We start from the raw sequence: 57,129 nt of genomic DNA, 5'->3' as shown, positions 1-57,129 counted from the left end.
ATCGTCCGCACCGCGGGGGTCCGCCCCGACGATGTGGTCGTCGAGGTGGGACCGGGCCTCGGCTCGCTCACCCTCGCGCTGCTGGAGGCCGCCGACCACGTCACCGCCGTCGAGATCGACGACGTCCTGGCGAGCGCGCTGCCCGCGACGATCACCGCGCGCATGCCGGAGCGCGCGCCCCGGTTCGCGCTGGTGCACTCCGACGCGATGCATGTGAGCGAGCTGCCCGGCCCCGCCCCGACCGCCCTGGTCGCCAACCTGCCGTACAACGTGGCCGTGCCCGTGCTGCTGCACATGCTCGACACCTTCCCGAGCATCGAACGCACCCTCGTCATGGTCCAGTCGGAGGTCGCCGACCGCCTCGCCGCCGCCCCCGGCTCGAAGGTGTACGGCGTGCCGTCCGTGAAGGCCAACTGGTACGCCGAGGTCAAGCGGGCCGGCGCCATCGGCCGCAACGTGTTCTGGCCCGCGCCGAACGTCGACAGCGGGCTGGTCTCCCTGGTCCGCCGCGCCGAGCCGGTCAGGACGACGGCGTCGAAGCGGGAGGTGTTCGCCGTCGTCGACGCGGCTTTCGCGCAGCGCCGCAAGACGCTGCGGGCCGCGCTCGCCGGCTGGGCCGGTTCGGCCGCGGCGGCCGAGGCGGCGCTGGTCGCCGCCGGGGTGTCCCCGCAGGCGCGCGGCGAGTCGCTCACCGTCGAGGAGTTCGCGCGGATCGCCGAGAGCAAGGAGGCGGAGTGAGCGTCACCGTCCGTGTGCCCGCCAAGGTCAACGTCCAGCTCGCGGTCGGCGCCGCCCGCCCCGACGGCTTCCACGACCTGGCGAACGTCTTCCTCGCCGTCGGCCTGTACGACGAGGTCACCGTCACCCCGGCCGACGAGCTGCGCGTCACCTGCGCCGGCCCGTACGCCGATCAAGTCCCGCTGGACCGCACCAACTTGGCCGCGCGCGCGGCGATCGCCCTCGCCGAGCGGTACGGCCGCACGCCCGACGTGCACGTCCACATCGCCAAGGACATCCCCGTCGCCGGGGGCATGGCGGGCGGCAGCGCGGACGGCGCGGGCGCGCTGCTCGCCTGCGACGCGCTGTGGGGCACGGGCGCGAGCCGCAGTGAACTACTCGACATCTGCGCCGAGTTGGGCAGCGATGTGCCCTTCAGCCTGGTCGGCGGAGCCGCCCTCGGCGTCGGGCGGGGCGAGCAGCTGACCGCGCTGGAGGTCGGCGGCGCGTTCCACTGGGTGTTCGCGATGGCCGGGCGCGGGCTGTCGACCCCGGCGGTGTTCCGTGAGTTCGACCGGCTGGCCGAGGGGCGCGACATCCCCGAACCCGTCGCCTCCCACGAACTTTTGGCCGCCCTGGCCAAGGGTGACCCCGACGCGCTCGCCGCCACCGTCGTCAACGACCTCCAGTCCGCCGCCCTTTCGCTCTTCCCCGAACTGGCCGGCACCCTCGCGGCGGGCAGCGAGGCCGGCGCGCTCGCGGCGCTCGTCTCCGGGTCAGGGCCGACCACCGCGTTCCTCGCGCGCGACTCGGCGTCGGCGGTCCGGGTGGCGGAGGCGCTGCGGGAGTCGGGCGGCTGCCGCGATGTGCGCACGGCGGTGGGTCCGGTGCCCGGCGCGACGGTGATCGGCTGACCCGGCCGGCGCTTCTCCGGCCGCCCGGCCTCGCTTCCGCCCGCTCTTCGCCGTATCTCCACACGGAATTACCGCGTTCGCGGTACGTGAGGGAACTTCCGGGGCTCTAGAGTCACTTGACGTTTCAAGTGTCACGAGCGACACGAGAGTCACGAGCGTCACGAGCCCGGAAGGCCCCGTCCGTGTCCGAATCCCCCACGCCCACCCCGGCGCCCCTGCCCGCCTCCACGCCCGCCTCCGCACCTGCCCACCGCAGGAAGCCGTCCCTCTCGCGCCGCGGCGTGATCGGGGCCGCCGGAGCCGTGGCCGCGGGCGCCGCCCTCACCCCGGCGGTGTTCGCCGCGACCGACACCGGCACCGGCACCGGCTCCGGCGCCGACCCGGGCTCCGGTTCCGGTTCCGGTTCCGGGGCCTCCCCGTCGGGCACGAAGACCGAGTCCTTCCCGGCCACCCGCACCGACGCGGCCACCGGCGTCGGCCCCGCCACCGCCGCCTTCGCCGCCTCCTACGTCGGCGTCCGCTGGAGCGGCGTCCGCGCCGGCGCGGGCATCCGCTTCGCCGACGGCGACGCCTCCCCCGGCGCCTGGCAGCCCCTGAGCGGCGGCTGCGCGACCGTCGAGGACGGCGGCACGGCCCTGGTCGCGGCCGGCGCCGCCACGGAGTACGAGGTGAAGGCCCCGGCGGGCGCGAGCGACGTGCGCTCCCTGGCGATCGACACGGCGCACGGTCCGGCGCGCGGCTTCGACGTGCCGTCGGAGCCCACGCGCGTGCGGGGCGTGCCGTATCTGCCGCGCCCGGCCTGGGGCGCCGACGAGTCGAAGCGCTACAAGGACGGCAAGGTCAACTCGCCCGAGCAGTACTACCCGTTGCAGGCGATCACGGTCCACCACACGGACACCCCGAACGACGACCCGGACCCCGCCGCGACCGTCCGGGGCATCTACGAGTACCACGCGGTCACCCTCGACTGGGGCGACGTCGGCTATCACTTCCTCATCGACGAGGCGGGCACCGTCTACGAGGGCCGCTACTCCGGCGACGACGCCCTGCCCGCCTTCGACCCGGACGGCGACCTGGTCACCGCCTTCCACACGGCCGGCTACAACTCGGGCAACCTCGGCATCGCCCTCCTCGGCACCCTGACCGACCGGCCGCCGACGGACGCCGCCAAGAAGTCCCTGATCCGGCTCATCAAGGTGATCGCCCGCTTCAAGGGCCTCGACCCGCAGGCGAGGATCACCTTCGTCAACCCGGTCAACGGCGTCACGAAGGGCGTGTCCACGGTCTCCGGCCACCGTGACTGGCTCGACACCGAATGCCCCGGCCAGACGATGTACGACCTCCTCGACAAGGTCCGCGCGTCCGCTCGCTGACCTGCGGGGGATCGGCCACCGACCGGCGCACATTACGCTGGGAGGCTGACCGACCCCCCGGGCAGGAGAGAAATGGCCGTCAACCTGGTCAATGTGGAGAACGTCAGCAAGGTGTACGGCACCCGTGCCCTGCTCGACGGCGTCTCCCTCGGCGTCTCCGAAGGGGACCGCATCGGCGTGGTGGGCCGCAACGGCGACGGCAAGACCACCCTGATCCGGATGCTCGCCAAGCTGGAGGAGTCCGACACCGGACGCGTCACCCACTCCGGTGGCCTGCGCCTCGGCGTGCTGACGCAGCACGACTCCCTCGACCCCGCGGCCACCGTCCGCCACGAGGTCATCCGGGACCTGGCCGACCACGAGTGGGCCGGCAACGCGAAGATCAGGGACGTCCTCACCGGCCTCTTCGGCGGTCTCGACCTCCCGGGCTTCCCGCAGGGCCTCGACACCGTCATCGGCCCGCTGTCCGGCGGCGAGCGCCGCCGGATCGCGCTCGCCAAGCTGCTCATCGAGGAACAGGACCTGATCGTCCTCGACGAGCCCACCAACCACCTCGACGTCGAGGGCATCGCCTGGCTCGCCCAGCACCTGCGCGAGCGCCGCTCCGCGCTCGTCTGCGTCACGCACGACCGCTGGTTCCTCGACCAGGTCTGCACCCGCATGTGGGACGTCCAGCGCGGCGACGTCTTCGAGTACGAGGGCGGCTACTCCGACTACGTCTTCGCGCGCGCGGAGCGCGAGCGGATCGCGGCCACGGAGGAGACCAAGCGGCAGAACCTCGTCCGCAAGGAGCTGGCCTGGCTGCGCCGCGGCGCGCCCGCCCGTACCTCCAAGCCCCGCTTCCGGGTCGAGGCGGCCAACGAGCTGATCGCGGACGTGCCGCCGCCGCGCGACAGCAGCGAGCTGATGAAGTTCGCCTCCTCGCGGCTCGGCAAGACGGTGTTCGACCTGGAGGACGTGACCGTCCAGGCCGGTCCCAAGGTGCTGCTCAAGCACGTCACCTGGCAGCTCGGCCCCGGCGACCGCATCGGCCTCGTCGGCGTGAACGGCGCCGGGAAGACGTCCCTGCTGCGGGCCATGGCCGAGGCCGCCCGCACGGAAGGGGAGGTGCAGCCGGCCGGCGGGCGGGTCGCCGTCGGCAGGACCGTCAAGCTCGCCTACCTCTCCCAGGAGGTCGCCGAACTCGACCCGAACCTGCGGGTGCTGGAAGCCGTCCAGCGGGTCCGCGAGCGCGTCGACCTCGGCAAGGGGCGCGAGATGACCGCCGGGCAGCTGTGCGAGACGTTCGGCTTCAACAAGGAGAAGCAGTGGACGCCGGTGGGCGACCTCTCCGGCGGTGAGCGCCGTCGCCTCCAGCTGCTGCGGCTGCTGATGGACGAGCCCAACGTCCTCTTCCTCGACGAGCCCACCAACGACCTCGACATCGAGACGCTGACCCAGCTGGAGGACGTCCTCGACGGCTGGCCCGGCTCGATGATCGTCATCTCTCACGACCGCTTCTTCGTGGAGCGCACGACGGACCGGGTGTTCGCCCTCCTCGGCGACGCCGCCCTGCGGATGCTGCCGCGCGGCATCGACGAGTACCTGGAGCGCCGCCACCGCATGGAGGAGGCCGTCGCCGCCTCCGCTCCGGTCGCCGCCAAGGCCGCCCCGGAGAAGAGCGCCGCCGACCAGCGCGCGGCGAAGAAGGAACTCCAGAAGATCGAGCGGCAGTTGGACAAGGTCTCCGAGAAGGAGACCAAGCTGCACGCGCAGATCGCCGACAATGCCACCGACTTCGCGAAGGTCGCCGAACTCGACGCGCAACTGCGGGCATTGGCGGGGGAGCGGGAGGAACTGGAGATGCGGTGGCTGGAGTTGGCCGAGGACGCGTAGGGGGATCCTCGGGGGCTCTCCCGGCTCCGGCGGCTCGCGCCCCGGCGTGAAACATCCGCTCACCTGCCCCTCACGCCCCGCGCGCGAGGACAGCGCGTGCGCCGCGTGAAGGGGGCGTGAAGGCGCATAACGACGGCATCACGGCCCGGTCCTCCCTTGGGAACAGGGGCGGATACGGGCCCGTGCGCTGTCGGCGCCGGGTGATAGAAAGAGCCGTTCGAGAACTGTCTGAGTACGACTCTGGGTCCGTCACGAACCTCAGGGCGTGGCTAAAAATCAGTGACGAGGGGGAACACGCTGATGGCTCAGCCGCCCAACCAGCCGCCGCCGCAGGGCGGTTTCGGAGCACCGCAGGACCAGCCGCCGCAACAGCCGCCGCAGGGGGGCGGGTTCGGCGCTCCGCAGCCGCCGGCCCAGCCGCCACAGGCCCCGCCCGGCCCGCCGCAGCCGCAGCCCGGTTACGGCTACCCGCAGCAGCCTCCGCCGCAACAGCCGCCGCAGTCCGGCCCCTACGCCCAGCCGAGCGGCGGCCCGTACGGCGCGCCGGTTGCCCCGGGTGCCCCGGGTGCCCCGGGCGCGCCCGGCCCGTACGGCTACGGACAGCCGGCCCCCGGCCCCTACGGCCCGCAGCCCGGTTTCGGCCCGCAGCCCGGCTACGGCTACCCGCCCCCGCCCGGACCGCAGTTCCCCGGCGCGCCCGGCGCTCCGGGCACCCCGCCGTCCGGTCCGCGCGGCCCCTTCCGCAAGCCCGCCGTGGTCATCGGGGCGGCGGTGGCGGCGCTGGTGGTGATCGGCGGCACGGTGTTCGCGGTCACCGGCGGCGGTGACGACGAGAAGGACAAGAAGCCGGTCGCCGGGCAGAGCGACGACCCCAAGGCGACCACGAGCGGCAGCCCCGTCAACCCCGGCGACGGCAGCGGGGACGGCGGCGAGGACCCGGCGGACTTCAACGCGGACCGCAAGTCCGGCGAGGCGAAGGTGCTCTGGTACAAGGAGGCGCCCGACGCGCCCGCCTCCGGCGCCGAGGCCCCCGGCATGTGGATCACGTCCTCGACGGCGGTCAAGGCGGCCTTCAAGGAGATCGTCGCCTACGACATCGCCGACGGCAGGCCGACCTGGCCGACCATCGCGTTCCCGCAGAAGATCTGCGCGGTCACGCCGCAGAAGACCGCCGACGACAAGATCGTCGTGGCGTTCATGAGCGGCACCAGCGACCGCGCCAAGTGCAACCAGCTCCAGCAGATCGACCTGAAAACCGGCGCCAAGGGCTGGACCGGCGTGGTCGCGGACGGCGCGCTGTTCGACAGCGCGATCACCGTCGAGCTGTCCCTCACGGGCAACACGCTGATGGCGGGCCGCTCGCAGTCCGGGACGGCGTACGACGTGCGCACCGGCAAGAAGCTGTGGGACAAGACGAAGTACGGCGACGCCTGCTTCCCGACCGCCTTCGCGGGCGGCGGCAAGCTGATCTCCGTGGCGTCCTGCGACGCGACCGGCGCGAACGAGCACGACGAGGTGCAGGAACTGGACCCGGCGACCGGCAGGGTCAAGTGGACGCAGAAGTTCGACAAGGGCTGGACGGTCGGACGGACGTACTCCGTGGACCCGCTGGTCGTCTACAGCACGAACAAGGACAAGAACGCCTGGAACATCTCGGCGTTCAAGCCGGCCGGCGGGTTCCGTTCGCAGGTCGCCTTCGACGAGGACTTCGCGCCGGAGTGCGGCTGGGCGGTTCTCCAGCGCAACCTGACCGGCTGCGTGGGCACGGCCGCTGACGCCGACACGCTCTATCTGCCGACCGAGGCCACCACCGGGCCGAACGAGATCGTCGCGGTCGACCTCGCCACCGGCAAGGAGAAGTGGCGTGTGAAGTCGCCCGTGGACGAGTCGATGCTGCCGCTGAAGGTGGAGGGCGGCAACCTCGTCGCGTACGTCGAGCCGTCCTACGACTCGGCGGGCAGGGTCGTCTCGATCCCGACGGCCGGCACCGCCCACACCCCGACGACGCTGCTGCAACTCCCCGAGAGCACGGTCGACCTGGAGAACAGCTTCTTCTCCCGCGACCTCGCCTGGGCGGACGGCCGCTTCTACATCTCCTCCACCCGACTGACGGGCAACGACGACTCGAAGGAGAAACTGATGCTCGCGTACGGCAAGTGACCCCACCCAGTCCGCTTCACCGACGGCGCGTTCGCCCAGCCGGGCGGCGCGCTTCCCCTGCCGGGCGGTGCGCTTGCCCTGCCGGGCGGTGCGCTTCCCCGGGCGCGCGGGGGTGTTCGCCCTGGCGGGCGGTGCGCCTCCCCGGGCGCGCGGGGGTGTTCGCCCTGGCGGGCGGTGCGCCTCTCCGGGCGTGCGGGGATGTTCGTCCTGGCGGGCGGCACGTTCGCTCAGGCCCGTGGGGTCACCCTGGCGGGCGGTGCGCCGGCCCGAGCGGGCGGTGCGCTTGCTCTGCCGGGTGGTGCGTCTCCGCGGGCGTGCGGGGTGTTCGCCCTGGTGGGCGGCACGTTCGCCCAGGCCCGTCGCGTGTTCGCCCAGGGGGCGGTGCGCCGGCCCGAGCGGGCGGTGCGCTTGCTCTGCCGGGTGGTGCGCCTCCGCCGGCGGGCGGGGGTGTTCGCCCTGGTGGGCGGTACGTTCGCCCGTGCCCGTGGCGTGTTCGTCCAGGTGGGCGGTGCGCCGGCCCAGGAGGGGGCGTGTTCGCCCTGGTGGGTGGTGCGCCGCCCCGGGTGGGTGGCGTGTTCGCCCGAGGGGGGGTGCGTCGGTCGCGGGGGTGTCGCGAGTGCCGCTGTCGCGGGGCCCCTGCCGGGGGCGACGTCCCGGCCGGGGCAGTGCCCTTGCTGTGATCGGCACCCGCCGAAGGGGGTGCTCCGCCGGGTCCGGCTGACGCCCCGCGTGCGCGGCGCGCCTGTCGGTCCCCAACGTGTTCCCGGTCTCACCGTCCTTCTCCGTCTTGTCCCCGTCGTCTCACGAGTGTTTCCCGAGGTACCCACACCATGACCCAGCCGCCGCCTCCGCCCCCGAACCAGCCCCCGCAGGGGGGAACCTCCGGCACCCCCGAGGACCGGCCGCCGCAGCAGAGCGATTCCGGCGCGCCGCAGGACACGCCCCCGCAGGACGCGCCCGGCGCACCCGCGCAACCGCAGGACGCGCGGCCCGAGGCCGACGCCGACCAGCAGCCGCAGCAAGCTCCGCAGGATGCGCCGCCGCAGGGTGAATTTGGTGCGCCGCAGTCTCAACAGGTGCCCCAAGATGCAGCGCCGCAGGGCGCTTTTGGTGCGCCGCAGTCGTCGCAGGATGCGCCGGCGCAGGGTGGCTTTGGTGCGCCGCAGTCCCCGCAGGCTTCGCAGGATGCGCCGCCGCAGGGCGGCTTTGGTGCGCCGCAGTCCCCGCAGGCACCCCAAGATGCCGCGCCGCAGGGCGGTTTCGGTGCGCCGCAGCTGTCGCAGGCTTCGCAGGATGCGCCGCCGCAGGGCGGCTTTGGTGCGCCGCCGCCTCCGCAAGCCCCTCAAGATGCCGCGCCGCAGGGCGCTTTTGGTGCGCCGCAGTCGCAGCAGGCTTCGCAGGATGCGCCAGCGCAGGGTGGCTTTGGTGCGCCGCCGCCTCCGCAGGCTCCCCAAGATGCCCCGCCGCAGGGCGCTTTCGGCGCTCCGCAGCCGCCGCAGGCACCCCAGGCCACGCCCCCGCAGGGTGGCTTCGGTGCTCCTCAGTCGCCGCAGGCCGCACCCCCGGCCCCGCCCGCCGCCCCTTCCGAGGGGCCGCAGCTCAGCAAGGCCCCGCAGTCGGGGTACGGGCAGCCCGCGCCCGGTGCCGGTCAGCCGCTCCAGGCGCCTCCCGTGCCGCCCGCTCCTCAAGGAGCCCCGCCGGTCCCGCCGGCCTCGGCTGCCCCGGCGGGGCCTTCCGCCCCAGCAGCCCCTGCGGGCCCGCCGTCCCCGTCCGCCTCCGCGCCCGCCCCTCAGCCTCCGTCGGCCGCCCCGGCCGCCCCTGCGGCTCCGCCGTCTGCGGCTGCGTCCGTTCCCCAACCCCCGCAGCCCCAGCCCGGCTACGGCTACCCGCAGGGCGCGCCCGGTGGGCAGCCGCCTCAGCCGCCCGTGGGCTCCGGGTATGGGTATCCCGGGCAGCCTCAGCCTCCCACCGGCCCCGGGTACGGGTATCCCGGGCAGCCGGGGCAGGGGCCCCAGCCTCCTGCTGGTCCCGGTTACGGGTACCCGGGGCAGCCCACCCCCTACGGGCAGCAGCCGCCGTACCCCCAGCAGCCGGGGTACGGCTATCCGGGGCAGGCCGGGTATCACCCCCACCCGGGCCAGCCGGGGTATCCGGGGTACACGGGGCAGCCCACCATGCCCATGTACCCTCAACCGGCCGGCGGCGGGCGTAAGTTCGGGGCGCAGGCGGCCATCATCGTCGCCGCCGTCGTCGCGATCGCGCTGATCGTCGGCGGTGGCGTCTGGTACGCCAACTCCGGCGGTGACAGCGGCAAGAAGAACGACACCGCGAGCACCGGCGGAGCCAACGGCAAGAGCGGCGGCGAGACGAAGGGCGGCGGCACGTCCGCCGGCGGCACCGAGAAGGTGCCCGGCGACCCCGCGTCGAAGGTCCTCTTCCAGATCCCCTCGCCCCAGGTCGCCAAGGACGACAGCGTCATCGTGTCGGGCTCCTGGCTGACCGAGAAGGCGTACGTGAAGTCCGGCGTCGCCGAGATCGTCGGCTACGACCCCGCCAAGGGCACCAAGCTGTGGACGATCAAGCTCCCCGGCCCCGTCTGCACGGCGAGCAAGCACGCCACCGACGACGACAAGACCGCCGTGGTCTTCCAGCCGAAGATGCCCCCCAAGGACTCCTCCGCCGGTTGCAGCCAGGTCGCGGCGATCGACCTCGCCGCCGGCAAGCAGCTCTGGACGAAGACCGTCTCCTCCGGCGACTACCCGGTCACCTTCGACAACGTCACCGTCAGCGGACGCACCGTCGCCCTGGGCGCGACGGAGGGCGGCTCGGCCTTCGACATCGACACCGGAAAGGCCCTGTGGGCCCCGAAGACCTCCGACACCTGCTACGACGCCGGCTACGGCGGCGGCGCGAAGCTGGTCGCGGTGCGCAAGTGCGGTTCCTACGACGCCCGTGAGCTCCAGATCCAGACCATCGACCCGGCCTCCGGCAAGGTGATCTCGGAGTACAAGCTCGCCAAGGGCATCGAGTACGCGAGCATCGTGTCGACGGACCCGCTGGTCGTGGCCGCCGACGTCGGCGACAGCGCCCAGGACGGCAGCGGCATCTCGGACTTCTTCTCCGTCGACAACAAGACGGGCAAGCTGAAGACGAGGATCTCCGCGCCCGGCGAGCAGTTCGCCGCCCGCTGCGACGGCATCACCAAGATCGAGAACTGCTCGGGCCTGGCCGTCGCGGCCAACCGGCTGTACATCCCGACCGAGGAGCACGACGGCACCGGCGAGTACAGCCGGACCAACGAGATCGTCGCCTTCGACCTGAGCACCGGCAAGCAGACCGGCCAGCGCGCCGACGCCGGCGACGGCTACGAGCTCACGCCGCTGCGCATGGACGGCGCCAACGTGATCGCGTACAAGCGTCCGCCGTACGACGAGGGCGGGCAGATCGTCAGCGTCGACGGCGGCACCTTCAAGCAGACGACGCTGCTGCGGAACCCGGGGACGGAGAGCGTGCGGGACGCGGAGTCCGGCATGTCCCCGGAGTACGCCGAACTCATCTACTCCCAGGGCCGCCTGTACATGTCGTCGATCTACGCGGACGACGGCACGTCGGGCGACGAGGAGTATCTGGTGCTGGCGTTCGGCGCCACCGGCTGACCGCTGTCCCGCGCCCGGCGCCCGCGCTCGTCAACGGCCCTGCCCCCCTTCAGTCTTGAGGGGGGCGGGGCCGTTCCCGTACCGCTCATCACCCTCGTATGAGGGGAATTTCGGGGATCCGGGGCAGTTCTCACGGTAGGGGGAGCGCAACGTCGAACAAGCGTGTAGCTTCCGGGGGCATGAGGGGACAAGGTGCCGGGGGGCACCTTTTCTATGGGCATCCATGGGGGGACTGGGGGGTTGCTCAATGGGAGTGCGGCTGATGGTGGTCGACGACCACCGACTGCTCGCCGAGGCGTTGGCCTCGGCGCTGAAACTGCGCGGGCACCGGGTGCTCGCCGCGGCGGCGCCCGCCGCGGGCGCGGCGGAGCTGGTGATCACCCGGGCGCCGGAGGTGTGCCTGCTGGGCACGGCGACGCCGGCGGAGCCGGGCATCTTCGACCCGGTCGTGCGGATCAAGCGGGAGCGGCCGCAGGTCGCCGTCCTGGTCCTGGGCCCGGTCCCGAGCCCGCGCGGCATCGCGGCGGCCTTCGCGGCCGGGGCCTCGGGGTACGTACGGCACGACGAGCGCATAGAGGGCGTGGAGCGGGCCATCATGAAGGCCCGCGCAGGTGAGGCGGCGGTCGCGCCGCAGCTCCTCCAGGGCGCGTTCGGTGAGCTGCTCAATCCGGTGGCCCAGCCGGACGACGAGGGGCAGCGCCTTCTTCAGATGCTGACGCCGCGGGAGGTGGAGGTCCTGGTCAGGGTCGCCGACGGCGAGGACACGCGGGTCATCGCGGCCGGGATGGGCATCGCGCCCTCGACGGCCCGGACCCATGTGCAGCGCGTGCTGATGAAGCTGGGCGTCGGCTCCCGGCTGGAGGCGGCGGCGCTGGCGGCACGCACGGGGTTGCTGGACCGTGCGGGACCTCTCCCGCACGAACCGCGCCAAACGGATTCATGAACCACCGCTACGGCGCAGGCGAAAGGGGGCCCAGGTTCCGCAGCACTCAGGCTCTGGTCACGCCATCGGATGCTCAGGTGTTCTCATCCGAACGTCAGCCTTCGATGTCGCCCACTCACGGAAGCCGTGATCGCCCCCCTGCCTCGAGCCGATGACCAGCGCGCCGCCGGTACGGACACGAGGTCGCTGATCGTCCCGAGAACCCGTGGACTCTGACGGTCTGCTGCGGCCGACCGCCCAGCCGGGTATCACCGCGCGGGTCGGCGGCCTCGGCGGCGCGGCGCTCGCCGCCCGGGACGCGGACGGCGTCACCGTGTCCGCCGAGCGCCGGAAGGTCCAGGTCACGGAGACGCTGGCCTATGCCCTGTCCGGCACGGCGGTGGGCAAGTCGATGTCGACAAGGGATCGCGAGGCGTCCGGCGAGGGTGCGACGGTCACCGTCGTCCTCGCCGAGTACGCGACCGACCAGGCCCAGTCGGCGATGTACGCCGTCGGTACGGCCTCGACGCGTGCGCGGCCTGCTTCGCGGCGACGGTGGGGGCGGCCTGCTTCGCGGCGACGGCGGGCGCGGGCGCGACCGTGGAGCGCGTCGGCAAGAAGACGCCGACGAAGGCCGTGATCCTGCGGCCGGGCACCACGGTGGCGTACCTCACTGGCAGGCCGCCGATCCCGGCCGCCGCCGATGCTCAGCTTCTCAAGCTGCGCTGACTGCACCGCCTTCGTCCGATGTCCGCGAGGAGATGGGCGAGGCCGGCTGAGGTGGTGGTGGCGGGGGTGTCGCTCTCGCAGAGGTGGCCCCGCCGTGCTCAGAGTCCGCTACAGCGATGGCATTCTCCGCGTAGGGGCCTGGGACGGCGGCTCCGCCCCCCGATCCGCCCGCCAAGCTCGACGAGCTCACCGATGCGGAGGGCGGCCGGGGCCTGGTCCTTGTGCGGGCCTGCGCCGACGTATGGGGCCGGCAGCCGCTCACCCGGTTCGGGCGCCGCGGCAAGTACGTCTGGTGCGACCTGGCGGAGGCGTAGTGCCCGGGATCCCGGGCGGGATCCGCATACCCCGGGGGGTCCGTGTCGCCCAAGTGGGGGTCTCGATCCCCCAAGTGGTGTTCCTTCAGTTGCCGCGAACTAAGTCGGCGTGGTGGGGTGTGAAAGGTGCAAATCGTAACATACGGTGCACTCTCGTAACGTTCCGCGCTCGGGCGGAATGTGTCAACCTGACGGAAAGGTATGTAATGCGCATGCTTCGCAAGGCCGCTCTGGTGGCTGCCATGATCGGAAGCCTCAGCATGGCCGGCGCGGGTGTCGCCACCGCCACCGACTACGACAAGTCCTCGGACGGCAAGGAAGTGGCCGACTTCTGCGTCAACAACAACGAGGTGAGCAACCAGAACTCGTCCGGCCTGGTGAACGCCCTCAACGGCCTCAACATCGCCATCCTGGGCACCGCTTCGCCGACCAACGCGGTTCAGCAGTCCTGCGCCGTCGACCACAGCGCCGCCGTCAACGACGACCTGACGGCTGACCAGGCCCTCCTGGAGCTCCTCGGCGGTTGACAGGACGGCTCCGGGATCCGAGGCTTCGGATCCCGGAGCCGGCTTGCGCCATGAGGTGCGCCTCGCCCCCTCGGGGGCTGTACGGGGCCGGATCCGCCGCACCGGGCGGGTCCGGCCCCGTACTCGTGCCCGGCCCCGGCCGCTACTCGCCCCGCGGCGTTTCGCCCTCCGGCGACACCGCCTCCGGCGGCAGCGGCGGCTGCGGGTGCGCGGCGGGCCGCAGCTTCAGCCACGCCAGGAAGAAGATCCCCAGCAGCAGCATGCCGATGCCTGTCCACAGGTTGATGTTGATTCCCTGGGCCTTGTCGATCGCTGCCTGGTCGTCCGTCAGGCCCGTGATCGTGACGATCACGCCGTAGACGACGAACAGGCCGCCGATGATGCGGCGCAGGTCGAAAATGCGGGCCGCCGTGGCGGACTTCTCCTCCAGCTCGGTGACTTCCCGCTGGACGTCGGCCTCGGAGTAGCCGGCCCGCCGCAGCTTCTCGGCGTGTGCGGCGCGCTCGTCGGGGTCGAAGTGCTCGGACTGCTCGGACATGGTCTTTCCATCCTCCCGCGGTCAGTGCGGACGTGGGCTCAGAACGAGAACGGGATGTAGCAGGCCGCGGCCAGGATGATCGCGCCCCATCCCAGCAGCGCCGGCTTGCGGTACCAGGCGTCGTCGCCCTCGGCCGGCGGCTCGGCCATCCCGGGCGAGACGGTGCCGTAGACCAGGCCCTGGAGCTCCTCGTCCGGCTTCGGCGCGGTGAACAGCGACACCGCGAACATGACCACCGCGCCCGCCACGAACCCCGCGATCGCCGAGACGAAGTTGGCGCCCTGGTCGGTGGGGATGGAGATGACGCCCTGCTTGTAGAAGACGAAGTAGTTGACCATCGCGGCCGTCGTGCCGGCCAGCAGCCCCCAGAACCCCGACTTCATCGACGCCCGCTTCCAGAACATGCCGACGATGAAGACGACGAACATCGGCACGTTGAAGAAGGAGAACAGCGTCTGGAGGTAGCTCATGATGTTCGAGAAGGATGAGGCCAGGAACGCTGTGCCGATCGACGCGACCACCCCGATCGCGGTGATCAGCCGGCCGAAGCGGACGTAGTAGCCGTCCTCCCGGTCCCGCACCACGTACTTCGCCCAGATGTCCGTCGTGAACACCGTGTTGAAGGACGACACGTTCGCCGCCATGCCCGCCATGAACGCGGCCAGCAGCCCTGTCACCGCGATGCCCAGCACACCGTTCGGCAGCAGCTGCTCCATCAGGTAGGGAATCGCGTCGTTGTACTGGAGGTCGGACTGAGCCGTGCCGATCCGCGGCACCAGCACCGCCGCCACCAGCCCCGGGATCATCACCAGGAAGACGATGAAGATCTTCGGGAACGCGGCGATCAGCGGGGTGCGCTGCGCGGCGGAGAGGTTCTTCGCCGACAGGGCGCGCTGCACCTCCGCGAAGTTCGTCGTCCAGTAGCCGAAGGACAGGACGAAGCCCAGCCCGAGGACGATCGTCAGCCAGTTCGCGCCCAGCGGGTTGTCGCTGCCGATGCCCGTGCCGCCCCAGGCCGAGGTGAAGTTCCCGCCGTGGGCCTTCGTCAGGGAGTCGGTCAGGCCGTCCCAGCCGCCGACCGACTTCAGACCCAGCACCGTCAGCGGGATCAGCGCCGCCAGGATCACGAAGAACTGGAGCACCTCGTTGTAGATCGCCGAGGACAGACCGCCCAGCGTGATGTACGCCAGCACGAAGAAGCCCGCGACCACGATCGCCACCCACTGCGGCCAGCCCAGCAGCGCCTCCACGACGATCGCGAGCGCGTAGAGGTTCACGCCGGAGATCAGGATCGCCGCGAAGGCGAACAGCACCGAGCTCAGCAGATGCGCCGACCGGTCGAAGCGCAGCAGCAGGAACTCGGGGACCGAGCGGACCTTGGAGCCGTAGTAGAACGGCATCATCACCAGACCGAGGAAGACCATCGCGGGGATGGCGCCGATCCAGTACCAGTGGACGGTGTACGCGCCGTACTGCGCGCTGTTGGCCGCCATGCCGAGGATCTCCGTGGCCGCCAGGTTGGCCGAGATGAAGGCGAGACCGGTGATCCAGGCGGGCAGGGACCGGCCGGAGAGGAAGAAGTCCAGGGTGGTCTTCACGGAGCGGCGGGCCGCGAAGCCGATGCCCAGGACGACGACGAAGTAGATGCCGAGGATCGTGTAGTCGAGCCAGTTGGTGGGGAGCCGCAGTTCGGCCGCAAGCGCCGCCGGCGGCTCGGCAGCCAGATACGTGGGGGTTCGCATGCACTGCTCACTTCGGTCGGTGGTCTCTGCGCTGTCGTGGTGGTGACTCGCATGGGGGATTGTGGTTTGATGTGTTCGGTTCTGTTTGAAGCTTTGTTCGGTAGGGATGGAGAGTCGCGGTGAAGAAGACCTCGACCCGCTTGGCCGACGGTCGTGAGCTCATCTACTACGACCTGCGGGACGACACGGTGCGCGACGCGGTGGACCGCCGCCCCCTGGAGCGCACGGTCACCACTTCGGAGGTACGCCGGGACCCGCTCCTCGGCGACGGCGTCGCCATCGCCTCCCACCGGCAGGGACGCACCTACCATCCGCCGGCCGACGAGTGCCCCCTGTGCCCCTCCCAGGGCGAACGGCTGAGCGAGATCCCCGACGCGTCGTACGACGTCGTCGTCTTCGAGAACCGTTTCCCCTCGCTGGCCGGCGACTCCGGGCGCTGCGAGGTGGTCTGCTTCACCTCCGACCACGACTCGTCGTTCGCCGACCTCACCGAGGAGCAGACGCGGCTGGTGCTCGACGCGTGGACCGACCGGACGTCCGAGCTGTCGCATCTGCCCTCCGTGGAACAGGTGTTCTGCTTCGAGAACCGCGGCGCCGAGATCGGTGTGACGCTGGGTCACCCGCACGGGCAGATCTACGCCTACCCCTTCACCACCCCCCGCACCTCCCTGATGCTGCGCCAGGTGGCCGCCCACAAGGACGCCACCGGCGGGGAGAACCTCTTCGACGCCGTGCTGGAGCGGGAACTCGCCGAGGAACGCGTCGTCCTGGAGAGTGAACACTGGGTCGCCTTCGTGCCCTGGGCGGCGCACTGGCCGTACGAGGTGCACCTCTACCCCCGCCGCCGCGTGCCCGATCTGCTCGGCCTCGACGAGGCGGCGCGCACAGAGTTCCCCAAGGTCTATCTGGAACTCTTGAGGCGCTTCGACCGGATCTTCGGCGAAGGTGAGCCTCCTACCCCCTACATCGCCGCCTGGCACCAGGCGCCGTTCGGGCAGCTGGAGGAGTTCGACGGGGTCAACCGCGACGACTTCGCGCTGCACCTGGAGCTTTTCACCATCCGCCGTACGTCCGGCAAACTGAAGTTCCTCGCGGGCTCCGAGTCCGGCATGAGCGTCTTCATCAACGACGTGCCTCCGGAGCGCGCGGCCGAGCGACTGCGAGAGGTAGCGAGTTCATGAGCGGCAAGTATCTGGTCACGGGCGGCGCGGGATACGTGGGCAGCGTCGTCGCCCAGCACCTGCTGGAGGCGGGGCACGAGGTCGTCGTCCTCGACAACCTCTCCACCGGCTTCCGCGAGGGTGTCCCGGCCGGGGCCGACTTCGTCGAGGGCGACATCCGCGACGCCGCCAAGTGGCTCGACCCGACGTTCGACGCCGTCCTCCACTTCGCCGCCTTCTCGCAGGTCGGCGAGTCGGTGGTGAAGCCCGAGAAGTACTGGGACAACAACGTCGGCGGCACCATGGCCCTCCTCGGCGCCATGCGCGAGGCCGGCGTGCGCAAGCTGGTCTTCTCCTCGACCGCCGCGACCTACGGCGAGCCGGAGCAGGTCCCGATCGTCGAGACCGCGCCCACCAAGCCCACCAACCCCTACGGCGCCTCCAAGCTCGCCGTCGACCACATGATCAGCGGCGAGGCCGCCGCCCACGGACTCGGCGCGGTGTCCCTGCGCTACTTCAACGTGGCCGGCGCGTACGGCGCCCAGGGCGAGCGGCACCAGCCCGAGTCGCACCTCATCCCCCTCGTCCTCCAGGTCGCCCAGGGCAAGCGGGACGCGATCTCCGTCTACGGCGACGACTACCCGACCCCGGACGGCACTTGCGTCCGCGACTACATCCACGTCGCCGACCTGGCCGAGGCCCACCTCCTCGCCCTGCGCGCCGCGAAGCCGGGCGAGCACCTCGTCTGCAACCTCGGCAACGGCAACGGCTTCTCCGTGCGCGAGGTCGTCGAGACCGTCCGCAAGGTCACCGGCCACCCGATCCCCGAGATCGTGGCCCCCCGCCGCGGCGGCGACCCCGCCGTCCTGGTCGCCTCCGCGGACGCCGCCCGCGAGCGGCTGGGCTGGACCCCGTCCCGCGCGGACCTCGCCGGGATCGTCGCGGACGCGTGGACGTTCGCACAGCACATCGCGGACAGCGACACCGAAGACAGCGACACCGAAGACAGCGCGAAGGAGCAGTAGTGGGGGCACAGCAGGTGCGGGCCGGCTTCGTCGAGCTGTACGGGGCCGAGCCCGAGGGCGTCTGGGCCGCGCCCGGCCGCGTCAACCTCATCGGTGAGCACACCGACTACAACGACGGCTTCGTGATGCCCTTCGCGCTGCCGCACACCGCGCTCGCCGCGGTCTCCCGCCGCGAGGACGGCCGGCTGCGCCTGCACTCCGCGGACGTCGAGGGCGGCGTCGTCGAACTGGACCTGGACGCGCTGACCCCGCAGTCGGACTCGCGGTGGATGGCGTACCCGGCCGGCGTGGTCTGGGCCCTGCGCGAGGCCGGCCATGCCGTCACCGGCGCCGACGTCCACCTGACCTCGACCGTCCCCTCGGGCGCGGGCCTGTCGTCCTCGGCGGCCCTGGAGGTCGTGGTCGCCCTCGCCCTCAACGACCTGTACGGCCTCGGCCTCCAGCGCTGGCAGCTGGCCCGCCTGTGCCAGCGCGCCGAGAACGTCTACGTCGGCGCCCCCACCGGGATCATGGACCAGACCGCGTCCGCCTGCTGCGAGGCCGGCCACGCCCTGTTCCTGGACACCCGGGACCTCTCCCAGCGGCAGATCCCCTTCGACCTCGCGGCCGAGGGCATGCGCCTGCTCGTCGTCGACACGCAGGTCAAGCACGCCCACAGCGACGGCGAGTACGGCAAGCGCCGGGCCGGCTGCGAGAAGGGCGCGGCCCTGCTGGGCGTCGACGCCCTGCGGGACGTCCCCTACGGCGACCTCGACGCGGCGCTGGCCCGGCTGGGCGACGAGGAGGAGGTCCGCCGGCTGGTGCGGCACGTGGTGACGGAGGACCAGCGGGTCGAACGGGTCGTGTCGCTGCTGGAGTCGGGCGACACCCGGGCGATCGGCCCGGTCCTGACCGAGGGACACGCCTCGCTGCGGGACGACTTCCGCATCTCCTGCCCCGAGCTGGACCTGGTCGTCGACACCGCGCTGGCCTCGGGCGCGCTCGGCGCCCGGATGACCGGCGGCGGCTTCGGCGGCTCGGCGATCGTGCTGGCCGAGGCGGCCGACGTGGAGACGATCACCAAGGCGGTCGGCGAGGCGTTCGCCGCGGCGGACTTCACCGCGCCGCGCGTGTTCGAGGCGGTGCCGGCGGCGGGCGCGACGCGGCTCGCCTGAGCGCGACGGCTCAGCCGAGTCAGGGGGCCGGGGGCCTGCGGGTTCCCGGCCCCTGACGTGTCTCCGCCCACCCTCAGAGGTAACCCCACCGCTCGCACATCGGGCGCAGCACGTCCGGGACGTCCGGGCGGCCGGCGCCGGCCGGTCCGGCTGCACGCGTCCCGTACGGATCTTGTCGTTCCAGTCGCCGAAGCCCGCGCCCAGCACCCCCCTCCAGACAGCCGCCGTAGTCGAGCATGCCGGGCTCGAAGTCCAGGTCCTCGTAGCGCAGGACGTGCCCGCCGACCGCTCAGTGTGCCGGTCGCTCTTGAAGTGCACCTCCAGACCGGTCAGATGCAGCTCATGACAGGAGTACAGCTGGGGGTGCGCGCCCAGCATCATGCGCAGCAGCGTGGACCCGGAGCGCGAGCTTGGAGTTCAGCTTTCGTAGCAGGCTCATGGCGCCGCACGGTAAAGGGCGGGACTGTGCAGCCTGGGCGTCACCTCTGCGCGCGGACGGCAGCGCACAGACGCCGGGGGAGTATCACGCCAGACGCTTCGTCAGCGTGTACTCCGTGATCCCCGGCGGATAGTCCTCGATCACGCACACCACCTCGTACCCGTGCCGCCGGTAGAACCGCGGGGCCTGGAAGTCCCAGGTCTCCAGGCGCGCCCGGCGGCAGCCGCGCTCCTCGCCGGCGACGCGCTCCGCCTCCGTCAGCAGGCCGGAGCCGAGGCCGCGGCCGCGGTGCCGGGCGTCGACCCACAGGTGGGCGACGTGCAGCCACGTCGTCCAGGTGTGGCCGACGAGGCCGCCCGCCAGCGCGCCGGCCTCGTCCAGCGCCCACACGTGCAGCGGCGTCTCGCGTCCGCCGGGGGTGCCGAGCAGCGACCGCAGAACGGGCGAGGCCGCGGCGTCGCTCTCGCGGAGCCGGGAACGGAGCAGATCACGGCGGTTTCTGTCGACTTCTGCCTCAAGGCGGAACATGCGGCACACGATAAACGCGCTGGCCAATCAGTTCTGCCATTTGCCTTCCGCTGTACGCCCACAGCCCTACCCTGTGAACAGCGCCGGTGGGGGCCGGTGCCGATCAGGGGGCGAGACAGTCGGGTACGACGCCCGCGGTGGGGGTATCGATGTCGGCACGGCGGCGGCCGTGCCGATGCGCACCACCCTGCGGGCGTCGTGCCCGCGCCGGTCGTCGTTCTCCGGCCTGGGGTATCCCCTGCTCCGTGAGGAGCTCGGGGAAGGGGGTTTCGTGGTTCGCATCCGAGTCCTGGTCGTCGACGACCACCGTATCTTCGCCGAGTCGCTCGCCGCGGCTCTGGCCGCCGAGCCCGACGTCGACGTCTCCGCGGCCGGCAGCGGCCCGGCGGCGCTGCGCAGCCTGGAGCGCGCGGTCGCCGAGGGGCGGCGGTACGACGTGCTGCTCGTCGACGCCGATCTGGGCGGCCGGCTGCCGGGCATGCGGCCCGCGGTGCCCGTCCAGGAGGGCAACGAGGACGGGCTCGTCGACGGGATATCGCTCGTCGCCGGCGTCCGCTCCGGGCAGCCGTCCGTACGGATCGTCGTCCTCGCCGAGAAGGACGATCCGCGGCGCGCGGCTCTCGCCCTCCAGGCCGGGGCGTCGGGGTGGGTGGCGAAGGACTGCTCGCTGTCGCGGCTGCTCACCGTCATCCGCGGGGTGCTCCGCGAGGAGACGCATCTGCCGCCCGCGCTGCTCACGGGCGTGCTCAGGGAGCTGACGGCGGCGCGCAAGCACCGCACCGAGAGCGAGCGGCTGGTGGAGTCCCTCACGCCGAGGGAGCGGGAGGTGCTGCGCTGCATGGTCGCCGGCCTGGGCCGCAAGGCCGTCGCCGAACGCCTGTTCCTCTCCCCGCACACGGTCCGCACCCATATGCAGAACGTCCTCGGCAAACTGGGCGTCCACTCCACCCTGGCGGCGGTCGCGCTGGCCCGCAGGGCAGGGGTCGGGCCGGTGGACCTAGGGCCTGCCGGCCGGATCATGCCGGAGGAAAGCAGCAGTGCCTGAGTCACTTACGTGAGCGGGGGCCGGTGCGTGCATATGCAAGGCGGAGGAGCGAGGCGATGCGGAGCATCGGTGAGCGACGACAACGCGGCAGATGTGCGTGCCGGCCCCCGCGTCTCCGGCAGGATCCGGCCGGCAGGCCCTTAGCCGGGGATGTTGTCGAACGGGGCGGTCAACTGGCGTAGGAGGCCTGCGAGTTCGCCGCGTTGGGTGTGGGACAGCTCGGCGAGGATCGCCCGCTCCTGGTCGAGCAGGCCGGCCAGCGCCTGGTCGGCGCGGTCCTTGCCGTCGTCCGTGAGGCGGACCAGCACACCGCGGCGGTCGCTCGGGTCGGGCAGCCGCTCCACGAGGCCCTTCTTCGCGAGCCGGTCGATCCGGTTCGTCATCGTGCCCGACGTGACCAGCGTCTGCGTCAGCAGCTGTCCCGGCGAGAGCTGATACGGAGCCCCCGCGCGCCGGAGCGCCGTCAGCACGTCGAACTCCCAGGGCTCCAGCTGGTGCTCGGAGAAAGCCAGCCGGCGCGCCCGGTCCAGATGCCGGGCCAGCCTGCTCACCCGGCTGAGCACTTCGAGCGGCTCCACGTCGAGGTCCGGGCGCTCGCGGCGCCACGCTGAGACCAGTCGATCGACCTCGTCCTCCATGACGATCAGTGTAGTGGTTGTGTCGACATGAAGTCTCTTGATATCAAGTCTCTTGACGTCGAGATAAACGGGGGAGGAGAGTGGGGGCATGACCGACTCCACCTGGGACCCCGCTCAGTACCTGCGCCACGCCGGCCACCGCGCCCGCCCCTTCACCGACCTCCTCGCCCGCGTCCCCGATCCGCCCGCGGACCCGGCACGGCCGCTCCGCGTCGCCGACCTCGGCTGCGGCCCAGGCAACGTCACCGCCGTCCTCGCCGACCGCTGGCCCGCCGCGCGCATCACCGGCTACGACCACTCCGAGCAGATGCTCGCCGAGGCGCAGGCGTACGCGGGCGCGCACCTCGACTTCGCGCACGCCGACCTGACCACCTGGACACCCGCCGAGACCTACGACGTGATCGTCTCCAACGCCGCCCTGCAATGGGTGCCGGGCCACCTCGACGCCTTCCCCGCCTGGCTCGACGGACTCGCCCCCGGCGGAGCCTTCGCCTTCCAGGTCCCGCACAACATCGACGCCCCGCTGCACGCCCTCATGCGCGAACTCGGCGACACGCCCCGCTGGAAGAACCGCCTCGCGCACGTCCTGCGCCACGAGGACTCCGTCCACGCCCCCGCCGTCTACCTCGACCGCCTCGCCCGCCTCGGCTGCGAGACCGACGTCTGGACGACGACGTACCACCACGTCCTCCAGGGCGAGGACCCGGTCCTCGACTGGGTCAAGGGCACCGGCCTGCGCCCCGTCCTCACCGCCCTGGCCGACGACCCCGACTCCCGGGAAGCCTTCACCGCCGAATACCGCGACCTCCTCCGCAAGGCCTACCCGCCCCACGACTACGGCACGATCCTCCCCTTCCGCCGCCTGTTCGCGGTGGCCCGGAAGGGGGCGTGAGGGTCAGGGTGTGCGTCCCAGGTGGGCGACGAGGATGCGGATCACGTCGTCGTCGATGACATACAGGACGCGGTAGTCGCCGATGCGGAGGCGTCGCATCTCCGGACCGTACGGGAAGGAGTTGGAAGGGCGTGGCGCCTTCGCGAGCGCGTCGACGGCTTCGTAGACCGCGGCGAGCCCGGCCGGGTCCTCCTTCACGAATCGAGAAGCCTGATCTGTGGCAGTCGGTTCCCAGATGATGCGGTAGGTCACGGCCGCAGGCCCAGCATGCGTCCGACTTCGTCGTGGGGAATGCCGGGCCCGAGCGTCCCCTCCGCCTTGCGCCGCTGGTATTCCGCGACCGCGAGGGCGTCTTCGAGATCCTCTATCACCTGCGGAGAGACGAGCAGCGCGGCCACATGGCCGTGATCGGTGAGGGCGATGGTCTCCCGGCCGTGGGCCGCGCGGCGGACCAGGTCGCCGAGCTGGGAACGGGCTGCGCTGATCGCGATCTCGGTCATGTGCACATGATGGCACAACATGCACCTTGTGAAACCCTGTTTGAACCGAGCGAGACGGGTCACCCGTTGTAGCGAGACAGACCGCAGACCTGACTGGGAGTGATCGGTAGTGGCAGGCGAGCAGAAGTCCAAGGCGAAGATGGAGCAGGCCAAGGGCAAGGCCAAGGAAACTGTCGGCCGTGCCGTGGGCAACGAGCGGATGGAGGCCGAGGGCCGCGCCGAGCAGGCGAAGGGCGACGCCCGTCAGTCCAAGGAGAAGGCGAAGGACGTGTTCAAGCGCTGACACGTCCGACAGCTTGAGCCGAGCACAGGAGGGGCCCCCGCCGATACGGCGGGGGCCCCTCCCGTGGTGTCAGCTCTTGCGGCGCCCTATCAGGTGCGGCTTGGCCTCCAGACCGTCCAGCCCGTGCCACGCCAGGTTCACCAGATGCGCCGCCACCTCCGCCTTCTTCGGGCGGCGCACGTCCAGCCACCACTGCCCGGTGAGCGCGACCATGCCCACCAGCGCCTGCGCGTACAGCGGCGCCAGCTTGGGATCGAAGCCCCGGCTCTTGAACTCGCGGCCGAGGATGTCCTCCACCTGGGTGGCGATGTCCGAGATCAGAGAGGCGAACGAGCCCGTGGACTGCGGGATGGGGGAGTCCCGGACCAGGATGCGGAAGCCGTCCGTGTACTCCTCGATGTAGTCGAGCAGCGCGAAGGCCGCCTGCTCGCACAGCTCCCGGGGATGACCGGCGGTCAGCGAACTCGTCACCATGTCGAGGAGCCGGCGCATCTCCCGGTCCACGACGACCGCGTACAGGCCTTCCTTGCCGCCGAAGTGCTCGTACACCACCGGCTTGGACACCCCGGCCTTCGCCGCGATCTCCTCCACCGACGTGCCCTCGAAACCTTTCGCCGCGAAGAGCGTCCGACCGATCTCCAGCAACTGCTGGCGGCGCTCGGCACCGGTCATCCGGGTACGACGCGTGCGCCTCGGCTTGGCTTCGTTGCTCGGGGTACTGCTGGAGTCGGTCGCCACGGCGTCCATCATGCCGCGTCGGCGGTGACCTTCCGGCGTCGGGAGCCGTCCTCACCCGTCTTCCGGCGCGAATCGATACGCGAGCGTGACGGCCAGCGCACGTCGTACGCCCACCCGAACTTCTCGAAGACGCGGATGAAGCGCGCCGAGGAGTCCAGTTGCCCGCGCTCCACCCCGTGCCGCGCCGACGTCGGGTCGGCGTGGTGCAGGTTGTGCCAGGACTCGCCGCACGACAGGACGGCCAGCCACCACACGTTGCCCGAGCGGTCCCGTGACTTGAAGGGCCGCTTGCCCACCGCGTGGCAGATCGAGTTGATCGACCAGGTCACATGGTGCAGCAGCGCCACCCGGACCAGCGAACCCCAGAAGAACCCGGTGAACGCGCCCCACCAGGACATCGTCACCAGCCCGCCGATCAGCGCCGGCAACGCCAGCGACAGCGCCGCCCACAGCACGAACTGCCGGGAGATCGCACGGATCGCCGGGTCCTTGATCAGATCCGGCGCGTACTTCTCCTGTGGCGTCTGCTCCTCGTCGAACATCCAGGCGATGTGCGCCCACCACATGCCCTTCATCAGCGCCGGGACCGTCTCCCCGAACCGCCACGGCGAATGCGGGTCGCCCTCGGCGTCGGAGAACTTGTGGTGCTTGCGGTGGTCGGCCACCCAGCGCACCAGCGGCCCCTCCACCGCCATCGAGCCCATGACCGCCAGCGCGATCCGCAGCGGCCGCTTCGCCTTGAAGGAGCCGTGCGTGAAGTAGCGGTGGAAGCCGATCGTGATGCCGTGGCACCCGAGGAAGTAGAAGAAGAACAGCAGACCGAGGTCCAGCCAGCTCACCCCCCAGCCCCACGCCAGCGGCACCGCCGCGAGCACCGCCAGGAACGGCACGGTGATGAAGAGCAGCAGGGTGATCTGCTCGATCGAACGCTTCTGCTCGCCGCCGAGGGTGGCGGAGAGCGCGGGTGAGTCGCCGGGCGCCTGAGAAGGGTCTTCGATCACGTCGGAGGTTGTGGTCATGCGCGTCCCCTGTGGGGTCGTGGACTGACGGCAGGAGCCGGAGGCGAGAGGAACCACGGACCGTTCCCTACGGTTCCGTAACCTACGGCGTCGTAAGTATGGCAGTGCCGCGCCGGGCGGCGAGAGCCCGCCAGCCTGCGCGTCCGAACGGACACCTATCCTTGGAGACGGTCGGACAGCGCCGTCCGCTCTGTTTTCTTCCCGGATGTCCGGTCCGTAAGCGGCGCCCGCCGCGTGGACCGACCTGACGGGTTCCCCTCCCGGACGAGCTTCAACACTGCAAGGAGCCGCACCTGTGAGCAGTGCCGACGACCAGACGACCACCAGCACCGAGCTGCGCGCCGACATCCGCCGACTGGGCGACCTCCTCGGCGAGACCCTCGTCCGGCAGGAGGGCCCCGAGCTCCTCGACCTGGTCGAGAAGGTCCGCCGCCTCACCCGCGAGGACGGCGAGGCCGCCGCCGAACTGCTGCGCGGCACCGAACTGGAGACCGCGGCCAAGCTGGTCCGCGCCTTCTCCACCTACTTCCACCTCGCCAACGTCACCGAGCAGGTCCACCGCGGCCGCGAGCTGCGCGCCCGCCGCGCCGCCGAGGGCGGCCTCCTCGCCCGCACCGCCGACCGCCTCAAGGACGCCGACGCCGACCACGTCCGCGCGACCGTCCGCAACCTCAACGTGCGCCCCGTCTTCACCGCCCACCCCACCGAGGCGGCCCGCCGGTCGGTCCTCAACAAGCTGCGGCGCATCGCCGCGCTGCTGGAGACCCCGGTCATCGAATCCGACCGCCGCCGCTACGACACGCGTCTGGCCGAGAACATCGACCTCGTCTGGCAGACGGACGAACTGCGCGTCGTGCGCCCCGAGCCCGCCGACGAGGCCCGCAACGCCATCTACTACCTGGACGAGCTGCACGCCGGCGCCGTCGGCGACGTCCTCGAAGACCTCACCGCCGAACTCGAACGCGTGGGCGTCACCCTCCCGGACGACACCCGCCCGCTCACCTTCGGCACCTGGATCGGCGGCGACCGCGACGGCAACCCCAACGTCACCCCCCAGGTCACCTGGGACGTCCTCATCCTCCAGCACGAGCACGGCATCAACGACGCCCTGGAGATGATCGACGAACTGCGCGGCTTCCTGTCGAACTCGATCAGGTACACCGGAGCCACGGAGGAGCTCCTGGAGTCCCTGCGCGCCGACCTCGAACGCCTGCCCGAGATCAGCCCCCGCTACAAGCGCCTCAACGCCGAGGAGCCCTACCGGCTCAAGGCCACCTGCATCCGGCAGAAGCTGGAGAACACCAAGCAGCGCCTCGCCAAGGGCATCCCGCACGAGCAGGGCCGCGACTACCTCGGCACGAGCGAGCTGCTCCAGGACCTCACCCTCATCCAGAGCTCCCTGCGCCAGCACCGCGGCGCCCTCTTCGCCGACGGCCGGATGAACCGCACCATCCGCACCCTCGCCGCCTTCGGCCTCCAGCTCGCCACCATGGACGTCCGCGAACACGCCGACGCCCACCACCACGCCCTCGGCCAGCTCTTCGACCGCCTCGGCGAGGAGTCCTGGCGCTACACCGACATGCCCCGCGAGTACCGCACCAAGCTGCTCGCCAAGGAGCTCAGGTCGCGCAGGCCGCTGGCGCCCACCCCGGCGCCCGTCGACGCGGCCGGCGAGAAGACCCTCGGCGTCTTCCTCACCGTCAAGCGCGCCCTGGAGGTCTTCGGACCCGAGGTCGTCGAGTCGTACATCATCTCCATGTGCCAGGGCGCCGACGACGTGTTCGCCGCCGCCGTCCTCGCCCGCGAGGCCGGCCTGGTCGACCTGCACGCCGGCTGGGCGAAGATCGGCATCGTCCCCCTCCTGGAGACCACCGACGAGCTCAAGGCCGCCGACACCATCCTGGAGGAGATGCTCGCCGACCCGTCCTACCGGCGGCTCGTCGCGCTGCGCGGCGACGTCCAGGAGGTCATGCTCGGCTACTCCGACTCCTCCAAGTTCGGCGGCATCACCACCTCGCAGTGGGAGATCCACCGCGCCCAGCGCCGGCTGCGCGACGTCGCCCACCGCTACGGCGTCCGGCTGCGCCTCTTCCACGGCCGCGGCGGCACCGTCGGCCGCGGCGGCGGCCCCTCCCACGACGCGATCCTCGCCCAGCCCTGGGGCACCCTGGAGGGCGAGGTCAAGGTGACCGAACAGGGCGAGGTCATCTCCGACAAGTACCTCATCCCCTCCCTGGCCAGGGAGAACCTGGAGCTGACCGTGGCGGCCACCCTCCAGGCCTCCGCCCTGCACACCGCGCCCCGCCAGTCCGACGAGGCCCTCGCCCGCTGGGACGCGGCGATGGACGTGGTCTCCGACGCCGCCCACTCCGCCTACCGCCGGCTCGTCGAGGACCCCGACCTGCCGACGTACTTCCTCGCCTCCACGCCGGTCGACCAGCTCGCCGAACTGCACCTGGGCTCGCGGCCCTCCCGCCGCCCCGGCTCGGGCGTCTCGCTCGACGGACTGCGCGCCATCCCGTGGGTGTTCGGCTGGACCCAGTCCCGGCAGATCGTCCCCGGCTGGTTCGGCGTCGGCTCCGGCCTGAAGGCGCTGCGGGAGACGGGCCTGGATACCGTGCTCAGCGAGATGCACGAGCAGTGGCACTTCTTCCGGAACTTCATCTCCAACGTCGAGATGACCCTCGCCAAGACCGACCTGCGGATCGCCCGGCACTACGTCGACACCCTCGTCCCCGACGAGCTGAAGCACGTCTTCGACACCATCGAGGCCGAGCACGCCCTCACCGTCGCCGAGGTCCTCAAGATCACCGGCGAGCGGGAGCTGCTGGACGCCACCCCCGCCCTGCGGCAGACCTTCGGCATCCGCGACGCCTACCTGGACCCGATCTCCTACCTCCAGGTGGCCCTGCTCAAGCGGCAGCGCGACGCGGCCGCCGCCGGCGAGGAGCCCGACCCGCTCCTCGCCCGCGCCCTCCTGCTCACCGTCAACGGCGTGGCGGCGGGCCTGCGCAACACCGGCTGACCCGCACCCGCACACACCGGCACCCGCACGACGAAGGGCGCCCGCACGGTCGTACGGACCGTGCGGGCGCCCTTCTCGTCCTGTGCTCCCCGCTTGTGCTCGCTGTGCTCCCGCCGCGCGCTACACGGCCACGAACGCCGCCGTCAGCAGCGCCACCCCCGAGCCGGCGAGCAGCCACCCGGCCCGCGCCCGGCCCAGACCGCCCGCGACGATCACCGACGCCAGCAGCAGCGCGCCGCCCATCGGCACCCACGAGTACAGGACCCCCGCCGGACCCGAGCGCAGCACCTCGTCGCTGGCCGGCTTGATCACCACCGTGTACGTCTGCCCCGTCCGCACGGCCACCGTCTTCTCGATCACCACGCGCGCGCGTGGCGTCGACCCCGGCGACACCGGCGTGTACGGGCCCGTGCACGACTCCTCGCCGCAGCGCGTCACCTCGATCGTGCCCTGCTCCCGCCCCTTCGTCAGCATCACGTGATGCGCGGTGCCCCAGGAGCCCCACACCCCCGCGATCAGGATCAGCACCGACACCACCCCCATCGCCGCCGATCTGCCGAACCGCAGCGCGGCGGCCGAGGCCTGGCGGGAGGAGGAGCGCCGGCGGGGGGAACCCCGGTGCGAGGAACGCCTACGGGAGGGAACGGCAGTGGCAGGCATGGCCGGGATCATTGGCCATGCCCCCACGAACGGTCAACTCGCTGGGGGCGGGACGGGCGGACAAGTCAGGAGTTGTACGTACTCTGCGCCCGCTCCAGACCGTCGATCACCAGACACTCCACCGCGTCCGCCGCCCGGTCCACGAAGTAGTCCAGCTCCTTGCGCTCCGCGGACGCGAAGTCCTTCAGCACGAAGTCGGCCACCTGCATCCGCCCCGGCGGCCGCCCGATCCCGAACCGCACCCGGTGGTAGTCCGCGCCCATCGCCTTCGTCATCGACTTCAGACCGTTGTGCCCGTTGTCCCCGCCGCCCAGCTTCGAGCGCAGCACGCCGTAGTCGATGTCCAGCTCGTCATGGATCGCCACGACATTGCCCAGCGGCACCTTGTAGAAGTCCCGCAGCGCGTTCACCGGACCGCCCGACAGGTTCATGTACGACATCGGCTTCGCCAGCACCACCCGCCGGCTCCCCGGCCCCTGCGGCCCGATCCGCCCCTCCACGACCTGCGCCTGGGCCTTGCCCGCCCGCTTGAACCTCCCCCCGATCCGCTCGGCCAGCAGATCGGCCACCATGAACCCCACGTTGTGCCGGTTCATCGCGTACTCCGGGCCCGGATTGCCCAACCCGACGATCAGCCAGGGGGCGTTCGGATCGCTCGTCACGTCACTCTCTTCCTACGCGACAGCCGCCGCTCCCCGAAGGAAGCGGCGGCTGACCAGTACCGTCGGCGTGCGCCGATCAGGCCTCGGCGGCCTCTTCGCCGGCCTCGGACTCCTCGCCCTCCGGAGCCTCCTCGGCCTGCGCGGCCAGAACCTGGAGGACCACCGCGTCCTCGTCGACGGCCAGCGTCACACCGCTCGGCAGCGTGATGTCCTTGGCCAGGACGGAGGCGCCGGCCTCCAGACCCTCGACGGAGACCGTGACGGACTCGGGGATGTGCGTGGCCTCGGCCTCGACCGGAAGCGCGTTCAGGACGTGCTCCAGCAGGTTGCCGCCGGCGGCCAGCTCGCCCTCGGTGTGCACCGGGATCTCGACGTTGACCTTCTCGCCGCGCTTGACCAGCAGCAGGTCGACGTGCTCCAGGAAGCCCTTCAGCGGGTCGCGCTGCACGGCCTTCGGGATCGCCAGCTCGTTGGTCTTGCCGTCGATGTCCAGGGAGATCAGGACGTTCGGCGTACGCAGCGCCAGCAGCAGCTCGTGACCCGGCAGCGTCAGGTGCAGCGGGTTGTCGCCGTGGCCGTACAGAACACCCGGGACCTTGTTGTCACGACGGATGCGGCGCGCGGCGCCCTTGCCGAACTCGTTGCGCGTCTCGGCGCTGAGCTTCACCTCGGACATGGAAATCACTCCTCGTACGAATCAGAACGGACGTGGTCACCCGGCCACGAACGGCCTGCTACGAAGAGCGCGTCGATAACGGAGCACCGCACCCACGGGTACGGCCTCCCTCGCCGAGCAACTCCGGAAGTCTACTCGGCGAAGGAGGCCGCAAAGAAATCGATCACCGCGAGGGCGACGCCGCGAGGGCGACGACACCGCGAGGACGACGCCTACTGCTCGTCGAACAGGCTCGTCACCGAACCGTCCTCGAACACCTCACGCACCGCGCTCGCGATCGTCGGAGCGATCGACAGCACCGTGATCTTGTCCAGCTCCAGCTCACCCGGGGTCGGCAGCGTGTTCGTGAAGACGAACTCGCTCACCTTCGAGTTCTTCAGCCGGTCCGCCGCCGGACCCGACAGCACACCGTGCGTCGCCGTCACGATGACGTCCTCCGCGCCGTGCGCGAACAGCGCGTCCGCCGCCGCGCAGATCGTGCCGCCCGTGTCGATCATGTCGTCGACCAGGACGCACACCCGGCCCTTGACCTCACCCACGACCTCGTGGACCGTCACCTGGTTCGCCACGTCCTTGTCGCGCCGCTTGTGCACGATCGCCAGCGGCGCGCCCAGCCGGTCGCACCAGCGGTCCGCGACCCGCACCCGGCCGGCGTCCGGCGACACCACGGTCAGCTTGGTCTTGTCCACCTTGCTGCCCACGTAGTCCGCCAGCAGCGGCAGCGCGAACAGGTGGTCCACCGGACCGTCGAAGAAGCCCTGGATCTGGTCCGTGTGCAGATCGACCGTGAGGATCCGGTCCGCGCCCGCCGTCTTCATCAGATCCGCGATCAGCCGCGCCGAGATCGGCTCCCGGCCACGGTGCTTCTTGTCCTGCCGCGCATAGCCGTAGAACGGCACGATCACGGTGATCGAACGCGCCGACGCGCGCTTCAGCGCGTCGATCATGATCAGCTGCTCCATGATCCACTTGTTGATCGGAGCCGTGTGGCTCTGGATCAGGAAGCAGTCCGCACCACGCGCCGACTCCTGGTAACGGACGTAGATCTCACCATTGGCGAAGTCGAAGGCCTTCGTCGGGACGACCCCGACACCCAGCTGGTGGGCGACCTCCTCGGCAAGCTCGGGGTGGGCGCGGCCGGAGAAGAACATCAACTTCTTCTCGCCGGTCGTCTTGATCCCGGTCACAGCACTGTCTCCTCAGAGGTGTCTCAGCTGGGTGTCGAGAGACCGCGCCGCTGGGCGCGACGGGCCGTCTCAGCTGGTAGGGGTGCGGGTGTGCACTTATCACGGTACGCCGTGTTCGACGCACTCGTTTCCGGTCAGTCCCGGCCCTCGCCCTGCCGCGAGGCCGCCTCGGCCGCCTTCGCCGCGGAACTCCCCGGACGCTTACGGGCCACCCAGCCCTCGATATTGCGCTGCTGACCACGGGCCACGGCCAGCGAACCGGGCGGCACGTCCTTCGTGATCACCGAGCCGGCCGCGGTGTACGCGCCGTCCCCGATGGTGACGGGAGCCACAAACATGTTGTCCGAACCCGTCTTGCAGTGCGCACCGACGGTCGTGTGGTGCTTGTTCTCCCCGTCGTAGTTCACGAACACGCTCGCGGCACCGATGTTCGAGTACTCACCGATCGTCGCGTCCCCCACGTACGACAGATGCGGCACCTTCGTGCCCTCACCGATCGACGCGTTCTTCGTCTCGACGTACGTCCCGATCTTCGCCTTCAGACCCAGCCGCGTCCCCGGCCGCAGATAGGCGAACGGACCCACCGACGCCTGCGGACCCACCCGCGCCCCGTCGGCCACCGTGTTGTCCACCCGCGCCCCCGCGCCCACCGACGTGTCCTTCAGCCGGCTGTTCGGCCCCACCTCGCAGCCCTCGCCCAGATGCGTCGACCCCAGCAGCTGCGTCCCCGGGTGGACGACCGCGTCCTGCTCGAACGTCACCGTCACGTCCACCCACGTGCTCGCCGGGTCGACCACGGTCACCCCCGACAGCATCGCCGCGGTCAGCAACCGGTCGTTGAGGATCCGGCGCGCCTCCGACAACTGCACCCGGTTGTTGATCCCCGCGATCTCCCGGTGATCGCCCGCCACCGACGCGCCGACCCGATGACCCGCCTCCCGCAGGATCCCGAGCACGTCCGTCAGGTACTCCTCGCCCTGACTGTTGTCCGTGCGCACCTGCTTCAGCGCCTCCGCCAGCAGCGGACCGTCGAACGCGAACACACCCGAGTTGATCTCACGGATCGCCCGCTGCGCCTCGGTCGCGTCTTTGTGCTCGACGATCGCCGTCACGGCGCCCGACGCCCCGTCCCGCACGATCCGCCCGTACCCGGTGGAGTCCGGCACCTCCGCCGTCAGCACGGTCACCGCGTTGCCGTCGGTGTGATGCGTGGCGGCGAGCTGCGCCAGGGTCGCGCCGGTGAGCAGCGGGGTGTCCCCGCAGACCACGACGACCGTCCCGTCGACGCTGCCGCCGAGCCCCTCGAGACCCATCCGGACGGCGTGCCCGGTGCCGTTCTGCTCCGCCTGCACCGCGGTCCGCACGCCCGGGTCGATCTCGCCCAGGTGCGCGGTGACCTTCTCCCGCGCGTGCCCGACCACCACGACCAGGTTCTCGGGGTCCAGCTCCCGGGAGGCGGCCAGCACATGCCCGACGAGACTGCGACCGCAGAGCTCGTGCAGGACCTTGGGTGTGGCCGACTTCATACGGGTGCCCTCACCCGCTGCGAGAACGACGACGGCTGCCGGGCGAATGGCGCTCACGGAAATGCCCTTCGGCTGTGGGAGGTGGGGACATCCGAAGGATACCGGGGGGTCTCCTGGGGGACATGCGAAAGGGCCCTGACCTGTGGCGGTCAGGGCCCACTTCTGCTATTGGTCTCGCTCCCGGGGAAGGATTCGAACCTCCATAAGCGACACCAAAAGACGCTGTCCTGCCCTTAGACGACCCGGGATTGCCGGGGGTCAGCCTACGGGGTTCGTTGTTCTGCTGCCACCACCATCCCGGACCACCAGCCCTCGATGCGTCGGTACAGGTCAGCCCCCTTCAGGACGCTGATCACGAAACAACCTCGGTAGTTCTCGCCCACGTTCTTGCGTACGGTCTTGGGGTTGTGCTGCTTGAGGGTCGTCGGTTGGAGCAGAGACGCGTCGATGCCTGCGAGGCCGGCCCAGTACTGCTCAGCATGCGCGACGTCGGCGGTCATGTGGATCATCACCCTGTAGCGCAGACGTTCCCGCTCCACGCCAAGAAGGTCCAGCCACGCAAGGAAGACGCTGATGGCGCCGGGGTCGCTGTTGACGAACTGCACGTACTCGCGCCTGGCGTAGGGCTTGTCCTTGGCGCCCTCGGCCCAGTAGAGCGCTACGCCGATGAGGAACAGGTCTCGGGCGGTCAACTCTCCGATCTCGCTCGCGGCTGCCTTTTTGGTTTGCTGCCGCTTCTCGTCCCGCACTGCCAGCTCGTGCTCCCACCTCTTCCGGTTGGCCAGCCTCGCCTGTTCGGCCGGGGTCCGCCGCTCGGGCTTCGGCAGGTCCCGCACCCACAGCGACACCGAACTCTTCGAGCACCCCAGCTCCACCTCGATCTGGTCGTACGTCCAGCCCTGGAGGCGAAGCTCCCGTGCGCGTGCCCGGAGGTCGTCCTTCGCGCGTGGCCTCCTCGTCCACTCCGGCGGCGGTTCCCCTTTCACCAGTCGGTTGAGGATGTCGTTGTTGAAGATCTTCAGTTCGTCGCGGATCTGTCGAAGGCTGTAACCCGCCCGCCGCAGGGCGACCGCCTGCTCCCGCAGGCCCTCGAAGTCTGCGTACTTGCCATGGGAATGTGCCATGCACATACCGTCCAGCCGGAATGTCGGACTCCAGGGTCGAACGGGCATGGTTCAGCAGTTCGATGGATACCTGCGGGTTTCGGTGTTGTTCGGTAACGAGGTGTGGTGGAGGTCGGTCGTGGAAATCGGTCGGGGAAAGTGGGGGGTGCGCCCGTAGGGTGGAGGCATGACCACGACGGGGGAAGAGACCGGCACGGCTCGGGGAGGGCCGTGGTGGTGGGGCAGACGTCGCAGTGCGGTGTTCGACTGGTTTCTGGCCGCGGTGTCGGCCCTGGAGTGTGCGGCCGAGGGGATTCCGTTCGCGCGGGACGCGGGGATTCCGGCGGGCGTGGGGGTGGTGTTCGGGTTCCTGACCGGTTCGGTGCTGTTGGTGCGCCGGAAGTACCCGATCGCCGTGGTGCTGGTGTCGATCGCGATCACCCCCGCCCAGATGGGCTTCCTGATGGGGATCGTCGGGCTGTACACGCTCGCCGCGTCGGAGCTGCCGCGCCGGATCATCGGGTCGCTGGCGGCGATGCAGCTGGTGGGTGCCTTGATCGTGACGTTCGTCCAGGTGCGGCGGGACGTCGTGCAGGACGATCTGACGCTGGGCGACTGGTTCGTGCCGTTCGCCTCGATCACGATCTCGTTGGGCCTGACCGCGCCGCCGCTGCTGCTCGGCCTGTATGTGGGGGCGCGCCGGCGGCTGATGGAGAGCCTGCGGGAGCGGGCCGACAGTCTGGAGCGGGAGCTGCAACTGCTCGCGGAGCGGGCGGAGGAGCGGGCGGAGTGGGCCCGTAACGAGGAGCGGACGCGGATCGCGCGGGAGATGCACGACGTGGTGGCGCACCGGGTGAGTCTGATGGTGGTGCACGCGGCGGCGTTGCAGGCGGTGGCCCGGAAGGATCCGGAGAAGGCGGTGAAGAACGCCGCGCTGGTGGGGGACATGGGGCGGCAGGCGTTGACCGAGCTGCGGGAGATGCTCGGGGTGCTGCGCAGCAGTGGTGAGGGGGAGCGGCGTCCGGTGGTGGCGGCGGTCGCCGCGGTGGCGGTGGCGCGGGTCGTGGAGGAGGGGGAGGGGCCGTGTCTGGAGGAGCTGGAGGAGTTGGTGGGGCAGTCGGCGGCCGCGGGGATGGTGGTGGAGCTGTCGGTGGAGGGCGATGTGCGGGCGTACCCGCCGGAGATCGAGCAGACGGCGTTCCGGGTGGTGCAGGAGGCGTTGACGAACGTGCACAAGCACGCGGCGGGGGCGAAGACGCGGGTGCGGCTGGCGCACCGGGTGGCGGAGATCGCGATGCAGGTGGAGAACGAGCCGCCGCCGGAGGCGGGTTCGGCGTCGTCGGCGCGGCTGCCGTCGGGGGGCAACGGGTTGGTGGGGATGAAGGAGCGGGTGGTGGGTCTGGGCGGGGTGTTCGTGTCGGGGCCGACGGAGGCGGGCGGTTTCCGGGTGTCGGCGGTGATTCCGGCGGCGTGAGGCGCGGTGAGGCGCGGTGTCGCCTCCCGCGGCGTCGCCCCCAGCGGGGTCAGCCCGCGGTGAGGCGGGTGGGTTCGATGCCGGAGACGAGCGCGCCCAGGGCCTGGTCGATGTCGGCGCCGAGGTACCAGTCGCCGGTGTGGTCGAGGGCGTAGACGCGGCCTCCGGCGTCGATGGCGAGGAGACCGTTCTGGTCGGTCTCGGCGCCGAGGGGGCTGACGTCGGTGTCGAGGGCGCGGCCGAGGTCGGCGAGGGTGCGGGCCATGTGGAGGCCGTGCAGGGGGTTGAGGTCGAGGGTGACGGGGGCGACCTGGCGGCCGGGGCCGCTGGGCGTGACGCGCAGGCCGCCGAACTCGGCCCAGGCCTCGACGGCGGCGGGGAAGACGGCGTGCCGGTGGCCGGCGGGCGAGGTGTGCTCGCGCAGGGAGTCGGCCCACAGTTCGGCCTGTTTGATGTCCCAGCGTCCGGGGTGCCAGCCGGCGGCGCGCAGGGTGGCGTCGACGGTCACGGGGAAGCGTGCGGTGGAGGTGCGGTGGTCGGGGTGCATCTGCCCTTCGTTCGTCGAGATCGTGCGGCGGTGCGGTGGTGCTGCGGTGCGGTGGTGCGGTGAGGTGTCAGCCGGTGGACCCCGCGGGGTCGACGATGTAGACGCCGAAGTGGTCGCTGAGGGCGGTGCAGGCGCGGCAGGGGGAGGCGAAGCTGCCGTGGAGGGGGTCGCCGTCCTCGCGGATGCGGCGGGCGGTGAGCTTGGCCTGCTTGAGGGCCTTGCGGGCCTCGCCGTTGGTCATCGGCTTGCGGGCGGCGCGTCTGCTGCGGGTGGCGTCGACGGCGGCGATGTGGCGGGAGATGAGGAGCGCCTCGGCGCAGCGGCCGGTGAAGCGGTCGCGCTGGGCGCTGCCGAGCGTGTCGAGGAAGTCCTGCACGAGCGGGTGCAGCGCGGGCGGCTGGTCGCCGCGGGCGGCGGTGCCGGTGAGGGTCTCGCCGCGGACGGAGAGGGCGGCGGCGATGGTGGGGAGTATGCCGTCGCGGCGGTGCAGGAGGGCGGGGACGTGCAGGGTGTCGTCGTGGCTCCACCCGATGCGGGGGTCGCCGGAGCGGCCCGCGTGCGGTCCCGTTTGCGTGGCGTTCATGATCGTCTTCCCCTCCCGTGCATCCCCCGGACGTCACAGGGTGCCAAATGGCGAGGCTGCTGGGGAAGCTGGGGCGGCGCGACACGCCCGGTTCGGGGCGCGCTGTCACGGCGGGGTGACGGCTGGTCACGGAAGCGGAGGCCCGGTGACCGGTGTCGTCGTACCGCATAGGCTGTCGGCACCGCTTGGCGCGTGGTTGACGCGCGTCGGAGAACGTCGGAGACAGTCGGATACGGGGCGTGGTGGTCGGAACCGGAAGCGGGGCCGGCCGCTTCGGTCCGTACAGAGTGCCGCAGGGGGCAACCGCCATGACGACAGGTCGGCTCGGGCAGCAAGCCGCGCCGCCGAACGCGGCCTATGCCGGGCAGGTCGTGCACTTCCCGGATCCGGTCCGGGCCGCACGGCACCCGAGAGGGGTACGGGTGGACGAGCGCGGTCACCCCGACTTCTCGTCCTACGCGCGCGCGGCGGCGGAGATCGCGGACCCGCCGGAGGGCTTCGGCGTCGACGAGTTGCGGCTGACGGACTACGTGTCGGCGAACGCGGCGCTGTCGGCGTCCGGTCATGAACTGTGGGACACGGTCGAGAGCGTGGCGACGCCGCACGGCTGGACGTGGCATCACGTGACGGCCTCCCGGCGGCTGGAGTTGGTCCCGGTCGAGGTGAAGGCGCTGCTGCGGCATCACGGCGGGCTCGCGACGGCGGCGGTGGATCACGCGAAGCGGGGGACGCGGCCGTTGCAGGAGACGCGCCCCGCGCACTTCGGTCTGCCGAAGTCGGGCGTGGCGGTGACGGAGCAGCAGGTGCAGGGGGTCGAGGAGGATCTCGGCTACCGGCTGCCGGGCGCGTACCGGGCGTTCCTGAAGGCGGCGGGCGGCTGCGCGCCGGTGGGCGCGGCGCTGGACGCGGAGTTGGGCCTGCTGGTGGACCAGCCGTTCTTCACGGTGCGGGACGAGGCCGCGGTCAACGACCTCGTGTACGTCAACAAGTGTCTGCGGGACCACCTGACGAAGGACTACCTGGGCGTCGGTTTCGTCCAGGGCGGTCTGCTGGCGGTGAAGGTGAAGGGCGCGCGGATCGGTTCGGTGTGGTTCTGCGCGTACGACGACGCGCGGGACGTGGATCCGGCGTGGTCGCCGGCGGAGCGGGTGGAGCGGTTGTTGCTGCCGTGCGGTGAGGACTTCGACGCGTTCCTGTCCCGACTGGCGGGCCGGCCGCCGGAGTTGGAGACGGTGGCGAATCTGATGGTGGACGGCGGTTTCGCGCGGGCCGTTCCGACGGCCGCGGGGGCCTCCGGTTCCTCCGCCGGCGTGGGGGAGTGATCCGGCGATGGTGACGTTCGCTCAGGCGCAGGAGCGCGGCGAAGAGTGGATCAACGGGGACGTTCCGGCGTATCAGCACCGTGAGGTGCGGGTGCGGGAGTTCGACCTCGGGTTCGTGGTGTGGGCCGAGGACCGTGCGGAGGGCCCGCGTTCGGACGGCGGCGCCCAGCGGCTGGTGCTCGCCCGGGACAGCGGGGAGGTCACGTTGTGGCCGTCGCTGCCGGTGGGCGAGGTGATCCGGCGGTACGAGGAGGAGTACGGGCGTCCTGACGGCGAGCCGGAGCCGGCGCCCGCTCCTGCGGCGCGGGTGGATCTGAACCAGACGTCGTTCTTGTTGTCGCCGCCGGAGTGGTTGCAGGAGGCGGCGGACAAGCTGGGGATTCCGGATCGGCGGGGGGAGGGGGCTGGGGCGGGCTCTGGCGCCGAGGCCGGCGCGGGTTCCGCCGGTGGTGGGGCCGTGACGCCGGATCCCTCGCTTCCGCAGACGCAGGCGGGGGTGTCGGGGGGTGCGGGGGCTGGTGCTGGTGCGGCGTCCACGCCTGTGGGGGCCACGCCCTGGACGGGCACGGACACCAACGCCGACTCCGGCGACGACCGTTCCGTACCGCTGCCCGCGACGGTGTTCGCGCCGCCGCTGAGCGGTTCCGACGACGAGGCGCCGCCGCCCTCCTCCCTGCCCGACGCCAAGACCGCGCTGATGGCCGGCGGCAGCCAGCTCCCGCCGACGGCGGTCTCGCCGGCGCTGGACCGGTCTGCGCCGCAGGGCGGGCCGCACAGCACGCCGCCGCCCGGTGCGCCCCCGTACGGCTACCCGCAGGGCCCGGGTGCGCCGCAGCCCCCGGCCGCTCCGGGCGCGCCCGCGGCTCCGGGCGCGCCCGCGGCTCCGGGCCGGCCGCTCGCGCCGAACGCCGGGGACATCGCCGACGCCGCGACCAGCAAGGCGGCCCCGCCTCCGCGTCGTCCGCGCGGCGGGTCGACGCCTCCGCCGCCGCCGGGTGCGCCGGGAGTCCCGGGTGCGCGGCCGGGCGGCACTCCGCCGCCTCCGCCGGGCCCGGGCGCGCCCGGAACGCCGGCGGGCGGTTATGTGCCCACGCAGCTCGTGTCGGCGCTGGGACCGGAGGGGCCGGGTGCTCCTCAGCCCCCGGGTGCTCCTCAGCCGCCTGCCGCTCCCGGTGCTCCGGGCGCGCCTGGGGGTACGCCTCCGGGTGGGGTCCACCACGCCGCCACGATGCTCGCCGACCCCGGCCGGACGGGTCCGGGCGGGGGCGCGCCCCACGCGCCCCACGCACCGGGCGCGCCGCAGCCCCCGGTCGGCGCTCCAGGCGCTCCTGGCGCTCCCGGCGCTCCCGGTTCCGGGGGCGGCGGTGCGCAGGGTGCCGTGCACCACGCGGCGACGGTGTTGTCCGGACCCCCGCAGGGCCCCCCGGGCACCCCTCCGCCGCCGTTCCCGCCGGGCGGCCCGGGTGTCCCGCAGCCGATGCCGCCGGGCGCGATGCCGCCGCCAGGTGCGATGCCGCCGGCGGGCGCCCCCGTGCCGGGGCAGCCGTCTGCGTACGGGTATCCGCAGGGGCAGCCGACGGTCGGCCCCGGCTACCAGGCCGTGCTGCGCTACCGCGCGCAGGACGGCTCGGAGCAGCAGCTGATCCGGCGTTCCGCGCCGGGCACCCCGCACCCGGAGTGGCAGATCTTCCACGAGCTGCGCGCGATGAACGTGCCGCCGGACCAGGTGCTGGAGCTGCACACGGAGCTGGAGTCGTGCGAGCTGCCGGGCGCGTACTGTGCGCGGATGATCCGGGAGCAGTGGCCGCAGGCGCGGATCACGAGCATCGCGCCGTACGGCACGGATCACGCGAGCCGGCAGCAGGGGATGGGGCAGTTGCTGGCCCACCAGGGCGAGTTGCACCAGGTGGCCGACGGTCCCGCGCGCCCCGCGCCGGTGCGTGCGCCGTTGCCGCCGGTGCAGCCCGTGCCGCCGGTTCCGCCGGAGGCGATCGGGCAGGAGCTGGCGGCGGCGTTCGGGCCGGGGGTGTTCCGGTTCGAGCAGGCGGCGGTGTCCCGGCAGGGGGTGCCGCCGGTGGTGGCGCACACACTGGTGACGGCAGGTCTGCCGGCGGACATGGGCCCCTTCTTCTGGGCGCAGGCCCAGCCGGGGCGGCCGGTGCCGACGCTGGCGGAGCTGGCGGCCGAGCGGGGGGTGCAGCCGTCGTCGGACGCGGGGTCGTACCTCGTGATGGGCAGCGACTTCGGCAAGGCGATCTGCGTGCAGTACGGGACGGCGAACATCGTCGCCGTGCCGGTGGAGGCGGGGCCGGGCGGGGCGCCCGTGCCGCCGCAGTTCGTGAACACCGGGCTGCCGGAGTTCGCGCGCTCGCTCGCGCTGCTCGGGCGGATGTGGCGGCTGCGGTTCGGGCTGAACCAGGAGCAGGCGGGCCGCTGGACCGTCGACTTCCAGGCCCAGCTGGCCTCGCTGGACCCGGCGGCGCTCGGGTCCGCGGAGAGCTGGTGGTCGGTGCTGCTGGAGCAGATGTGGGACGGGCTGCTGTGAGGCGTGCGCGCCGCTGACGCCGTGGGCGTCGAGGGCCGGGCCGGGTCGGACGACCGGCCCGGCCCTTCTGCGTCCGGGTACGGAATTGACCGCTACCTGTGCCCGGAGTGTCGCGTTATGAACACTTAAGCCCGATACATCAAGATATGCGCGAAATCATTATTTCAAGTCCGTCTGGTGGAGAGGGGCTAAAGAATGAGCAGCGCAAGCAGCACGAAGGTGTCGCCGCCGGGGTTCGTGACCGTTCGCGGGCGCGGCTACCGGCCCAAAGAGGTCGAGGCGTACACCGCCGCGCTCTCCGCCGAACGCGACGCCGCCTGGGAGCGGGTCGCCCGGCTCACCGTGCTCGCCAAGGACATGGTGATGGAGGCCGAGCGGTTGCGCGAGGCCGTGAAGGGGCTCGCGCCGCAGACCTACGACATGCTCGGGGAGCGCGCGCGGCACGTTTTCCAGCTCGTGCGGGAGGAAGCGGCGGAGGTGAGGGAGCAGGCGCGGCGCGATGCGGAGGAGGAGGTCGCCGAGGCCGAGGCGCGCGCCCTCGTCGTACGGCGGACGGCGCAGGAGCAGGCGGAGGCGACCCGCGCGGAGGCCAAGGAGCATGTCCGCCGGCGGCTGCTCGCCGCGCGGGCCGAGGCGCACGGGATCCGGGTCACCGCGCGGCGCAAGGTGAAGGAGTTCCGCGGCGAGGCGCTGACGGAGCTGCGTGAGGTGCGGCAGAGCACGGCCGGGCTGCTCGTCGAGCCGAAGAAGGAGTACGCCGAGCGGCTGGCCGTGGCGGAGCGCGAGGACGCCGAGCGGATCGCCGCGTTCGACGCGAACCACGCGCGGGCGATGGCCCGCGCGGAGGAGGCCCTCGCGGAGGCGCAGCGCGAGCTGGCCGAGGCGGAGGAGTCCTCCCGCCGCCGCCAGGACGAGGCACGCGCGCGTGCCGCCCAGATCGTGGCGGAGGCCCGCCTGCGCGAGGACCGCATCGCCCGCGAGACGGAGCGGGTCCTGCGCGAGCACAGCGAACGCTGGGACGACGTCCAGACCCACATGGACCAGATGCGCGACAGCCTCCGCGTCCTCACCGGCCAGACGGTGGAGTAGCCCCGGCCGCCCGGCCCGCGCCCCAGCACGGCGAACCTCGGCACCTCGCGGCAGTGCCCGCACCGCACGGCAGCGCCCGCGCCCCGCGGCGAACCCCGCACCCCACGGCAGGACCCGCGCCGGCGAGCGCTCGGATCAGGCCGTGAGGTGCCGTGGGCTCAGTCCTTCCCGCGGACCGCTCCTGCCAGGATCCAGGCCTCCACCGCCTCGTACTGCCGCCGCTGTTCCTCCGCCTTGCCGCGGCCCGAGACGACGGTGCCGAGCCAGCCGAGGGCGAAGCCCAGGGGGATGGTGACCAGGCCGGTGGTGGTGAACGGGAACCAGTTGAAGTCGGCGTCGGGGAAGGCGGCCGCGGGGGAGCCGGAGACCAGGTTGGTGCCCGGCATCAGCAGCAGGACCGACAGGGTGCCGCCGATGAGGGTGGCGAGCAGGCCCGTGCGGGTGTAGCGGCGCCAGAAGAGGCTGTAGACGAGGGCGGGGGCGAGCGCCGAGGCCCCCAGGCAGAAGGACAGGGTGACCAGCGGCTGGAGGTTGCTGTGCTGGACCTGCGCCGCCAGCAGGATCGTCGGGACGCCGACGGCCAGCGCCGACAGCCGGGCCACGAGCATCTCCCGGCGCGGCGAGGCGTCCCGCGAGCGGGCGGCGAAGACGTCGTGCGCGAGGGAGTTGGCGCAGGCGAGGATCATGCCGGCGACCGAGGCGAGCACCGTGAGGAAGATCGCCGTGGTGACGGTCGTGAACAGCAGCGTCTCCGCCGTGGACACGTCGGCGCCGAACGCCGCCCGCGAGCCCAGCAGATACGCGGTGTTGCCCTGCGGATCGGCCTGCGCGATCACCGCCCGGCCGATCATGGCCGTCGCGCCGAACCCCACGACCGTCATGACCAGCACGAACAGCGCCACCCCGGACACCGCCCAGGACATCGAGCGGCGCACCTGACGGGCCGAGGACGCGGTGTACATGCGCATGGTGATGTGCGGCAGACAGGCGCCGCCGAGCACCACCGCCAACTCGGAGCTGATCATGTCGAGTCCGGGATAAGGGCTCCCGGAGAACTGAAGGCCCGAGTGCAGGAAGGCGTCGCCGACCCCGCTCCCCTTCGCCGCCGCGTCGAACAGCGCGCCCGGGTCCCAGTCGAAGCGGTGCAGGACGATGACGGCGACCACCGTGCCGGAGCCGAGCAGCATCACGATCTTCAGGATCTGGATGAGGGCGGTGCCCTTCATGCCGCCGATCGCCGCGTAGCTGATCATCAGCACGCCCATGACGACCATGCAGGCCGTCTGCACCGACTCACCGGAGAACCCCAGCAGGAACGCGAGGAGTTGGCCGGTGCCCGCGAGCTGCACCAGCATCATCGGCAGCAGCGCGGCGATCGTCACCGCGCACGCCGTGATCCGCACCGCGCGCCCCGGCATGCGCCGGGCGAGGGCGTCGCCCATGGTGAACCGGCCCGCGTTGCGCAGCGGTTCGGCCAGCAGGAACATCAGCAGCATCAGCGACAGGGCCGTGCTCAGGGCGAGGACGACGCCGTCGTAGCCGAACAGGGCGATCACGCCCCCGGTGCCGAGGACGGTGGCCGCCGAGATGTAGTCGCCGGCGACGGCCAGCCCGTTGCGCAGCGGGGACAGGGACCGGTAGCCGGTGTAGAACTCGTCGAGGTCGTCCCGGTCGGGGCCGGTCATCACGCACAGCAGCAGGGTGACGGTGACGACGGCGGTGAACGCCACCAGCGACATCGTCTGGGCGTCGCCGCTGAGTTCGTGCAGCGTGTCCTTCATCGCGCGGTCCCTTCCTGCCGGGCTCCGCGCCTGGCGTCGAGTTCGGCCAGCTTGCGGATGCGGTCCGCGAGCGGGTCGACGTGCCGGCGGGCGGTGCGCTCGTAGAGGGCGACGGCCAGCAGGGTGACGGGGAGTTGGAGCAGGGCGAGCAGCAGCCCGAGGGGGAGGCCGCCGGCGACCTCGTCTTCCATCAAGGACGGGGCGAAGGCGGACAGGACGAGGAAGAGGACGAAGTAGCCGAGCGCGGTGAGCGTGGCGACGCGCCGCTGCCAGCGGTAGGCGCCGCGCAGCGTCCGCAGATCGCTGTGACGGGCCGGCGCGGAGGGGTGGGGGTGAGGGCGGTGAGCGTGAGTGTGGGGGTGGGGCAGGTCGGGCGGGAACGAGTCGTGGGACATCCCGACTCCTTGCATGGCTCGGGTCCTTGGCGGCGGACGGCAGGGAGGTGGGGGGTGCGGCCCGCACGTTACCCGGCAGTACGGAATTGCGCGAGGGTTTGAACAGACTGATCGGTCGGTACGCGCTTGCTGTTCCGCATAGGGCCTGACCTGGGGTGTTACCCGCGTTAACACCGTCGCGTGCTCATCCTGCGCCCATCGCGTGCCCAACGCGTGCCGATCGAGTGGGCATTGCGTGGGCGTTGCGTGCCCCTTGCAGGGATCGCCCGCCCCGGCCGGCCGCTTGACCCTGACGCGACGGGAGGGTGGAGCCTTGGGGGGCCGAGGGGAGGAGGCGACCCCGAGACCCGCTCCGCCCGTCGGTGGACGCCCCCTAGGGGTGCCTCCGCCCTACGGCCCGGTCGCGGGTCGTACCGACGGAGGACGAGAAGGCCGGGGGCGCTTCCTTAACCTGGCTTTACGCCTTGGGGGAGGCCAACCCCACTGGCGGGAGGTGGGGTTAACCCCCCGCGAAGACGGGCCCGAGCACCAGCGCGCCGGACCCGTCCCCGCCGACAGACTGGGCGACGTACTCAGGAAGACCCGCACACCGCGGACCGCACGCCGCGCACACCGCGCACTCGCACCGGGGGACCGGCGCATCTCATTCGCTGACCGACATAGGAGACATACCGTGACTTCGGCTGTGACCATTCCCAGGCACGGGGGCACTGGAGGGCGTACGGCCGTTGCCGCACGGGCGCGGCAGGTCGTGAAGGCGTACGGGTCGGGGGAGACCCGCGTCGTCGCCCTCGACCACGTCGACGTGGACATCGCCCGCGGCCACTACACCGCGATCATGGGCCCCTCGGGGTCCGGCAAGTCCACCCTGATGCACTGCCTCGCCGGTCTCGACACCGTGACGAGCGGTCAGATCTACCTGGACGAGACCGAGATCACCGGCCTGAAGGACAAGAAGCTCACCAAGCTGCGCCGGGACCGGATCGGGTTCATCTTCCAGGCGTTCAACCTGCTGCCGACGCTGAACGCGCTCGAGAACATCACGCTGCCGATGGACATCGCGGGCCGCAAGCCCGACAAGGCGTGGCTCGAGCAGGTCGTGGAGACCGTCGGTCTCGCCGACCGGCTCAAGCACCGCCCCACGCAGCTCTCCGGCGGCCAGCAGCAGCGCGTCGCCGTGGCCCGCGCCCTCGCCGCCCGCCCCGAGATCATCTTCGGCGACGAGCCGACCGGAAACCTCGACTCGCGGGCCGGCGCCGAGGTCCTCGGCTTCCTGCGCCGCTCCGTGGACGACCTCGGCCAGACGATCGTCATGGTCACCCACGACCCGGTCGCCGCCTCCTACGCCGACCGCGTGCTCTACCTCGCCGACGGCCGGATCGTCGACGAGATGCACCAGCCGACCGCCGACCAGGTCCTGGACCGGATGAAGGACTTCGACGCCCGGGGGCGCACGTCATGACCGTCATGAAGACCTCGATGCGCAACTTCTTCGCGCACAAGGGACGCATGGCCCTGTCGGCCGTGGCGGTCCTGCTGTCGGTGGCCTTCGTCTGCGGCACGCTGGTGTTCACCGACACCATGAACACCACCTTCGACAAGCTGTTCGCGGCCACCTCCTCCGATGTGACGGTGAGCGCGCAGAGCGCCTCCGACACCGGTGAGACCACCTCCGCCAACGGCAAGCCGCCGGTCATGCCGGACAGCGTGCTCACCAAGGTCCGCGCCGCGCAGGGCGTCGAGTCGGCGGAGGGGGCGGTCTTCTCGACCTCCGTCACCGTCGTCGACGCCGACAAGGACAATCTGTCGCCCTCCAGCGGCGCCCCCACCATCGTCGGCGGCTGGAACGCCAACGAGGCCCGCACCATGAAGATCACCGAGGGTGCGGCGCCGCAGAACTCCGGTCAGATCGTCGTCGACGCGGACACCGCCGACAAGCACGGCCTGAAGCTCGGCGACGAGATCGGCGTGATCACCGCGGTCGGCACCCACGGCGCGAAGGTCTCCGGCATCGCCGCCTTCCAGGTCACCAACCCCGGCGCCGCGATCTTCTACCTGGACACGAAGACCGCCCAGCAGGCGCTGGTCGGCAAACCGGGCGTCTACACGAACGTCAACGTCACGGCCGCGGCCGGGGTGAGCGACGACCAGCTGAAGAAGAACGTCTCGGCCGCGCTCGGCGGCGTCTACAAGGTGCAGACCGCCAAGGAGACCGCCGAGGCAAACCAGAAGAACGTCGGGGAGTTCCTGAACGTCATGAAGTACGCGATGCTCGGCTTCGCCGGGATCGCCTTCCTCGTCGGCATCTTCCTGATCATCAACACCTTCTCCATGCTGGTCGCCCAGCGCACCCGTGAGATCGGCCTGATGCGCGCCATCGGCTCGTCCCGCAAGCAGGTCAACCGCTCGGTCCTCGCCGAGGCGCTGCTGCTCGGCGTCGTCGGCTCGGTCCTCGGCGTCGGCGCGGGCGTCGGCATCGCCGTCGGCCTGATGAAGCTGATGGGCATGACCGGCATGAACCTGTCCACCGACGATCTGACGGTGGCCTGGACGACCCCGGTCGTCGGCATCGTCCTCGGCGTGGTCGTCACCGTCCTCGCCGCCTACCTGCCCGCCCGCCGCGCCGGCAAGGTCTCCCCGATGGCCGCCCTGCGCGACGCGGGCGCCCCCGCCGACGCCAAGGCCGGCTGGATCCGCGCCCTGATCGGCACCGTCCTCACCGGCGGCGGCGGTCTCTGCCTCTACCTGACCGCCGCGGCCGACAAGGCGACCGAGGGCTCCCTCTGGCTCGGCCTGGGCGTGGTCCTCACCCTGATCGGCTTCGTCGTCATCGGCCCGCTGCTGGCCGGCGGCGTGGTGCGGGTCCTCGGCGCGATCCTGCTGCGGGCCTTCGGCCCGGTCGGCCGGATGGCCGAGCGCAACGCCCTGCGCAACCCGCGCCGCACCGGCGCCACCGGCGCGGCCCTGATGATCGGCCTCGCGCTGGTCGCCTGTCTGTCGGTGGTCGGCTCCTCCATGGTCGCCTCGGCCACGGACCAGCTCGACAAGACCGTCGGCACGGACTTCATCATCCAGAACGACGGCGGCCAGCTGGTCACCCCGCAGGCGGTGCAGGCCGTCAAGTCCACGCCGGGCCTGGAGCGGGTCACCCAGTACAAGATCCTGGACGCCGACCTGAAGACCCCCGACGGCAAGACGTCCGCCAAGGAGACGATCAACGCCGCCGACCCCTCGTACGCGACCGACCTGCGCACCGAGACGGTCGCCGGTGACCTCGCGGACGCCTACGGCCCCGACTCGATGTCGGTCTTCGAGGGATTCGCCAAGGCCCACGGCATCAAGCTCGGCTCGAAGGTCGAGGTCGCCTTCAAGGACGGCGCCAAGGCCACGCTCACGGTCCGCGCGATCACCAGCGACGAGGTGGTGATCGACAAGGGCGCGATGTACGCGTCGATCGCGACGGTCGCCAAGTACGTCCCCGCCGACCGGATGCCGCTGGACCAGCTGGTCTTCGCCACGGCGAAGGAAGGACAGCAGGACGCCGCCTACAAGGCCCTGAAGTCCTCCCTGCACGACTACCCGCAGTACACCGTCCGCGACCAGACCGACTACAAGCAGGCCCTGAAGGACCAGATCGGCCAGCTGCTGAACCTGATCTACGGCCTCCTGGCGCTCGCGATCATCGTGGCGGTCCTCGGCGTGGTGAACACCCTGGCCCTGTCGGTGGTGGAACGCACCCGGGAGATCGGCCTCATGCGGGCCATCGGCCTCTCCCGCCGCCAGCTGCGCCGCATGATCCGCATGGAGTCGGTCGTCATCGCCCTCTTCGGCGCGCTGCTCGGCCTCGGGCTCGGCATGGGCTGGGGCGCCACGGCCCAGCAGCTCCTTGAGCTGGAGGGCATGAAGGTCCTGGAGATCCCCTGGCCGACGATCATCGGGGTCTTCCTCGGCTCGGCCTTCGTGGGCCTGTTCGCCGCCCTCGTCCCGGCCTTCCGGGCAGGCCGCATGAACGTCCTGAACGCGATCGCGACCGACTGACCGCTCCACCCAGACCCCGGCACCGAGGAGCCACGGGGGGCTCCTCGGCGCCGGGCTTTTTCCGGTGCCGGGTGTTGCAGCCCCCGGGGACGGGACGGCAAGGGGCGGCGGAATCCCCTCCCCACACCCCCACCCGTTGTCCACAGCCTCCCGCACACCACCCCGCCCCGACGTACCCTGGACACCCCCGGCCCGTGACACGAGTCGGGCCCTTCGCGTTGCCCATCAACTCGCCTCGGACCCCCGGACGGAAACCCCCTCCATGAGCCTGCACGGTCTGCTCGACGCCGTAGTCAAGGACCCCGCCCTCGCGGAAGCGATCCCCGCGGCCGCGGACGGCAACCGCATGCACGTCGACCTGGTCGGCCCCCCGGCGGCCCGCCCCTTCGCCATCGCCGCCCTCGCGCGCGAGACGACCCGCACCGTCCTCGCGGTGACCGCGACCGGCCGCGAGGCCGAGGACCTGGCCGCCGCCCTGCGCTCCCTGCTGCCCCCGGACGGCGTCGTGGAGTACCCCTCCTGGGAGACGCTCCCGCACGAACGCCTCAGCCCCCGCAGCGACACCGTCGGCCGCCGCCTCGCCGTCCTGCGGCGGCTCGCCCACCCGAGCCCCGACGACCCCGAGACCGGCCCGGTCTCCGTCGTCGTCGCCCCCGTCCGCTCGGTGCTGCAACCACAGGTCAAGGGCCTCGGCGACCTGGAGCCCGTCGCCCTGAGGTCGGGCCGGACCGCCGACCTGGGCGAGACCGTGGCAGCCCTCGCCGCGGCCGCCTACACGCGCGTGGAACTGGTCGAGAAGCGCGGCGAGTTCGCCGTGCGCGGCGGCATCCTCGACGTGTTCCCGCCCACCGAGGAACACCCCCTGCGCATCGAGTTCTGGGGCGACGACGTCGAGGAGATCCGCTACTTCAAGGTCGCCGACCAGCGCTCCCTGGAGGTCGCCGAACACGGCCTGTGGGCCCCGCCCTGCCGTGAACTGCTCCTCACGGAGGACGTCCGCACGCGCGCGCGTGACCTCGCCGAGCGGCACCCCGAGCTGGGCGAGCTGCTCGGCAAGATCGCCGAGGGCATCGCCGTCGAGGGCATGGAGTCCCTCGCGCCGGTCCTCGTCGACGACATGGAGCTGCTGCTCGACGTCCTGCCCAAGGGCGCGATGGCCGTCGTCTGCGACCCGGAGCGGGTCCGCACGCGGGCCGCCGACCTCGTGGCGACGTCGCAGGAGTTCCTCCAGGCGTCCTGGGCGGCCACCGCGGGCGGCGGCGAGGCGCCGATCGACGTCGGCGCGGCCTCCCTGTGGTCGATCGCGGGCGTCCGCGACCGCGCGCGCGAGCTGGACATGATGTGGTGGTCGGTGTCGCCGTTCGTCGCCGACCTGGAACTGGAGGCCGACACCCTCCAGTTCGGCATGCACGCCCCGGAGACCTACCGCGGCGACACCGCGAAGGCCCTCGCCGACACCAAGGGCTGGCTGGCCGACGGCTGGCGCGTCGTCTTCGTCACCGAGGGCCACGGCCCCGCGGCCCGCACGGTGGAGGTCCTCGGCGGCGAGGGCGTCGCCGCCCGCCTGGACGCCGAGCTGACCGACCTGAGCCCCTCCGTCGTCCACGTCTCCTGCGGCTCGATCGACTACGGCTTCGTCGACCAGGCGCTGCGGCTCGCCGTCCTCACCGAGACCGACCTGTCCGGGCAGAAGGCCGCCGGCAAGGACGGCGCCCGCATGCCCGCGCGCCGCAGGAAGACGATCGACCCGCTCACCCTGGAGGCGGGCGACTACATCGTCCACGAGCAGCACGGCGTGGGCCGCTACATCGAGATGGTGCAGCGCACCGTCCAGGGCGCCACGCGCGAGTACCTGGTCGTGGAGTACGCCCCCGCCAAGCGCGGCCAGCCCGGCGACCGGCTCTACATCCCCACCGACCAGCTGGAGCAGATCACCAAGTACGTCGGCGGCGAGGCGCCCACCCTGCACCGGCTGGGCGGCGCCGACTGGACGAAGACCAAGGCGCGCGCGAAGAAGGCCGTCAAGGAGATCGCGGCCGACCTCATCAAGCTGTACAGCGCCCGGATGGCCGCCCCCGGCCACGCCTTCGGCACGGACACCCCGTGGCAGCGCGAGCTGGAGGACGCGTTCCCGTACGCGGAGACGCCCGACCAGCTGACCACGATCGCCGAGGTCAAGGACGACATGGAGAAGACGGTCCCGATGGACCGCCTGATCTGCGGCGACGTCGGCTACGGCAAGACGGAGATCGCCGTCCGCGCCGCCTTCAAGGCCGTCCAGGACGGCAAGCAGGTCGCCGTCCTCGTCCCGACCACGCTGCTGGTGCAGCAGCACTTCGGCACCTTCAGCGAGCGGTACGCCCAGTTCCCGGTGAGCGTGAAGGCGCTGTCCCGGTTCCAGACCGACACCGAGGCGAAGGCCACCCTGGAGGGCCTGCGCGAGGGCTCCGTGGACATCGTCATCGGCACCCACCGCCTGTTCTCGTCCGAGACCAAGTTCAAGGACCTGGGCCTGGTCATCGTCGACGAGGAACAGCGCTTCGGCGTCGAGCACAAGGAGCAGCTGAAGAAGCTGCGCGCCAACGTCGACGTGCTGACGATGTCCGCGACGCCCATCCCGCGCACCCTGGAGATGGCGGTCACCGGCATCCGCGAGATGTCGACGATCACCACGCCCCCGGAGGAGCGCCACCCGGTGCTCACCTTCGTCGGCCCCTACGAGGAGCGGCAGATCGGCGCGGCCATCCGCCGCGAACTCCTGCGCGAGGGGCAGGTCTTCTACATCCACAACCGGGTCGAGTCGATCGACCGCGCGGCGGCCCGGCTGCGGGAGTTCGTCCCCGAGGCGCGAATCGCGACGGCGCACGGGCAGATGTCGGAGGCGGCGCTGGAGCAGGTCGTCGTCGACTTCTGGGAGAAGCGGTTCGACGTGCTCGTCTCGACGACGATCGTCGAGTCCGGCATCGACATCTCCAACGCCAACACGCTGATCGTGGAGCGCGGCGACACCTTCGGCCTGTCCCAGCTGCACCAGCTGCGCGGCCGGGTCGGCCGTGGCCGGGAACGCGGTTACGCCTACTTCCTCTACCCGCCGGAGAAGCCGCTGACGGAGACCGCCCACGAGCGGCTCGCCACGATCGCCCAGCACACCGAGATGGGCGCGGGCATGTACGTGGCGATGAAGGACCTGGAGATCCGCGGCGCGGGCAATCTGCTCGGCGGTGAGCAGTCCGGGCACATCGCGGGCGTCGGTTTCGACCTGTACGTCCGCATGGTCGGCGAGGCGGTCGCCGACTACCGGCGTCAGCTGGAGACCGGCGGGGTCGAGGAGGAGCCGCCGCTCGAGGTCAAGATCGAGCTGCCCGTCGACGCGCACGTCCCGCACGACTACGCGCCCGGCGAGCGGCTGCGCCTCCAGGCCTACCGTGCCATCGCCTCCGCCAACTCGGAGGAGGACGTCAAGGCCGTCCGCGAGGAACTCGTCGACCGCTACGGCAAGTTGCCCGAGCCGGTGGAGAACCTGCTGCTGGTGGCGGGTCTGCGGATGCTGGCGCGGGCGTGCGGCGTCGGCGAGATCGTCCTCCAGGGCAACAACATCCGCTTCGCGCCGGTGGAGTTGAGGGAGTCGCAGGAGCTGCGGCTCAAGCGGCTGTACCCGGGCTCGGTCATCAAGCCGGCGACCCACCAGCTCCTCGTGCCCCGCCCGAAGACCGCGAAGGTCGGCGGCAAGCCGCTGGTCGGGCGGGAACTGCTGGGCTGGGTGGGGGAGTTCCTGGCCTCGGTGGTGGGGTCGTAGGCAGCGGGGCCGCAGTCGGCGGGTCGCGGACAGCGGGCCGCGGACCGGCAGCGAGCGGGCCGGGGAGCCGTCGGCTCTCCGGCCCGTAGGGCGACGGGGCGTTACGGCTGCTGCTCGGGCGGACGGTCCTCGTCCATGTTGAGCCGCCGGTGCGCCTGCTGCTGAGCCGAGTCGATCTGGGACTCGTACTTGTTGCCCGTCTTCTCGTTGGCCTTCTGTTCGGCGGTGTCGGACATCTGCTTCGCCCTGTCCCGCCCCTGATGGCCTTTGAACCTGTCGAAGATGCCCATGAAGGAGCTCCTTCCGGAGGTGACTCACCACCGACGATATGCGCGCTTCGCGCCGAATGCCCACTTGGGGGCGCCGTGGTCTGAACCTCCTGCTCGCCTACGGTGTACGCGAGACGCTCAGGGGAAGCCGACCTGTGCGGGGTGGCGGCGGCCGGACGACGGGGAGGGGCGCGGGTGAGGCGTCGGAGGGGCGGGACTGCGGTGGAAGGCGGGTTCCGGGGCGCGCGCGGGCGCTCCGCGGGCGGACGTGCCCCGGGCGGGCGTGCCACGGCAGGTGTCGCGCTGCTGCTCGCGGCGGTGCTGTCGGGCTGCACGGGCACGGGATTCCCCGACGCGAGCGGAACGCCGGGTTCACCGGCGTCCGAGGGCGGCGGCGCGTCCGGCGGCGGTTCCTCCGCGCACGGGACGAGCCCCCTCGCCGATCCGGACGGCACCCGGCCGGGGCTGGCGGTCCTCTCCTCCGCGAAGGACAAGGCCACGGCCCGCACGCTGATCTCCAAGGTCTCGACCAAGGGGCGCGGACCGAAGACCGGCTACGACCGCGACGAGTTCGGCTACGCGTGGATGGACACCGCGGACGGCGTGCCGCTGGCGCGCAACGGCTGCGACACACGGAACGACCTGCTCAAACGCGACGGCCAGAACCTCCAGTTCCGCAAGGGCTCCGACTGCGTGGTCGTCTCGATGACCCTCTACGACCCGTACACGGCGAAGGACATCGCCTGGAAGAAGTCCGAGGCCGCCGAGGTGCAGATCGACCACGTGGTGCCGCTGTCGTACGCCTGGCAGATGGGCGCCGCCCGCTGGGACGAGAAGAAGCGCCAGCGCCTGGCCAACGACGTGCTGAACCTGCTCCCGGTCTCGGGCCCCACCAACTCCGCCAAACGCGACTCGGGCCCGGCGTCCTGGCTCCCGCCCAGCAAACCGATCCGCTGCTCCTACGCGGTGCGCTTCGCCCAGGTAGCCCTGAAGTACGACCTACCGGTCACCACGGCGGACAAGCACGCGATGTTGGAACAGTGCGGCGCCTGAGCCATGGGTGAACCGCGGGCGAGCTCGCGGAAAACCCTTTTCTCGGGGGCGAGGACGCCGCCTACGGTGAGCGGATGGAACTGAAGGTCTCCTCCATCGCCGAGCGGCCCGAGATGATCGGGCCCATGTTCGACATGCCGGACAGCTGGCCCGAGTTCGTCACGCAGGATCTCGTCGGCAACGCCCACTACGGGCGGATCCCCGTCGAGTTCCCGCAGTACGTGCTGTTCGCGGAGGACGAGCGGGGCGAGATCCTCGCGCACGCCTTCAGCGTGCCGTTCGTCCTCGGGGCCGAGGGGCGCGGCGAGCTGCCCGCCCGCGGCTGGGACCAGGTGCTGATGTGGGCCTTCGCGGACCGGCGGCGCGAGGCGCGGCCGGACACGGTCAGCGCGATCTCCATCGTGGTCGCCCCGCACGCCCAGGGCCTCGGCCTGTCCGGGCTCATGCTCACCGCGATGCGGGACAACGCGCGCGCCCAGGGCTTCACGGAGGTGGTCGCCCCGGTCCGCCCCAGTGCCAAGCACCGCGAGCCGCACACCCCCATGGAGGAGTACGCGCACCGGGTGCGGGAGGACGGGCTGCCGTACGACCCGTGGCTGCGGGTGCACGCGCGGGCCGGCGCGAGTGTCGAGCGGATCGCGTCGGCGTCGATGACGGTGGCCGGCTCGCTCGCGGAGTGGCGCGGCTGGACCGGGCTGCCCTTCGACGCCCGGGGGGACGTCGAGGTGCCCGGCGCGCTGGTGCCCGTGCGCTGCGAGCCGGAGCGCGACCACGCGGTGTACGTCGAGCCCAACGTGTGGATGCGGCACCCGCTGTGAGCGACGCGGGCGGCGCTAGCGGCCGGCGTACGGGTATCCCTGCTGGTAGGGGTAGGCGGGGCGGCCGCCGTACGCCGGCTCCGCCGGGGGCTTCTTGTCGAACATCGCGAACAGCAGCATGCACGTGGCCGTCACCCACGTCACGATGACCGCGATCCCGAGGTACGGATCACCGGTGGGCTCGTTGTTCGTCATCGCGGCCCAGGGCAGGGTCACCACCTCGTAGAACGCGAACGCGGCGAAGGCGCCCCAGTCCGAGAGGCGGCCCCGGCGGATCGCCACGTACAGGAACGGCACCCACACCAGCAGGCCCAGCGAAAGCCACACGAGGGCGGACCAGGCCAGCCGCTGGAACCAGCCGCCCTCCAGCCGCTTCTCCGGTCTCGTCGTCGCCGTGCTCACATCGCCCCCCAAGTAGCCAGACGGCAAGGGTAGGGCACGCTCGGACAGTGACCGGCCCCCTCATTCTTTACTGTGACATGAGGGAACCTTGTGGCTGAAGGAGACCGGTGTTTCCCGACCGCTGGGGCGGCACGGGTTACGGTGCGTCCCGCGACCCGACGAGGTCGAACAGCGGTACAAGAACACATCGACGATGGGGTGGGGAATGGCAGAGCACCGGCAGTCCAGGAAGCGCAGATACATCACGTGGGGCGTCGCCGGCGTCGCCGTAGTCGCGGGGGCGGGCATCGCCGCGCAGACCTCCATGGCGGCCCCCGCCTGGCCCGCCCAGAAGACCTACACCGGCCGCGCCTTCGACACCTGCACGGCCCCCTCCCTCGCCGCGATGAAGGCCTGGAAGACCACGAACTACTACGGCGCCGCCGCCGTCTACGTCGGCGGCAAGAACCGCGGCTGCGCCCAGCCGAACCTCACCGCGTCCTGGGTGAAGTCGGTCAACGCGGCCGGCTGGAAGCTCATCCCGATCTACGTCGGCGCGCAGCCGTACTGCCAGACCGGCTCCAGCCCCGAGAAGCTCACCGCCGCCACCGCCGCCTCCCTCGGCACGAAGCACGCCGCCGACGCCGTGGCCAAGGCCGCCGCGCTCGGCATGAAGGCCGGCAGCGCGATCTACCTCGACATGGAGCCGTACGACATCACGAACAAGGCGTGCAACGACGCCGTGCTGACGTACGTCCGCTCCTTCAGCAAGACGCTGCGCGCCAAGACCTACCGCGCCGGCTACTACGGCTTCAGCAGCTCCAGCGCCAAGGCCGTCGCCACGGCCGCCGACAAGACGGACCTGCCGGGCAACCTCTGGTACGCGCTGTGGGACAACAAGGAGACGACCACGGCGGACTGGCCCTGGGCCGCGAACCAGTTCACGAACCACAGCCGCGGCCACCAGTACATGGTCAACAGCAAGGAGACCCGCGCCGGTTACACGATCACCGTCGACCGCAACGCGTGGGACGCCCCGGTCGCGATCGTCGGCTGAGCCGGACCGGGCCGCGCGGCGGTGCCGTAAGTCCCGGTGAATCGTTGGTCGAATGGGTTGGCCACAGCCGCCCCACTGCCTACCATCGATCACCGCAAGACTTTGTGCACCGTCGCACAATCTCCTCGGGAGGGTTCCTTGCACAGCCGCCGTCGTCGCACCGCGCTCCTGCTGTCCGCCGCGATCGTAGCGGCGGGCCCTCTCCTCACCGCCTGCGGCAACGAGGCGCATCCCGGCGCCGCGGCCGTCGTCGGCGGCCAGCGGATCACCGTCTCCCAGCTGGAGAACCGGGTCGACGAGGTCCGCGCCGCCCAGCGCGCGGCCGTCGCCGACGACGCCCAGTACGCGCAGGTCGTCGCCCAGACGGGCAGCCTCGCCCGGGACACCCTGCACGGCATGGTCCTCGACCGGGTGCTGCACCGCGCCGCCGAGAACGCGGGCGTCACCGTCTCCCGCAAGGAGGTCCAGGCGATGCGGGCCGGTCTGGAGCAGCAGGCCGGCGGGGCGAAGGGGCTGGAGACGACCTGGCTCCAGCAGTACGGCATCCCGCCGCAGCGCCTCGACGAGAACCTGCGCCTCCAGCTGGAGGCGCAGAAGCTCGCCGCCCACCTCGGCGCCGACACCAGCCAGCCCGCCTTCTGGAACGCGCTGTCCAAGGCGTCCCAGGAACTCGGCGTCGACCTCAACCCGCGCTACGGCGACTGGGACGCGCGCAAGGTCAGCCGCGTCGACGCGAAGACGCCGTGGGTGCGGGACGTCACGACGGCGGGGACGCAGAACCCGGCGTGACCTGTGGACAACTCACGGGGCTGTCCGCGGCGTGAGTTACGTTCGGGGTGTGAACGCCATCAGCAGCTCCGCGGCGGCCTCCCCGGCCGCTCCAGGCCGAGTCGTCCTGCTCACCACCAGCCACCGCGTCGCCCCCGGCCTGCTGTCCTGGCCCGCCTGGCAGGCCCTGCGCACGGCCGACCGCGTGCTGTGCGCGGACGGCGCGCACCCCCAGCTGCCGTATCTGCGCGAGGCGGGCATCGAGGTCGAGGAGGCGTCCCCGACCGCCGAGGATCTCGTCGCCGCCTGCGCCGACGACGGCCGCACGGTCGTGGTCGTGGCCACCGGCGAGGGCGAGCCCGCCCTCACCGACGGACTGGCCCGCCTGGCGGGCTCCGGCCGCGTGGCCATGCCGGAGCTGGAGCTGCTCCCCGCCTCCTACGACCTCCCCGGCGCCCGCCTCCTGGACCTCGTCCAGGTCATGGACCGCATCCGCGCCGAGTGCCCGTGGTCGTCCCGGCAGACCCACAAGGGCCTGGCGAAGTACGGCATCGAGGAGGCGTACGAGCTGGTCGAGGCCATCGAGGACGGCGACCGGGACGAACTGCGGGAGGAGCTGGGCGACGTCCTCCTCCAGGTCGTCTTCCACGCCCGGATAGCCGAGGAGGACGAGGAGGCGCCGTTCTCCATCGACGACGTCGCGGGCACGATCGTCGCCAAGCTGGTCCACCGCCACCCCCATGTCTTCGGCGACGCCACGGCGACGACCCCGGAGGAGGTCAAGGCGCACTGGATGCGGACCAAGGCGGTCGAGAAGCGGCGCGAGTCGGTGACGGACGGCATCCCCGTCCACCAGCCGGGCCTGGCCCTCGCGGCCAAACTGGCGTCCCGAGTGCGGTCGGCGGCCGACCTGGAGGTCCCGCTGCCCACCGCGGAAGGCATCGGCTACGAACTGCTCGCCCTGGCCGCCCGAGCCGAAGCGGAAGGAACCGACCCGGAAGCAGCCCTGAGGGCAGCATCCCGAACCTACCGAGACACCATCAGAACAGCCGAGGGCCTCCCACCCACCCCCTGAGCCCACCCACCCCGGCCCCCCGCCGCCCCGACCACGCCCACCCGCCTGACGGCCCGCCCACGCCGCCCGGCCGACCAGGCCGCCCGCCGGCGCGCCCGCCCGACCTCGGCCCCTACGCCTGACGGCCCGACCACGCCGCCCGGCCGACCGGCACCCCGCCGGCCCGACCACGCCCCCCCACCGTCCGCTGGGCCGACCCCGCCCCCACGCCTGACGGCCCAACCGCGCCGCCCGGCCGACCAGGCCACCCCGTCGGCGGATCCCCCGCGCCACAGCGCCGGCCCCGTCGGCGCACCCGCCTCGTCGGCGGACCCGCCGCGCCACAGCGCCGGCCCCGTCGGCGCACCCGCCTCGTCGGCGGACCCGCCGCGCCACAGCGCCGGCCCCGTCGGCGCACCCGCCTCGTCGGCG

General features: G+C 71.8%; 48 protein-coding genes, 1 tRNA gene and 1 pseudogene (1 of these 50 cut by a window edge). 29 read left to right on the top strand and 21 right to left on the bottom strand.

All coding sequences use genetic code 11. From position 1 onward, the window contains the following. From rsmA to ACFYX4_RS10290, 10 genes and pseudogenes are all read left to right on the top strand, one after another. Positions 1–738: the 3' portion of a 16S rRNA (adenine(1518)-N(6)/adenine(1519)-N(6))-dimethyltransferase RsmA gene (gene rsmA / locus ACFYX4_RS10335; RefSeq protein ID WP_389329054.1), read on the top strand. 129 nt of this gene lie to the left of the window's left edge; the window shows 738 of its 867 coding nt (coding positions 130–867); its start codon lies off the left edge, out of view; its stop codon occupies positions 736–738. Further along, on the top strand, positions 735–1,631 hold the full coding sequence (locus ACFYX4_RS10330; RefSeq protein WP_389329051.1) for a 4-(cytidine 5'-diphospho)-2-C-methyl-D-erythritol kinase: 897 nt from the start codon (positions 735–737) through the stop codon (positions 1,629–1,631). The genes rsmA and ACFYX4_RS10330 overlap by 4 nt, the downstream gene beginning before the upstream one ends. Positions 1,632–1,813: 182 nt before the next feature. After that, on the top strand, positions 1,814–3,004 hold the full coding sequence (locus tag ACFYX4_RS10325; protein ID WP_389329048.1) for a peptidoglycan recognition family protein: 1,191 nt from the start codon (positions 1,814–1,816) through the stop codon (positions 3,002–3,004). Positions 3,005–3,076: 72 nt separating this feature from the next. Next, positions 3,077–4,879 (top strand): ABC-F family ATP-binding cassette domain-containing protein, encoded by a 1,803-nt coding sequence (locus ACFYX4_RS10320; RefSeq protein ID WP_389329045.1) that lies wholly within the window; start codon positions 3,077–3,079, stop codon positions 4,877–4,879. 300 nt (positions 4,880–5,179) lie between these two features. Beyond that, positions 5,180–7,039: a PQQ-binding-like beta-propeller repeat protein gene (locus ACFYX4_RS10315; RefSeq protein WP_389329041.1), complete on the top strand. Its 1,860-nt coding sequence runs from the start codon at positions 5,180–5,182 to the stop codon at positions 7,037–7,039. A 1,670-nt stretch (positions 7,040–8,709) separates the two neighbouring features. Further along, the gene (locus ACFYX4_RS10310) at positions 8,710–10,695 is read left to right on the top strand and encodes a PQQ-binding-like beta-propeller repeat protein (protein WP_389329038.1); all 1,986 of its coding nucleotides are present in this window, start codon (positions 8,710–8,712) and stop codon (positions 10,693–10,695) included. A gap of 247 nt (positions 10,696–10,942) precedes the next feature. Beyond that, positions 10,943–11,638, top strand: coding sequence for a LuxR C-terminal-related transcriptional regulator (locus ACFYX4_RS10305; protein WP_389329035.1), 696 nt, complete (start codon positions 10,943–10,945; stop codon positions 11,636–11,638). A gap of 205 nt (positions 11,639–11,843) precedes the next feature. Next, complete coding sequence (locus ACFYX4_RS10300; protein ID WP_389329032.1) at positions 11,844–12,257, top strand: hypothetical protein; 414 nt, start codon at positions 11,844–11,846, stop codon at positions 12,255–12,257. Positions 12,258–12,431: 174 nt separating this feature from the next. Then, positions 12,432–12,660: pseudogene (locus tag ACFYX4_RS10295) on the top strand (ATP-binding protein); the annotation flags it as partial. A gap of 242 nt (positions 12,661–12,902) precedes the next feature. Continuing rightward, positions 12,903–13,187: a hypothetical protein gene (locus tag ACFYX4_RS10290; RefSeq protein ID WP_389329029.1), complete on the top strand. Its 285-nt coding sequence runs from the start codon at positions 12,903–12,905 to the stop codon at positions 13,185–13,187. 142 nt (positions 13,188–13,329) lie between these two features. Here ACFYX4_RS10290 and ACFYX4_RS10285 read toward each other — a convergent pair whose 3' ends face one another. Further along, positions 13,330–13,725, bottom strand: coding sequence for a hypothetical protein (locus ACFYX4_RS10285; protein ID WP_389329026.1), 396 nt, complete (start codon positions 13,723–13,725; stop codon positions 13,330–13,332). A 38-nt stretch (positions 13,726–13,763) separates the two neighbouring features. Then, positions 13,764–15,467, bottom strand: a complete 1,704-nt coding sequence (locus ACFYX4_RS10280; RefSeq protein ID WP_389329023.1) for a sodium:solute symporter family protein — start codon at positions 15,465–15,467, stop codon at positions 13,764–13,766. Between the two features lie 119 nt (positions 15,468–15,586). Here ACFYX4_RS10280 and galT point away from each other — a divergent pair, with 119 nt between their 5' ends. The 3 genes from galT to galK are packed head-to-tail and all read left to right on the top strand — an operon-like array spanning position 15,587 to position 18,806. Continuing rightward, positions 15,587–16,648 (top strand): galactose-1-phosphate uridylyltransferase, encoded by a 1,062-nt coding sequence (gene galT, locus ACFYX4_RS10275; protein WP_389329020.1) that lies wholly within the window; start codon positions 15,587–15,589, stop codon positions 16,646–16,648. Next, on the top strand, positions 16,645–17,652 hold the full coding sequence (gene galE, locus ACFYX4_RS10270) for a UDP-glucose 4-epimerase GalE (protein ID WP_389329016.1): 1,008 nt from the start codon (positions 16,645–16,647) through the stop codon (positions 17,650–17,652). Before galT ends, galE begins: the two co-directional genes overlap by 4 nt. Further along, positions 17,652–18,806, top strand: a complete 1,155-nt coding sequence (gene galK, locus ACFYX4_RS10265) for a galactokinase (RefSeq protein WP_389329013.1) — start codon at positions 17,652–17,654, stop codon at positions 18,804–18,806. Before galE ends, galK begins: the two co-directional genes overlap by 1 nt. Before the next feature lie 523 nt (positions 18,807–19,329). Here galK and ACFYX4_RS10260 read toward each other — a convergent pair. Further along, positions 19,330–19,773, bottom strand: a complete 444-nt coding sequence (locus ACFYX4_RS10260; RefSeq protein ID WP_389329010.1) for a GNAT family N-acetyltransferase — start codon at positions 19,771–19,773, stop codon at positions 19,330–19,332. 271 nt (positions 19,774–20,044) lie between these two features. On the opposite strand from ACFYX4_RS10260, the gene ACFYX4_RS10255 reads away from it, so the two are divergent. After that, entirely contained in the window at positions 20,045–20,818 is a 774-nt protein-coding gene (locus ACFYX4_RS10255; protein ID WP_389329007.1) for a LuxR C-terminal-related transcriptional regulator, read from the top strand. Positions 20,819–20,958: 140 nt separating this feature from the next. Here ACFYX4_RS10255 and ACFYX4_RS10250 read toward each other — a convergent pair whose 3' ends face one another. After that, complete coding sequence (locus ACFYX4_RS10250) at positions 20,959–21,456, bottom strand: MarR family winged helix-turn-helix transcriptional regulator (protein WP_389329004.1); 498 nt, start codon at positions 21,454–21,456, stop codon at positions 20,959–20,961. An 88-nt stretch (positions 21,457–21,544) separates the two neighbouring features. Between ACFYX4_RS10250 and ACFYX4_RS10245 the strand changes: the two genes are divergently transcribed. Beyond that, the gene (locus ACFYX4_RS10245) at positions 21,545–22,348 is read left to right on the top strand and encodes a trans-aconitate 2-methyltransferase (RefSeq protein WP_389329001.1); all 804 of its coding nucleotides are present in this window, start codon (positions 21,545–21,547) and stop codon (positions 22,346–22,348) included. 3 nt (positions 22,349–22,351) lie between these two features. On the opposite strand, the gene ACFYX4_RS10240 is transcribed toward ACFYX4_RS10245, so the two are convergent. Then, positions 22,352–22,600 (bottom strand): type II toxin-antitoxin system RelE/ParE family toxin, encoded by a 249-nt coding sequence (locus tag ACFYX4_RS10240; RefSeq protein WP_389328998.1) that lies wholly within the window; start codon positions 22,598–22,600, stop codon positions 22,352–22,354. Beyond that, on the bottom strand, positions 22,597–22,848 hold the full coding sequence (locus tag ACFYX4_RS10235) for a type II toxin-antitoxin system Phd/YefM family antitoxin (RefSeq protein WP_389328995.1): 252 nt from the start codon (positions 22,846–22,848) through the stop codon (positions 22,597–22,599). The genes ACFYX4_RS10240 and ACFYX4_RS10235 overlap by 4 nt, the downstream gene beginning before the upstream one ends. A gap of 109 nt (positions 22,849–22,957) precedes the next feature. Here ACFYX4_RS10235 and ACFYX4_RS10230 point away from each other — a divergent pair, with 109 nt between their 5' ends. Beyond that, positions 22,958–23,131 carry a CsbD family protein gene (locus tag ACFYX4_RS10230; RefSeq protein WP_352247780.1) on the top strand — a complete coding sequence of 58 codons (174 nt, stop codon included), beginning with the start codon at positions 22,958–22,960 and terminating at the stop codon, positions 23,129–23,131. A gap of 69 nt (positions 23,132–23,200) precedes the next feature. Here the strand turns inward: ACFYX4_RS10230 and ACFYX4_RS10225 are convergent, their stop codons facing one another. Together ACFYX4_RS10225 and ACFYX4_RS10220 are read right to left on the bottom strand one after the other, a co-directional pair. After that, a complete protein-coding gene (locus tag ACFYX4_RS10225; RefSeq protein ID WP_389328992.1) occupies positions 23,201–23,881 on the bottom strand; it encodes a TetR family transcriptional regulator in 681 nt (226 codons plus the stop codon). Further along, positions 23,878–24,888 carry an acyl-CoA desaturase gene (locus tag ACFYX4_RS10220; RefSeq protein ID WP_389328989.1) on the bottom strand — a complete coding sequence of 337 codons (1,011 nt, stop codon included), beginning with the start codon at positions 24,886–24,888 and terminating at the stop codon, positions 23,878–23,880. Before ACFYX4_RS10220 ends, ACFYX4_RS10225 begins: the two co-directional genes overlap by 4 nt. Before the next feature lie 295 nt (positions 24,889–25,183). Between ACFYX4_RS10220 and ppc the strand changes: the two genes are divergently transcribed. Further along, entirely contained in the window at positions 25,184–27,913 is a 2,730-nt protein-coding gene (gene ppc, locus ACFYX4_RS10215; RefSeq protein WP_389328986.1) for a phosphoenolpyruvate carboxylase, read from the top strand. Between the two features lie 120 nt (positions 27,914–28,033). Here the strand turns inward: ppc and ACFYX4_RS10210 are convergent, their stop codons facing one another. The 7 genes from ACFYX4_RS10210 to ACFYX4_RS10180 form a co-directional block, all read right to left on the bottom strand. After that, positions 28,034–28,585, bottom strand: coding sequence for a hypothetical protein (locus ACFYX4_RS10210; protein WP_389330201.1), 552 nt, complete (start codon positions 28,583–28,585; stop codon positions 28,034–28,036). A 53-nt stretch (positions 28,586–28,638) separates the two neighbouring features. Continuing rightward, positions 28,639–29,235 (bottom strand): aminoacyl-tRNA hydrolase, encoded by a 597-nt coding sequence (pth, locus tag ACFYX4_RS10205; RefSeq protein WP_389328983.1) that lies wholly within the window; start codon positions 29,233–29,235, stop codon positions 28,639–28,641. A gap of 76 nt (positions 29,236–29,311) precedes the next feature. Further along, positions 29,312–29,911 carry a 50S ribosomal protein L25/general stress protein Ctc gene (locus ACFYX4_RS10200; RefSeq protein ID WP_389328980.1) on the bottom strand — a complete coding sequence of 200 codons (600 nt, stop codon included), beginning with the start codon at positions 29,909–29,911 and terminating at the stop codon, positions 29,312–29,314. A 212-nt stretch (positions 29,912–30,123) separates the two neighbouring features. Further along, positions 30,124–31,098 (bottom strand): ribose-phosphate diphosphokinase, encoded by a 975-nt coding sequence (locus tag ACFYX4_RS10195; protein ID WP_389328977.1) that lies wholly within the window; start codon positions 31,096–31,098, stop codon positions 30,124–30,126. Between the two features lie 134 nt (positions 31,099–31,232). Beyond that, on the bottom strand, positions 31,233–32,681 hold the full coding sequence (glmU, locus tag ACFYX4_RS10190; protein WP_389328974.1) for a bifunctional UDP-N-acetylglucosamine diphosphorylase/glucosamine-1-phosphate N-acetyltransferase GlmU: 1,449 nt from the start codon (positions 32,679–32,681) through the stop codon (positions 31,233–31,235). A gap of 120 nt (positions 32,682–32,801) precedes the next feature. Then, positions 32,802–32,872: transfer RNA gene (locus ACFYX4_RS10185), tRNA-Gln, on the bottom strand. A 15-nt stretch (positions 32,873–32,887) separates the two neighbouring features. Continuing rightward, complete coding sequence (locus tag ACFYX4_RS10180; protein ID WP_389328971.1) at positions 32,888–33,748, bottom strand: hypothetical protein; 861 nt, start codon at positions 33,746–33,748, stop codon at positions 32,888–32,890. A 166-nt stretch (positions 33,749–33,914) separates the two neighbouring features. Here ACFYX4_RS10180 and ACFYX4_RS10175 point away from each other — a divergent pair, with 166 nt between their 5' ends. After that, complete coding sequence (locus tag ACFYX4_RS10175; protein WP_389328968.1) at positions 33,915–35,201, top strand: sensor histidine kinase; 1,287 nt, start codon at positions 33,915–33,917, stop codon at positions 35,199–35,201. 49 nt (positions 35,202–35,250) lie between these two features. On the opposite strand, the gene ACFYX4_RS10170 is transcribed toward ACFYX4_RS10175, so the two are convergent. Both ACFYX4_RS10170 and ACFYX4_RS10165 read right to left on the bottom strand, forming a co-directional pair. Further along, the gene (locus tag ACFYX4_RS10170; protein ID WP_389328965.1) at positions 35,251–35,748 is read right to left on the bottom strand and encodes an SUKH-3 domain-containing protein; all 498 of its coding nucleotides are present in this window, start codon (positions 35,746–35,748) and stop codon (positions 35,251–35,253) included. A 67-nt stretch (positions 35,749–35,815) separates the two neighbouring features. Further along, positions 35,816–36,331 (bottom strand): YwqJ-related putative deaminase, encoded by a 516-nt coding sequence (locus ACFYX4_RS10165; RefSeq protein WP_389328962.1) that lies wholly within the window; start codon positions 36,329–36,331, stop codon positions 35,816–35,818. Positions 36,332–36,639: 308 nt separating this feature from the next. On the opposite strand from ACFYX4_RS10165, the gene ACFYX4_RS10160 reads away from it, so the two are divergent. The 3 genes from ACFYX4_RS10160 to ACFYX4_RS10150 all read left to right on the top strand — a co-directional run bounded on the left by ACFYX4_RS10160 (position 36,640) and on the right by ACFYX4_RS10150 (position 41,287). Further along, positions 36,640–37,653 carry an SMI1/KNR4 family protein gene (locus tag ACFYX4_RS10160; RefSeq protein WP_389328959.1) on the top strand — a complete coding sequence of 338 codons (1,014 nt, stop codon included), beginning with the start codon at positions 36,640–36,642 and terminating at the stop codon, positions 37,651–37,653. A gap of 7 nt (positions 37,654–37,660) precedes the next feature. Beyond that, positions 37,661–40,198: an SUKH-4 family immunity protein gene (locus tag ACFYX4_RS10155; protein ID WP_389328956.1), complete on the top strand. Its 2,538-nt coding sequence runs from the start codon at positions 37,661–37,663 to the stop codon at positions 40,196–40,198. Positions 40,199–40,393: 195 nt separating this feature from the next. Then, positions 40,394–41,287 (top strand): cellulose-binding protein, encoded by an 894-nt coding sequence (locus tag ACFYX4_RS10150; RefSeq protein ID WP_389328953.1) that lies wholly within the window; start codon positions 40,394–40,396, stop codon positions 41,285–41,287. 158 nt (positions 41,288–41,445) lie between these two features. Here ACFYX4_RS10150 and ACFYX4_RS10145 read toward each other — a convergent pair whose 3' ends face one another. Together ACFYX4_RS10145 and ACFYX4_RS10140 are read right to left on the bottom strand one after the other, a co-directional pair. Next, on the bottom strand, positions 41,446–43,068 hold the full coding sequence (locus ACFYX4_RS10145; RefSeq protein ID WP_389328951.1) for a cation acetate symporter: 1,623 nt from the start codon (positions 43,066–43,068) through the stop codon (positions 41,446–41,448). Then, positions 43,065–43,463 (bottom strand): DUF485 domain-containing protein, encoded by a 399-nt coding sequence (locus tag ACFYX4_RS10140; protein WP_389328948.1) that lies wholly within the window; start codon positions 43,461–43,463, stop codon positions 43,065–43,067. Before ACFYX4_RS10140 ends, ACFYX4_RS10145 begins: the two co-directional genes overlap by 4 nt. 673 nt (positions 43,464–44,136) lie before the next feature. Here ACFYX4_RS10140 and ACFYX4_RS10135 point away from each other — a divergent pair. The 3 genes from ACFYX4_RS10135 to mfd all read left to right on the top strand — a co-directional run bounded on the left by ACFYX4_RS10135 (position 44,137) and on the right by mfd (position 51,297). Continuing rightward, positions 44,137–44,925: an ABC transporter ATP-binding protein gene (locus ACFYX4_RS10135; protein ID WP_389328946.1), complete on the top strand. Its 789-nt coding sequence runs from the start codon at positions 44,137–44,139 to the stop codon at positions 44,923–44,925. Further along, entirely contained in the window at positions 44,922–47,501 is a 2,580-nt protein-coding gene (locus ACFYX4_RS10130; RefSeq protein ID WP_389328943.1) for an ABC transporter permease, read from the top strand. Before ACFYX4_RS10135 ends, ACFYX4_RS10130 begins: the two co-directional genes overlap by 4 nt. 262 nt (positions 47,502–47,763) lie before the next feature. Further along, the gene (gene mfd, locus ACFYX4_RS10125) at positions 47,764–51,297 is read left to right on the top strand and encodes a transcription-repair coupling factor (RefSeq protein ID WP_389328940.1); all 3,534 of its coding nucleotides are present in this window, start codon (positions 47,764–47,766) and stop codon (positions 51,295–51,297) included. A gap of 101 nt (positions 51,298–51,398) precedes the next feature. On the opposite strand, the gene ACFYX4_RS10120 is transcribed toward mfd, so the two are convergent. Then, positions 51,399–51,587: an antitoxin gene (locus ACFYX4_RS10120; RefSeq protein ID WP_389328937.1), complete on the bottom strand. Its 189-nt coding sequence runs from the start codon at positions 51,585–51,587 to the stop codon at positions 51,399–51,401. Positions 51,588–51,869: 282 nt separating this feature from the next. Here ACFYX4_RS10120 and ACFYX4_RS10115 point away from each other — a divergent pair, with 282 nt between their 5' ends. Beyond that, positions 51,870–52,619, top strand: coding sequence for an HNH endonuclease family protein (locus ACFYX4_RS10115; RefSeq protein ID WP_389330198.1), 750 nt, complete (start codon positions 51,870–51,872; stop codon positions 52,617–52,619). Between the two features lie 74 nt (positions 52,620–52,693). Further along, positions 52,694–53,437 (top strand): N-acetyltransferase, encoded by a 744-nt coding sequence (locus ACFYX4_RS10110; protein WP_389328934.1) that lies wholly within the window; start codon positions 52,694–52,696, stop codon positions 53,435–53,437. A 15-nt stretch (positions 53,438–53,452) separates the two neighbouring features. On the opposite strand, the gene ACFYX4_RS10105 is transcribed toward ACFYX4_RS10110, so the two are convergent. Beyond that, positions 53,453–53,839 carry a hypothetical protein gene (locus ACFYX4_RS10105; RefSeq protein ID WP_389328931.1) on the bottom strand — a complete coding sequence of 129 codons (387 nt, stop codon included), beginning with the start codon at positions 53,837–53,839 and terminating at the stop codon, positions 53,453–53,455. Positions 53,840–54,044: 205 nt separating this feature from the next. Between ACFYX4_RS10105 and ACFYX4_RS10100 the strand changes: the two genes are divergently transcribed. From ACFYX4_RS10100 to ACFYX4_RS10090, 3 genes are all read left to right on the top strand, one after another. Further along, entirely contained in the window at positions 54,045–54,875 is an 831-nt protein-coding gene (locus ACFYX4_RS10100; protein WP_389328928.1) for a glycoside hydrolase domain-containing protein, read from the top strand. A 138-nt stretch (positions 54,876–55,013) separates the two neighbouring features. Then, positions 55,014–55,664: a SurA N-terminal domain-containing protein gene (locus ACFYX4_RS10095; RefSeq protein ID WP_389328925.1), complete on the top strand. Its 651-nt coding sequence runs from the start codon at positions 55,014–55,016 to the stop codon at positions 55,662–55,664. Between the two features lie 49 nt (positions 55,665–55,713). Continuing rightward, positions 55,714–56,718 (top strand): nucleoside triphosphate pyrophosphohydrolase, encoded by a 1,005-nt coding sequence (locus ACFYX4_RS10090; protein WP_389328922.1) that lies wholly within the window; start codon positions 55,714–55,716, stop codon positions 56,716–56,718. Positions 56,719–57,129 lie beyond the last annotated feature (411 nt).

It is taken from the genome of Streptomyces sp. NPDC002328 (assembly GCF_042890065.1).
In the GTDB taxonomy this organism is placed as follows: domain Bacteria; phylum Actinomycetota; class Actinomycetes; order Streptomycetales; family Streptomycetaceae; genus Streptomyces.
Note: the sequence above shows the minus strand (reverse complement) of the source record. Positions and strands in the feature narration are given on the sequence as shown.

Coding starts and splice junctions, on each gene's coding strand:
- ACFYX4_RS10235 (WP_389328995.1), bottom strand. CDS start 22,848: ATGACCGAGATCGCGATCAGCGCAGCCCGTTCCCAGCTCGGCGACCTG.
- ACFYX4_RS10150 (WP_389328953.1), top strand. CDS start 40,394: ATGAGCAGCGCAAGCAGCACGAAGGTGTCGCCGCCGGGGTTCGTGACC.
- ACFYX4_RS10110 (WP_389328934.1), top strand. CDS start 52,694: ATGGAACTGAAGGTCTCCTCCATCGCCGAGCGGCCCGAGATGATCGGG.
- ACFYX4_RS10140 (WP_389328948.1), bottom strand. CDS start 43,463: ATGTCCCACGACTCGTTCCCGCCCGACCTGCCCCACCCCCACACTCAC.
- galE (WP_389329016.1), top strand. CDS start 16,645: ATGAGCGGCAAGTATCTGGTCACGGGCGGCGCGGGATACGTGGGCAGC.
- ACFYX4_RS10200 (WP_389328980.1), bottom strand. CDS start 29,911: ATGTCCGAGGTGAAGCTCAGCGCCGAGACGCGCAACGAGTTCGGCAAG.
- ACFYX4_RS10250 (WP_389329004.1), bottom strand. CDS start 21,456: ATGGAGGACGAGGTCGATCGACTGGTCTCAGCGTGGCGCCGCGAGCGC.
- ACFYX4_RS10285 (WP_389329026.1), bottom strand. CDS start 13,725: ATGTCCGAGCAGTCCGAGCACTTCGACCCCGACGAGCGCGCCGCACAC.
- ACFYX4_RS10170 (WP_389328965.1), bottom strand. CDS start 35,748: ATGCACCCCGACCACCGCACCTCCACCGCACGCTTCCCCGTGACCGTC.
- mfd (WP_389328940.1), top strand. CDS start 47,764: ATGAGCCTGCACGGTCTGCTCGACGCCGTAGTCAAGGACCCCGCCCTC.
- ACFYX4_RS10210 (WP_389330201.1), bottom strand. CDS start 28,585: ATGATCCCGGCCATGCCTGCCACTGCCGTTCCCTCCCGTAGGCGTTCC.
- ACFYX4_RS10280 (WP_389329023.1), bottom strand. CDS start 15,467: ATGCGAACCCCCACGTATCTGGCTGCCGAGCCGCCGGCGGCGCTTGCG.
- ACFYX4_RS10100 (WP_389328928.1), top strand. CDS start 54,045: ATGGCAGAGCACCGGCAGTCCAGGAAGCGCAGATACATCACGTGGGGC.
- ACFYX4_RS10290 (WP_389329029.1), top strand. CDS start 12,903: ATGATCGGAAGCCTCAGCATGGCCGGCGCGGGTGTCGCCACCGCCACC.
- ACFYX4_RS10305 (WP_389329035.1), top strand. CDS start 10,943: ATGGGAGTGCGGCTGATGGTGGTCGACGACCACCGACTGCTCGCCGAG.
- ACFYX4_RS10260 (WP_389329010.1), bottom strand. CDS start 19,773: ATGTTCCGCCTTGAGGCAGAAGTCGACAGAAACCGCCGTGATCTGCTC.
- ACFYX4_RS10155 (WP_389328956.1), top strand. CDS start 37,661: ATGGTGACGTTCGCTCAGGCGCAGGAGCGCGGCGAAGAGTGGATCAAC.
- ACFYX4_RS10130 (WP_389328943.1), top strand. CDS start 44,922: ATGACCGTCATGAAGACCTCGATGCGCAACTTCTTCGCGCACAAGGGA.
- ACFYX4_RS10315 (WP_389329041.1), top strand. CDS start 5,180: ATGGCTCAGCCGCCCAACCAGCCGCCGCCGCAGGGCGGTTTCGGAGCA.
- ACFYX4_RS10145 (WP_389328951.1), bottom strand. CDS start 43,068: ATGAAGGACACGCTGCACGAACTCAGCGGCGACGCCCAGACGATGTCG.
- ACFYX4_RS10120 (WP_389328937.1), bottom strand. CDS start 51,587: ATGGGCATCTTCGACAGGTTCAAAGGCCATCAGGGGCGGGACAGGGCG.
- ACFYX4_RS10225 (WP_389328992.1), bottom strand. CDS start 23,881: ATGATGGACGCCGTGGCGACCGACTCCAGCAGTACCCCGAGCAACGAA.
- ACFYX4_RS10160 (WP_389328959.1), top strand. CDS start 36,640: ATGACGACAGGTCGGCTCGGGCAGCAAGCCGCGCCGCCGAACGCGGCC.
- ACFYX4_RS10245 (WP_389329001.1), top strand. CDS start 21,545: ATGACCGACTCCACCTGGGACCCCGCTCAGTACCTGCGCCACGCCGGC.
- ACFYX4_RS10165 (WP_389328962.1), bottom strand. CDS start 36,331: ATGAACGCCACGCAAACGGGACCGCACGCGGGCCGCTCCGGCGACCCC.
- ACFYX4_RS10180 (WP_389328971.1), bottom strand. CDS start 33,748: ATGGCACATTCCCATGGCAAGTACGCAGACTTCGAGGGCCTGCGGGAG.
- ACFYX4_RS10175 (WP_389328968.1), top strand. CDS start 33,915: ATGACCACGACGGGGGAAGAGACCGGCACGGCTCGGGGAGGGCCGTGG.
- ACFYX4_RS10320 (WP_389329045.1), top strand. CDS start 3,077: ATGGCCGTCAACCTGGTCAATGTGGAGAACGTCAGCAAGGTGTACGGC.
- ACFYX4_RS10220 (WP_389328989.1), bottom strand. CDS start 24,888: ATGACCACAACCTCCGACGTGATCGAAGACCCTTCTCAGGCGCCCGGC.